We start from the raw sequence: 57,671 nt of genomic DNA on the forward strand, positions 1-57,671 counted from the left end.
TACCGAAAAAATAGCAATAAACACCGCACTCAAAGAAACAATTTTATAATACAATTGATTTTGATTATTAAATTTCACGTCGAGCCAGGCCCCTAATTCGCTACCTAAATAAATGGTAAGGCCCATTTGTAGGGCTATAGAGCTAAATTGAAGAAAAGGATTAGGCCGTTTTTTTGGTTTTCGAGTCACCTTGCATACTTTTTTCGGCACCTTTCATATTACAGGTTACGTTAAATGTTGCCCCTGGTTCTACGGCCAATTTACCCGCTACCACTTCGCCTTCAATATGTGCAGATGCTTTTAATGTAAGGGTACCAGATAGCGCTAATTTACCAGAAAATTTACCTTCAAAATACGCATCGGTGCCCTCTAGCGTACCGTTAATAAAGCCAGATTTACCCACAACTACTTTTCCTGTAGTTATAACATTTCCTTCTATAATACCATCAATTCTAAAATCGCCTTCACTGTTAAGGTCTCCTAAAATTTTTGTGCCTTGAGAAATAATATTTTGACTTGATGCTCCTTCTGTCATGTGTTTGTTTTTTTTGTTATCAGAAAACATAATTGCTGTTATTTATTGTTAATATTTAAATACGACTCTAAATTTTTATGAATTTGAACTTTTTTATAGTTTGCAGATGAAATTGCAAAATAAGGTTCTTTAATTTTTTTATAGTCTTCTTCCGAAAATAATTGATCGAATGTTTTTGCCACCTGCGCATTATTTAGCCCGTGAACTACAACAAATTTAGTATGGGGTTTATAGACGTCTAACGAGGTTTTTAAATTGTAATACCTGAGATTCTTTAAAATCGAATCTAAGGTTTCTTTAAAACTCTCTATACTAGCGTCATCTGCGTCATTAAACCTAAAAACCACCTTATAAGGGGCTGAAACCTCTTGAGCTTCGATGTTAAAATCGCTATGCGCTATTTTTGGTAATACCTCGTTTTTAATCTTTTCTGCTTGCCGCCCTTCTGGGGTATTTGCAAAAGTTACAGCCACATAATTTATCGCTTTTTCATAAGCATCAAAACCCAATAACCTACCCATAGCTGTGGCTTTTAAAAGTTCAAATTTAGGCACGATATAAGTGCCCTCAAACCTATTTATATAGGCCTCACTTTTAGCTATTACTTGGGCGTATTCTTGGTTTTCGTGCAAAGCGTAAACTCTTTCGTAAAGAGCATCTGGGCTATCCTTATCTTTTTGATTTACCGATTCTGGATTGTTTAAAATAAGGGCATACCGCGATTCTGGATATTTATTTATTATTTCGTTTTTAGCCATTGCGGCTTCGTCTTTTTGTCCTAACAATTCGTAAATTTTGTACAAATTATATTTTGAAGGCACAATTAAGCGTTCTTCTGGATTACTCTTTAATACCTTTAAAAATTTACTTTTTGATAAGGGATACGCTTTAAACTTCTCCATATAAATAAGGCCCAATTGATAATTGGCGAAATTCCGCGCTTTTAAAATACTGTCAATAACCCTTTCTTCGGAAGGAATTTTGGAGATATAATACTGTGGGTTATAGCGTTCTTCATCTGGCACTTGAGCTATAATAGTATGCCCTCTTGTGTTATTTGATGGCACCAATGTACCCTGGTTAGACCACCTCCAATTATCTTGTAAGGTTCTACTACCCCAGATTTTTAAAAACTCGTTTTTTCCATAAGCCACTGTTGTAGGATTGTAAAAATAAAATGTGGCCACTTGGTTTTGAGAGGTCTTATTCGATGTCTGGCTGTTCATGGGACTAGTAGCTCTTGCTATCCCAGTGTTAGATTTTGGTACTTGCTGTTTATCTTTATCCGCTTCTGCTTTAACTTTTAAATTCTCTACATAAGTATTAAAATATGCTGAGCGTTCTGTTTCAGAAAAATTGACCAATTGTAAAACGCTGTCGCTTACCCGCTCGACGTTTTCGTAATAAATAACGTCTTCTAAATTATCGCGCTTACGTTTTATAACGCGATATGGTTTCGAATTTAATGCCAAATTAGTCATTGTACTGTCGTAATAATAGCCTGCGGTTTCATAATTTGATTTCTCAAAATTCATATCGCCTATTATTAGATAATTTTCGGCTTTTAACAATTGGTCTTGAGAATTGGTTCGCAAGGACTTATTGTAATACACAAGAGCTAAAGAGTCGGCTTCATTTTTTAAATAATAATTTCCTATTTGATGATATATTTTATCCAAATACGGTCTGTTTTCTCTATTTTTCTCTAGATTTCTAAGGTGTTCTAGCAAGGCCAGCTTATCACCAGTTTCATAATCAAAATTTTTAATCTTTTCGATATGAGCACTAATCATATAAATTCTAGGTGTCTTTCTGTTGAGTTCTATAACTTTATCAAAGGCTATATTTGCACTGTCTTTATACCCTAAAGTATTGTAGAGTTGCCCTTGAATAAAACGAAAACGTCCGCGCTCGTCGTTACTTTTTGTGGCTTTTGCAGCGATTTCTAATTGTGTAATCGCACTATCAACAGACTTCGTGTTTAAATAGGCTTGCGCTAACATAGAAGTGGCATCGGCCAAATCTTGATCTTCTAAAGTGACATCTTGTAATAAGCGTTTTAGTTTTTTTATCGCAATTTCATTATTATCTAAACGAATATTCGCTTTTTCACGCCATATTTTAACCTGATTTATCTTATCGCTAGTTGGGTATTTATTAAGAATATTGTTAAACGCCGCCAGTGCCGGTACAAAACGCTGATCGTAATAGCGTGCTTTACCTAGCAACAAATACGCTTCGTCCATTTGAGGGTTTTTTTCTCGACCCTTAATATTCATACTGTGTTTTTGTATCGCTTTAACCGCTTTTTCTTCAGCTCTTCTAAAATTTTCGTTTTCAAACTGACTTGCTAAGACCACTTCTTCTCGAACCTCCAAACGTTCAATAGGAAGCACCTCCCAATAATTATCGGTATAATTTTCGTTTAAAATTTCCCTGCCTGTCTCTAAAGCTAGATATCCGTTGTACAGCGTATTAAATTCCGCAGTTACCGCATGGAAATTTCTGTTCACAAATTTGTCCTTTTTTCTAGAACAACTTGTAAGCAAAATTATAGCCAGTACAATAATTATTAAGGCTTTTGTAGGTGTTTTCAATCTTGGTTTTTTGTCGGTTAAATAACTGAAACCCACAGCTATTATTATATAAAAATGTAAAAATAAGCATCTTTTTGGATTTAGCTACTTATTCGCCTTACAAAATACCCTCTCGATACTTTTGAGAATTTTATTTGTTGTTACGCGGAGATGCTCAGAGTTTGCACAGAGATGCGCTGAGAAAAATATTGGTTGTGCGTTTTTAGCGGGCAAAGCGGAAAAGGCGCGAAGTTTTCAGCGGAAACTAAACGGGGCTTTTCACAGGGATATACTGATTTTCTTGGTAATGCCAATTTAACCATATAATGTCGTAACAAATAGTTTCTTTTTTGTTTACTTTTCATCAAAAATAATTACCGTAACAATGCTATGCTATTTATTTTTCATTTCAATTAATCAAAAAATAATTCAATTTATTTACACGACATTACAAAGTTAATTTGGTATCACTTACAGAATAAAAGAGATTTAATTTGGTAGTGCTTCAGTACCAGAAAAATAGGCTTCAAGCTCTTTTAGTGTGGCTTCACTGGTTTTTAGATCTTTTACAATTTCGCCTTTTTCTAAAACTACAATTCGCTCACAAACCTCGGTAACATGAGTTAAATCATGACTAGAAATTAAAACGGTAACCGTCCGTTTTTCGGTGAGACTTTTAATAATGCCCTTTAATCGAATTTGAGTGGTGGGATCTAAATTAGCAAAAGGCTCATCTAAAATAATGACTTCTGGATTGCCAATAAGCGCTGCTACAATACCCACTTTTTTCTGATTACCCTTACTTAAATCACGTAAATATTTTTTTTGTCCTAAAATTTCTCCGTGAAAAAAATCTTTAAATTGATACAATAAAGCATTGACATCGGCCTTATTTTGTTGCCTTAATTCACCAATAAAGTAAAAATACTCCTCTGGTGTTAAGTAGCCTATTAAAAAACTCTCGTCGATAAAAGCCGAGGTAAAGGGTTTCCAATCTTCGCTCTTATGAACCGAAATTCCATTGTTTTTTATAGCCCCTGTGGTGGGTTGGATTAAATCGAGTAGCAAACTAAAATAGGTGGTTTTTCCAGCACCATTATTTCCTACTAAGCCAAAACTTTGCCCTTTAGGAATCTCAAGCTCTTCGACATTTAAAACCAGATTATTATTGTATTTCTTAGATAGGTTTGATGTGGTAATCATAATTTTTAAATTTTAATTATCTTGATTAAAGGCACTAATCATTTTATATTTTGAGGCTTTATAAGACTTTGTAATCGACTTAATTAGTTTTTTATGAAAACCAATTCCTATCACACCCAACGCAATAAGTGTTAAACAGGCCATTTCGAAACTTATTAAGAAATTAAGAATAGCAAATATAAGCATAGGAAAAACTAAAAGCGGAATACCAATAAGCCATTGCACTGTACCCGTACCTTGGTAATTAAAGGCGGCTTTCTGACTTAAATTTATTTTTTTTCGATTAAAAGAGCCTCCGTACAAAATAACATGTGTATTCACCCCAATATTATAAATAGCGGCAGCAAAATGTGCTAACAGAATTTTCCAACCAAAAAACACATAGGGGATGCCCAGAATAAACAAAACGATTACACTTATTGCCATTAAGGTGAATTTCGATTTTAAATAATCTTCGTATTTAATGTTTTGACTCATTAGCAACTTGTAATAGCTGCTATCCCAAGCTGGGATAAACTGCCCGAAATTCATTAAAAAGATCCCGGTGGAAAACACGCCAATAAACATGAAGAACCAATACATTTCGAGGTACATGGGTTGGGTATAAAAAAACAGACCATACAACAAGCCTAAAACCAACATCCAAACGGAAGATTTTGTACGCTTATTTCGCCAAATTAGTTTTAAATCTAATTGTAGAAATGGCGCCATGCTTCCAAAGTTTTTTGTCCACTCCAAATTCGATGTGCTTACTTCTTTGGTGTGTGTTTTTAATCCGCTATCTAAAAACAACTTTTGCCTTAATATTTTAAAGTTGTACGCATATAAAACCATTAGTATTACCACAGGAACCAGTAATAGTATAGGCTGTTCTGTAATTGATTTGATACCCTTTGAAAGGACACCAGCCACGTTTAAAATATTAAAATAATTTAAGGCAAACAGCGATCCCAAAAGCAACATTATGGGTAAAAAAGATAATTCTGTTTTAGTCGATAAACTTTCTATAATAAAATTTAAAAAATTATTTATTAGTGTGATAAGCACCATAATACAAAGCCAAACTAAAACAGATGTCGCATTATAATTAGTCGCTATCAGTTTAATAGCAAATGGCACTACAGCAAATAGGGGTAAAAAATTAAAAAATGATAAAATCGATTTGGCCAGAACAAAATTCACAATAGATTTTCGTTTAATTGGCAGTGTTAAAAGCGGCTTCACACTCATCACTGGTAGTTTCTGGAAGAAGAATCTAAATATTAAATCGCCTATTATCCAAAAAAACAAAAGATTGTTAAACGCTGTTAAAGGATCTAAGTCTGGATACAATTCTTTTAATAGGGTATCTAATACAAAACCCATCCCTAAAAACAACAGCATGAAATACAGCGCCAAAAAACCCATTAGTATTTTTATAGCCAAACTTTTACCAAAACTAGCCGACCTAAAAAACGCCTTCCACTCTAAATCTATAAAATGTCTAATCATTATTATATATGTTTCAATTATTTGTATCCTCTACAAATAATGTTGTGAATAAAAGTAAAAATTAAAAATCAACTTCACTATTTTTGTTAAAAAAATTATATGTCTTCATTTTACAAACTCAGCATAAAAGATATAAAACGAGAAACTAACAAGGCGATAAGCCTTAGTTTTAAAGTGCCAGAATCATTAAAAGACCAATTTACTTTTAAAGCTGGACAATATCTTACATTAAAAACCATAATTAACGGCAAGGAAGTACGCCGCGATTATTCGCTGTGTTCATCGCCTAAAAGTGGTGTCTTAAAAGTGGCCATTAAAGCCGTTGAAGAGGGTCTCTTTTCAGCTTATGCAAACACGACTTTAAAAGCAGGAGACACCTTAGAAGTAGCTCCGCCAAGAGGTCGTTTTATTTTCGAACCTAACGATAAAACCACTAAAAATATAGAAGCCTTTGCTGCAGGAAGTGGGATAACCCCCATTTTAAGTATTATAAAATGTGCTTTAGAGGAAGAAGAACAGAGTAAAGTCATTCTGGTCTATGGTAATAAAACACCCGAAGACACCATGTTTTTAGATGAACTTCTAGAGCTTCAGCGTGTCTATAAAGATCGGTTTTCAATTCAATTTGTATTTAGTCAAGTGGATGAGGACGATGCCATTTTTGGTCGTATAGAAAAAAGTACGGTAAATTTCGTAACTAAAAACAAGTATAAAAATATTGATGTTGATGCTTATTACCTCTGTGGTCCTGAAGCGATGATTAATACCGTAAAATCGGTTTTAATTGAAAATAATATTGATGAAAACCGCATTCATTTTGAACTTTTTAAGACGTCTAAACCTGTTCAAATTGAAGAAAACGCCCCGTCTAGCGGAAAAACAAAAATTACTGTTGTGGTTGATGACGAATCCACCACTTTCGAAATGTCTTCTAAACAAACCATTCTTGAAGCAGCTTTAGACAAAGATATAGATGCGCCATACTCCTGCCAAGGTGGTATTTGTAGTAGCTGCCTAGCGCGAATAACTGAGGGGGAAGCAACTATGCGACAAAACAATATTTTAACCGAAAGTGAAGTTGCTGAAGGTTTAATTTTAACCTGTCAAGCAGAGCCAAAATCGGAGACTATTGTTGTCGATTATGATGATGTTTAGGAATTGTGTAATAGTCCTTATAACGAAATAAACCGTCACTGCGAGGACGTAGGACGCGGCAGTCTTTCAATTTGAAACCGCCTTTTAAAAAATAATTCTATTCGAAAGATGACTTCCCTCGTGCCTCGCTCGTCATGACGTAATCCATTGTACTGCGCCCTTCATGACGTACAAAACCGTCACTGCGAGGACGAAGGACGAAGCAGTCTTTCAATTTAAACCGCCTTTTAAAAACTAGTTCTATTCAAAAGATGACTTCGCTCGTGCCTCGCTCGTCATGACGTACAAAACCGTCACTGCGAGGACAAAGGACGAAGCAGTCTTTAAATTGAAACTCACTTTTAAAAAATAATTCTATTCAAAAGATGACTTCGTTCGTGCCTCGCTCGTCATGACGTACAAAACCGTCACTGCGAGGACGTAGGACGCGGCAGTCTTTTAATTGAAACCGCCTTTTAAAAACTAGTTCTATTCAAAAGATGACTTCCCTCGTGCCTCGCTCGTCATGACGTAATCCATTGTGCCGCGCTCGTCATGACGCACAAAACCGTCACTGCGAGGACGCAGGACGCGGCAGTCTTTTAGTTGAAACTCACTTTTAAATACTAGTTCTATTCGAAAGATGACTTCCCTCGTGCCTCGCTCGTCATGACGTAATCCATTGTACTGCGCTCGTCATGACGTTATCAATTGTGCCGAGCTCGCCATGACGTACATAACCGTCACTGCGAGGACGAAGGACGCGGCAGTCTTTAAATTGAAACTGCATTTTAAACTTAATTCTATTCAAAAGATGACTTCCCTCGTGCCTCGCTCGTCATGACGTAATCCATTGTACTGAGCTCGTCATGACGTAATCCATTGTACTGCGCTCGTTATGACGCACATAACCGTCACTGCGAGGACGCAGGACGAAGCAGTCTTTAAATTTGAAACTGCCTTTTAAAAACTAGTTCTATTCAAAAGATGACTTCGCTCGTGCCTCGCTCGTCATGACGTAATCCATTGTACTGAGCTCGTCATGACGCATAAAACCGTCACTGCGAGGACGTAGGACGCGGCAGTCTTTTAGTTGAAACTCACTTTTAAAAACTAGTTCTATCCGAAAGATGACTTCCCTCGTGCCGCACTCGTCATGACGTACAAAACCGTCACTGCGAGGACGCAGAACGAAGCAGTCTTTTAATTGAAACCGCCTTTTAAAAACTAATTCTATTCAAAAGATGACTTCGCTCGTGCCTCGCTCGTCATGACGTACAAAACCGTCACTGCGAGGACGTAGGACGCGGCAGTCTTTTAATTGAAACCGCCTTTTAAAAACTAGTTCTATTCAAAAGATGACTTCCCTCGTGCCTCGCTCGTCATGACGTTAATCAAAATAAAAAAGCCAACCATCAGATAAATCGTCCCAATTAGGATTTTGGACATTAATTAGATCTTCTTTGCGTTTTCTATTCCCAGACTTTAATATTTTTTCTCTTGATATCGCTTGTTTAATATCGTTAAATTCTTCATAATAAACCAGTTTATCACAGTTATATCTGTGTGTAAATCCTTTTCTAATTTTAGCTTTATGTTCGTAAACCCTTTTTAGTAAATTAGAGGTTACACCAATATAAACTACTGAATTATTTTTATTTGTCAAGAAGTAAACATAGGACTTTTGCATATTTAAAAATACACATTTTTATCTTCATGGTGAATGTTGAGGGGAAATGACGAAATAACCCGTCACTGCGAGGACGCAGGACGCGGCAGTCTTTCAATTTGAAACCGCCTTTTAAAAACTAGTTCTATTCAAAAGATGACTTCGCTCGTGCCTCGCTCGTCATGACTCTATCCATTGTGACGCACTGACCATGACGCACAAACCCGTCACTGCGAGGACGTAGGACGCGGCAGTCTTTTAATTGAAACTCACTTTTAAAAACTAATTCTATCCGAAAGATGACTTCGCTCGTGCCTCGCTCGTCATGACGTAATCCATTGTACTGAGCTCGTCATGACGCATAAAACCGTCACTGCGAGGACGTAGGACGAAGCAGTCTTTAAATTTGAAACTGCATTTTAAAAACTAGTTCTATTCAAAAGATGACTTCCCTCGTGCCTCGCTCGTCATGACGTAATCCATTGTACTGCGCCCTTCATGACGTAATCCATTGTGCCGAGCTCGTCATGACGCATAAAACCGTCACTGCGAGGACGTAGGACGCGGCAGTCTTTTAATTTAAACCGCCTTTTAAAAACTAGTTCTATTCAAAAGATGACTTCGCTCGTGCCTCGCTCGTCATGACGTAATCCATTGTACTGAGCTCGTCATGACGCATAAAACCGTCACTGCGAGGACGTAGGACGAAGCAGTCTTTAAATTTGAAACTGCATTTTAAAAACTAGTTCTATTCAAAAGATGACTTCCCTCGTGCCTCGCTCGTCATGACGTAATCCATTGTACTGCGCTCGTCATGACGTAATCCATTGTGCCGAGCTCGTCATGACGCATAAAACCGTCACTGCGAGGACGTAGGACGCGGCAGTCTTTTAATTTAAACCGCCTTTTAAAAACTAGTTCTATTCAAAAGATGACTTCGCTCGTGCCTCGCTCGTCATGACGTAATCCATTGTACTGCGCCCTTCATGACGTACAAAACCGTCACTGCGAGGACAAAGGACGAAGCAGTCTTTAAATTGAAACCGCCTTTTAAAAACTAGTTCTATTCAAAAGATGACTTCCCTCGTGCCTCGCTCGTCATGACGTAATCCATTGTACTGCGCTCGTCATGACGTAATCCATTGTGCCGAGCTCGTCATGACGCATAAAACCGTCACTGCGAGGACAAAGGACGAAGCAGTCTTTCAATTTAAACCGCCTTTTAAAAACTAATTCTATTCAAAAGATGACTTCCCTCGTGCCTCGCTCGTCATGACGTTATCAATTGTGCTGCGCTCTTCATGACACACAAAACAGTCATTGCGAGGACGTAGGACGACGCAGTCTTTTAATTGAAACCACCTTTTAAAAAATAATTCTATTCAAAAGATGACTTCCCTCGTGCTTCGCTCGTCATGACGTAATCCATTGTACTGCGCTCGTCATGACGCACAAAACCGTCACTGCGAGGACAAAGGACGAAGCAGTCTTTAAATTGAAACCGCCTTTTAAAAAATAATTCTATTCAAAAGATGACTTCCCTCGTGCCTCGCTCGTCATGACGTAATCCATTGTACTGCGCTCGTCATGACGTACAAAACCGTCACTGCTAGGACAAAGGACGAAGCAGTCTTTTAATTGAAACCGCCTTTTAAAAAATAATTCTATTCGAAAGATGACTTCCCTCGTGCCTCGCTCGTCATGACGTAATCCATTGTACTGCGCTCTTCATAACGAAATAACCCGTCACTGCGAGGACGCAGGACGCGGCAGTCTTTCAATTTAAACCGCCTTTTAAAAAATAATTCTATTCGAAAGATGACTTCCCTCGTGCCTCGCTCGTCATGACGTAATCCATTGTACTGAGCTAGTGATGACGAAATAACCCGTCACTGCTAGGACAAAGGACGAAGCAGTCTTTTAATTGAAACCGCCTTTTAAAAAATAATTCTATTCGAAAGATGACTTCGCTCGTGCCTCGCTCGTCATGACGTAATCCATTGCACTGCGCTGGCAATGACGCACATAACCGTCACTGCGAGGACAAAGGACGAAGCAGTCTTTTAATTGAAACCACCTTTTAAAAACTAGTTCTATTCGAAAGATGACTTCCCTCGTGCCTCGCTCGTCATGACGTTAATCAAAATAAAAGAGCCAACCATCAGATAAATCGTCCCAATTAGGATTTTGGATATTAATTAGATCTTCTTTGCGTTTTCTATTCCCAGACTTTAATATTTTTTCTCTTGATATCGCTTGTTTAATATCGTTAAATTCTTCATAATAAACCAGTTTATCACAGTTATATCTGTGTGTAAATCCTTTTCTAATTTTAGCTTTATGTTCGTAAACCCTTTTTAGTAAATTAGAGGTTACACCAATATAAACTACTGAATTATTTTTATTTGTCAAGAAGTAAACATAGGACTTTTGCATATTTAAAAATACACATTTTTATTTTCATGGTGAATGTTGAGGGGAAATGACGAAATAACCCGTCACTGCGAGGACGCAGAACGAAGCAGTCTTTTAATTGAAACTACATTTTAAAAACTAGTTCTATTCAAAAGATGACTTCCCTCGTGCCTCGCTCGTCATGACGTAATCCATTGTGCCTCGATCGTGATGACGAAATAACCCGTCACTGCGAGGACAAAGGACGAAGCAGTCTTTTAATTTGAAACCGCCTTTTAAAAAATAATTCTATTCGAAAGATGACTTCGCTCGTGCCTCGCTCGTCATGACCTAATCCACTGTACTGCGCTCTTCATGACGTTATCCATTGTGGCACGCTGGCCATACCGAACAGGACTCTTACTGAACGCCTAATACTGTTAAAGAATAGCATTAATCTTTTCCATAACCGTCTCAATAGAAATTGTTCCTGCAACAGTTTTATAATCCACCGGATACTTATTCCCATAAACCGAAGTTGGTATTTTTGGGTATTGATTTCTATCGGGTAGCAGCGCATAATCATCAGGTTGATTAAAAGGTGCAAAACCGGCAAACGGATGTGTAACACCCCAAATGGTCACAACTTTTATACCTAACATCGCCGCCATATGTGCGTTTCCAGAATCCATGGCTAACATCAAATCTAAATTTGATATCACATCCAATTCTTCATCTAAACTTAATTCACCCGCCAAATTAGTAACATGATCAAATTGACTGGCCATGCGGTTTAACTTACTAATTTCGGCTGTGCCACCACCAAATAAGACAATTTCATAAGTATTGGATAGCCTTTCAATAAGCTGTGTCATCAACTCTAAGGGATACATTTTCCCAGCATGGGCAGCAAAAGGGGCAATACCAATTCTTTTTTTTGAGCTTTCCCCTATAAGGCTTTGGAGTTTTGAGTTTAAAACCACTTTTTTAGGAAATTGGGGCTTCGATAAATCTATTGGGAAACCAAGGGCTTCAAAAACATCGGCGTAGCGTTGGTGCGTTGTTTTAAGCTGTTCAAAACGTTTGCCCTTAGTTAATAAACCTTTTTCTTTTCGCCCTTTATCAATAGATACAAAACGCTTTGTCTTTAAAAAGGTTTTTAAAATTTTACTTCTTAAAACGTTATGCAAATCGGCAACAGCATAAAAGCAATGGTTTCTTTCGAGTTGTTTGGCCAGTTTAAAAAGACCGTAAACCCCTTTATGCGCCCCTTTAAGATCGGCATTAAATACCGTAGTCTGTTTTAAATCTCGAAAAAAAGGAGTGAAGAACCCTTTGGTTAATAGTGTAACTTTAATATCGGGATATTGCTGCTCTAAAGCGCGTAACACGGGTACAACCATAGCCACATCGCCCATAGCAGAGAGGCGTATAACAAGAATGTGTTTAGACGTGCTTTGCATGCCCTTTTCATTTTAAGTTTTTGAAAAGTATATCAGCTCGAGTGCTTACATCAAGTAGCACACAATAGGTTTGTATCGTGACATCATAGTAAACCATATCGCTGTAAGATGCGAGGGCTACCTTAGTGTGTCACTCGAGCTGACATTGAGATGGATCCAAATTTAAAAGGCACCATTTGGACTAATTTATTTTTGTGAGCGCAATACTGGATTCAGCTCATCATCGTTGTACATTTTCATTTGCTTGTACACTTTCATGTATTTATCGCCTTTTTCAATATCGGCTAAAAGCGTATCGATAGCTGTCGATAAATCAACGCGTTGCTCCAATAAAATATCCAGTTTTTTCTGGCATGCCGCTCTATGAGCTTCCGAAGCATCGGGTCTGGTAGCTTCCTCATGCATATGGTACACTTTTAACGCTAAAATAGACAATCTGTCAATACCCCAAGCTGGACTTTCAGTATTAATAGTCGCATTATCTTTTACAGTAACATCTTTATATTTTTCAAGAAAATAGCTATCAATATATTCTACCATATCGGTTCTATCTTGATTCGATGCATCAATTTTACGCTTTAAGGTTAAGGCCGCAACAGGATCAATTTGTGGATCGCGAATAATGTCTTCATAATGCCATTGTACGGTATCGATCCAACACTTTCTGTATAACAAATGTTCTATTAATTGCGAGTCTTTATTGTACGGATTTTCAAAAGCTTGATCGACCGAATTAACCACGTGATATTTCTCAATAACGTCTTGAAAAATTGTATTTGCTTTACTTGTAAACATAATCTCTAAATTTAAAAAGGTAAATATAGTTCTAAATAATTAACTTTACTATTTGAAAACAACAAAAACAACTATGCACATTCATAATCTATCGCTTCAAAACTCTGTACTAAACAACTATATAGCCGAAATGCGAGACTTCTCCATTCAAAAAGACCGTATGCGCTTTAGACGAAATATTGAACGGGTAGGAGAGATTTTAGCTTACGAAATGAGTAAAACCTTAAGCTATAAAAGCAGCAGCATTACAACACCTTTAGACCGTTGCGATATGGATTTAATGGCCAACGACATGGTTCTGTGTTCTATTTTAAGAGCGGGAGTTCCCCTACACAACGGTTTACTCAATTATTTTGACCAAGCTGAAAATGCTTTTATATCGGCTTACAGACACCATAAAGACCAACAGGAGAGCTTTGAAATTATTGTTGAATACTTGGCCTGCCCGAGTTTAGAAAACAAAACCTTAATTCTAGCCGACCCCATGTTAGCCACGGGACAATCTATGGTGGCCACTTTCGAAGCCTTAAAACCTTTTGGAACACCCAAAGAGATACATTTAGTAAGTGTCATTGGTGCGGAAGCAGGTGTTGCTTATGTTAAAAAACACTTTAATGAAAACACCCATTTATGGATTGCAACCATAGACCCCGATTTAAACGATAAAGGTTATATTATTCCGGGTCTTGGTGATGCTGGCGATTTGGCTTTTGGAGAAAAACTACAGCATTAACAGTATAAAAGACAAGACAAGAAGCACCGAAATAAAAAGCTCTTTAAACCATTTTTCCTGTATAATTTCTATATAACTGGCAATAACAACTGCCAGCGGAGCGAGTATGAATAAAAACTCACTCCCATTTTTATGAGGCGCTACCACGATAATTAAAAACCCGATAAACACAGCAAATAATACCGCATAAAATACTGGTTTCACAGATTTCTTCTTATGTCTTGTATTTTTAAGATAAAAAATAGAAGCCCATAGACCAAAAGAGAACAACAGGGTTATAAAGATAATGGCGCTTGTGGTATTGTACGAACTAAAGTTATAGCTCACTTCGGGAAAAGCTCCAAATAGCTCAAAAAAACTATCGTAACGCACTAAAGACACCGTTACGGTGAGCACAAAAACAGCCAACACTCCAATAAACGGAATAAACCAATGCTTAATATTGTTATTTACATATAAGATGAGCATAAAAATAATCAGTAAGAAAAATAATAGCGACCAAAAATAAAATAGGGATGCTATACTAAACCAAAAGGCGGCGTCGAACAGTTTTTTACTTACATGAGCCTGAGTATGTAAGCTGGCCACTCTTCTGCATCCCAAGAGCACAAAAAAGTTGGCATAAATAATATTGGAATCACTTAATATTTGAGGGAATGCGAGCAAAAACAAACAATAACATATAATCTCGTAATTAGTATTTTGTGTTAAACTGTTTTTTTCTACAATAAAACTAATCAGAAAAACAGACAGATAAATAACAAAAAGTAGAAATATTTGATTTGCAATAAAACCAAAGTTTGGCACTATGTCAGCATACTTTATATTAAGCACTAAAAAGGCTAAAAGTGTCATAAAAAATGCAATCGCAAAATTTATGGGTTTCGAATTATTAAAAACACTAGAAATCATTAACTGTTTTTTGTATTTTTGTTAAGTAAAGATACTAACTATATTTGGTTAGGCACTAAAACCATACCCTATGAAAGATTTTTTCAATGCCATAGAAGATTTATTTGATGTTCTTTTTATTCCTTTTGATACGTTGGCGGAGCTAGAGCTAGAAAATTGGTTTGCTGCCAATGCCGTATCGTGGCTTTTTATTCTTATTGGTTTTGCTGCCTTGGTGTATTGGATGCTTCAGCTTAAAAAATATAGCGCTACCGATAAGGAAGACAAAAGCATTACGGCACATTCATATTTGTAAACCCAAATGCATTTTAAACAGCGATACTACCGCTGAGGGTATAAAACACCAAAATAGCCTTGGTTTTTTACATCGTTTCAAAATTAAACTGGTATTACACTCCTAAAAACAAATTGAAAAAAAGGATTTAGGAAATTATGTAGTTCCTAAAACCCTTTTTTAAAGGTTCGAAAATCAGTACTCCTTGGAGTAAACAATCGAACCGTAGACAACTTCTTCTTTTAAAAAGTCGGCATAAAGGCCAAAGACCTTAACCAAGGTACTATAAATCGAAACCAATATCTTTTCGGTAGTTCATCTTATCGAAATGTATTTTATTAATACTTTGGTACGATTTTTTAATGGCTTCCTGGTAGGTATCTCCATACGATGTTATGGCCATAACACGACCGCCAGAAGTGATAATTTTATCATTTTGCACGCTCGCTCCAGCATGAAAAACAATGGAATCTTCAATAGCATTAAGACCAGTAATTTCTTTTCCTTTTTCGTAAGCTTCAGGATAACCACCAGACACCAACATGATAGTTGTAGCGGCGCGCTCGTCTATTTCAATATCTATTTTATCTAAGGTTTGGTTAGACATGGCTTGTAATAGCTCGACAAAATCATTTTTTATACGCGGCAAAACAACCTCGGTTTCTGGGTCGCCCATTCTAACATTATACTCGATAACTTTTGGATCGTCTCCCACTTTAATCAGCCCTATAAATACAAAACCAACATAAGGTAAATCGTCTTTTTTAAAGCCTTCTATTGTTGGTTTAACAATACGCTGTTCTATTTTATCTAAAAACGCTTCGGTAGCAAAGGGCACCGGAGACACCGCTCCCATACCACCAGTATTTAAACCCGTATCGCCTTCGCCAATACGTTTATAATCTTTAGCTGTAGGTAAAATTTTATAATGTTTACCATCGGTTAGTACAAAACAGCTCAATTCGATACCCTCTAGAAACTCTTCGATAACCACTTTTGTACTGGCTGCTCCAAACTTAGCATCCACAAGCATGCTTTTTAATTCGGTTTTCGCCTCCTGCAAATCCTCAAGAATAACAACGCCCTTTCCTGCAGCCAAACCATCGGCCTTTAACACATAGGGAGGCTTTAAGGTTTCTAAAAAGGCATAGCCTTCTTCTACGGTAGCTTTTGTAAAACTCTGATATGCTGCTGTTGGTATATGATGACGAAATAGAAACTCTTTAGCAAACTCCTTACTACCTTCTAGCTCGGCAGCCTTTTGTTGCGGCCCTATAACTGTAACAGCTTTTAAACTCTCGTCTTTTAAAAAGAAATCGTGAATACCTTTTACCAAGGGATCTTCTGGCCCTACCACAACCATACTAATATTGTTATCTAAGACCAAGGTTTTAATGGCCTCGAAATCGGTAACACTTATATCTACGTTCGTCGCTATTGCCGCGGTTCCAGAATTTCCTGGAGCCACATATAAGTTTTTACATAAAGGGCTTTGCGCGATTTTCCATGCAAAGGTATGTTCTCTTCCACCAGAGCCTAAAACTAAAATATTCATGATTGTATGGTTTTTTGTAAAACACAAAAATAAAACTAATGCTTAGAATACAAGACTATTTTTTATTTACTTTTAAAACTTGGCTAATGCAGTAAAAAGGCGCCTGTATGTGTTGTGTTTTTTAATTTAATAATGCTCTAATGGAATTGTTAATAATTTTATCCTTTTGCAAACATAAGATGACAGGCTTCGCTTTGAATGATAGGATTCGTTATAAACAACTACATACATCAATAACCCGTCATGGCGAGGAAGCATGACGACGCCATCTTTTGATTGAAAGGGCAAGTAAAACCATGAGATTCTTCGCTACGCTCTGAATGACAGGCTGCTCTGAATGATAGGGTAGGTTGATTGACGGCACACCATAACAACCCGTCATGGCGAGGAAGCATGACAACGCCATCTTTCCATTAAAACGACAAGTAAAACCATGAGATTCTTCACTGTGCTCTGAATGACAGGCTGCTATGAACAAGATAACACCGCAAAAATCCGTCATGGCGAGGAGGTACGACGAAGCAATCTTTCCATTAAAACGACAAGTAAAATCATGAGATTCTTCCCTGGGCTCTGAATGACAGGCTGCTATGAACAACATAACACCGCAAAAATCCGTCATTGCGAGGAGGTACGACGACGCCATCTTTTCAATAAAAACAGCAAGTAAAACCGTGAGATTCTTCGCTGTGCTCTGAATGACAGGATTCGTTATAAACAACTACACACAGTGGTGTTCCGTCATGGCGAGGAAGCATGACGAAGCCATCTTTTGATTGAAAAGGCAAGTAAAAATCATGAGATTCTTCGCTGTGCTCTGAATGACAGGCTGCTTTGAATAATCCACGTCTGTCATTCAGAAGGAGGAACGACTGAAGAATCTTTTATATCTCTTCATCTAAAAACAACCATGATGGATTGACATTTGAAACCAAATTTTCTTTTTTTGATCTGCTCCACCCCTTAATTTGTTTTTCTCTTTTAATAGCATCTTCAATGTGAAAGAAATGTTCGTAGTAAATTAAATAGTAGCATTTATATTTTGTTGTAAATGCTTTAGAAAAAGGAAGTGGATTTTTATGAAAATACAATCGGTCTTTTAAGTTATTTGTGACGCCCGTGTAAAGTACCGTTTTATTTTTATTGGTAAGTATATAAACATAATATTTATGTGATGTTTTTCGTTTCATCTAACTAAAATAAATAAATATATGATTTGTTTTTTAGATTCTTCGCTGCGCTCTGAATGACAGAATTCGCTGAATTACAGGCTGCTTTGAATGACAGGGTTGGTTGATTGACGGCACACCATAACAATACGTCATGGCGAGAAAGCATGACGACGCCATCTTTTGATTGAAAACAGCAAGTAAAACCATGAGATTCTTCGCTGGGCTCTGAATGACAGACTTCGTTATAAACAACTACACACATTGGTGTTCCGTCATGGCGAGGAAGCATGACGAAGCCATCTTTTGATTAAAAGGACAGATAGAATCATGAGATTCTTCGCTTTGCTCTGAATGACAGGCTGCTATGAATGACAGGGTAGGTTGATTGACGGCACACCATAACAATACGTCATGGCGAGGAAGCATGACAACGCCATCTTTTGATTGAAAGGGCAAGTAAAACCATGAGATTCTTCGCTGTGCTCTGAATGACAGGCTTCGCTTTGAATAATCCACGTCTGTCATTCAGAAGGAGGAACGACTGAAGAATCTTTATAATGGGTTATGCTAAGCTTATAGAGAAAGAGATTCTTCGCTTTGCTCTGAATGACAGAATTCGCTGAATTACAGGCTGCTTTGAATGACAGGGTAGGTTGATTGACGGCACACCATAACAACCCGTCATAGCGAGGAGGTACGACGACGCCATCTTTTGATTAAAAGGGCAAGTAAAAACCATGAGATTCTTCGCTGCGCTCTGAATGACAGAATTCGCTGAATTACAGGCTGCTTTGAATGACAGGGTAGGTTTATTGACGGCACACCATAACAATACGTCATGGCGAGAAAGCATGACGACGCCATCTTTTGATTGAAAACAGCAAGTAAAACCATGAGATTATTCGCTGTACTCTGAATGACAGGCTGCTATGAACAAGATAACACCGCAAAAATCCGTCATGGCGAGGAAGCATGACGACGCCATCTTTCCAATGAAAACTACAAGTAAAACCATGAGATTCTGCGCTGTGATCTGAATGACAGGCTGCTCTGAATGACAGGCTGCTTTGAATAATCCACGTCTGTCATTCAGAAGGAGGAACGACTGAAGAATCTTTATAATGGATTATGCTAAGTTTATAGAGAAAGAGATTCTTCGCTATGCTCTGAATGACAGGCTGCTATGAATGACAGGGTAGGTTGATTGACGGCACACCATAACAATACGTCATGGCGAGGAAGCATGACAACGCCATCTTTTGATTGAAAGGGCAAGTAAAACCATGAGATTCTTCGCTGTGCTCTGAATGACAGGCTTCGCTTTGAATAATCCACGTCTGTCATTCAGAAGGAGGAACGACTGAAGAATCTTTATAATGGGTTATGCTAAGTTTATAGAGAAAGAGATTCTTCGCTGCGCTCTGAATGACAGGCTGCTTTGAATGACAGGGTAGGTTTATTGACAGCACACCATAATAACCCGTCATGGCGAGGAAGCATGACGAAGCCATCTTTTGATTAAAAGGGCAAGTAAAACCGTGAGATTCTTCGCTGTGCTCTGAATGACAGACTGATCTGAATGACAGGCTGCTCTGAATGACAGGCTTCGCTGGATAACAGGCTGCACCTGACATGTCTAATAAGCCTTCTCTTCGCCTTTTACTGCATTTAAGAAGGTCTGTACCACAAGCTTTACATCCAGCACCAACGACCAGTTTTCAATATAAAAAATATCGTATTTCACTCGGTTAATCATATCGACATCGGTCTCAATTTCGCCTCTACAGCCTTTTGTTTGTGCCAAACCGGTAATCCCTGGTTTTACAAAGTGGCGCACCATAAACTTGTCTACCTTTTTGGCGTATAAATCGGTGTGATAAACCATATGAGGTCGCGGCCCCACAACAGACATATCGCCAAAGAGCACATTAAAAAATTGAGGTAGCTCATCTATACTTGTTTTTCGCATAAATTCACCCACTTTTGTAATTCGCTGGTCGCCTTTTGTAGCCTGATGCAGGTTCGCCTTTGTATTAGGCGTCATAGACCTAAATTTGTAGCAATTAAATTCTTTGTACTTAATGCCGTTTCGTTTTTGTTTAAAAAACACAGGCCCTCTAGATTCCAGTTTTATTAAAACAGCCATGATAGGAATTAACCAAGAGAGTAGCCCAAAAATAATGACTAGGGAGAATGCCATATCGAATACCCGTTTTAGAAATTTATTTAAGGGTTCTTGAAGTGGAATTTCCCGTAGGGATAAAATGGGAATATAATCGTAATACTCGTAAGTGAGTTTTTTAGTGAAAATATCTTTATTATCGGGAATAAATTTTAACTCTCTTAAGTTATTATCGGCGAAATTTACCAAATCGTTTATTTGCTTGTTACAGAGCTCGGCAATAGAAAAATAGATTTCGTCAATATCGTTTTCAATCACATAATCGAAGCAATCTTGCATAGAAAAACCTTCCTTTTTGGTATTAAACTGCTTTTTGAATTTATAACCAAAATCTAATCTCGAATTAAAAATATCTATTAATTGTCGGGTTTTTTCGTTTTTACCAATAACCACCACATTTCTAATATTTCCTTTTAAGGCCGAGCGGTACTTTCTAAGTAAAATAAAGGTTAAGATTTTCACAAAAGAAATGAGCACAAAAACAGTACCTAAATATTCTGCTAAGGCCCACCTGCTAATATTAGGTTGTTTAAATACACCAATATAAGTGTACAAGATTATCGCAAAAAAGAACATTTGCCGGAACAATAATATAATAACCTGTACGATTTTAGTATGTCTTTGGACTTCGTAAAAATGATTTTTAAAAGAAATCACTATCCATAGTACCGAGAGGTAACTTACAAACAGATAGGTATTACTCATGTTTATTGGAAAGAAAAAAACAGTCGCAATTATGATACTTAAATCAATTAAACCAAATAGAGGTTTCATAAAACCTGAATATCGCCTCCCCTTATAATCCATAACTATTTATTAATAAACCTCGAAAAATCTTTATGCGCACTTTTGTACAATTCTTCCTCTGTAAGTGATTTAAAATAGTTAAAAGTTTTTTGCATGCCTTCGGCCCTTCCAACTTTTGGTTCCCAATCTAATAGTTTTTTTGCTAAAGTTATATCTGGTTGCCGTTGCATAGGATCGCCTAAGGGTAAATCTTTATACACTATTTTTTGTGTTGTTCCTGTGAGTTTAATTATTTCTTCAGCAAAATCTTTAATCGTAATTTCGTTGGGGTTCCCTATATTAACAGGATAGACATAATCACTTAATAATAATCTATAAATGCCTTCTACTTGATCGCTCACATAACAAAACGATCGAGTTTGCAACCCGTCGCCAAATATAGTTAAATTTTCGCCTCTTAAAGCTTGTCCCATAAATGCGGGGATAACTCTACCATCGTTAAGTCGCATTCGTGGTCCGTAGGTGTTAAATATACGCACTATTCGCGTTTCTAGACTATGGTATCTGTGGTAAGCCATAGTTATAGACTCTTGAAAACGCTTGGCCTCATCGTAAACCCCACGTGGTCCAATGGTATTTACATTACCAAAATAATCTTCGGTTTGTGGGTGTACTAAAGGGTCGCCATAAACCTCGGAGGTTGATGCAATAAGTATGCGTGCTTTTTTAGCTTTTGCCAAGCCTAACAAGTTATGCGTGCCTAAAGACCCCACTTTTAGGGTTTGGATGGGTATTTTTAAATAATCGATAGGACTTGCTGGCGAGGCAAAATGCAAGATATAATCTAAGTCGCCATCAATTTTAATAAACTCGGTAACATCGTGCTCTATAAACTCGAAATTGGCATGATTCTCTAAATGTTTAAGGTTCTTTTTATCGCCAGTAATAAAGTTATCCATCCCGATAACGCGATAGCCTTCGGCAATAAAGCGATCGCATAAATGCGAGCCTAAAAATCCCGCAGCACCTGTTATTAAAACCGTTTTCATGTGTTCAAGTTTATTGTTTTTTATCGGTCACATGTAACATCCATATAATCATTTCCAGAGGTATCACGTTTTAGTTATGGCTGTTTCATGTGTTTATCTGTCTTGTTTTGTTATCGGCAAACGTTGCAAGTTACCAATTTATACGGCAAACAAGTCGATGATGCCCTTGGGGAATTTTACTTGTAATAGGCTCGATTCGTACTTCTTTTAATATCCGCTTCCAATTTTATAATAGGTAAACCCGATCTTTTCCATAAGTTTTTTATCTAAAACCCCTCTACCGTCGAATAAAAAGGCTGGTTTTTGCATGTTTTCGTAAATACGTGTCCAATCGTAGGTTTTAAATTCGTCCCACTCGGTTAAAATAGCAATAGCATGGGCGTTTTTACAAGCCTCATAAGGATTGTTATGCACACTTAAAGCAGCTCTATTCGCTTCGGAAGTTCGGGTATTTAAATGATCGATATCCATGTACATTCTTTCGGAGGTCACTTTAGGATCGAACACCGCAATTTTTGCTTGCTCGCTTAACAAATTATCGGCCACATGAATGGCTGGCGACATGCGGGTATCGTTCGTATCTTTTTTAAAGGCCCAACCTAAAAAGGCTATTTTCTTTCCCGAAACAGTATTGTACAGGGTAGTGACAATATGATCTGAAAATCGATTTTTTTGATGGTCGTTCATAATAATAACCTGCTCCCAATAATTGGCTACCTCGTATAAATTATAACTTCTAGCAATATACACCAGATTTAAAATATCTTTCTGAAAGCAAGAACCGCCAAAGCCCACAGAGGCATTTAAAAATTTGGGGCCTATTCGAGAATCCATTCCAATAGCTTTAGACACCTCTGTAATATCGGCACCTGTTTTTTCACAGATTTCCGACATGGCATTTATAGACGAAACCCGTTGGGCTAAAAAGGCATTGGCCGTTAGTTTTGATAGTTCTGATGACCACAGATTGGTGGTTAAAATTTGTGCTTTAGGAATCCAATGGGTATAAATATCGACTAGGGCATTTACTGCGGATTCTCCAGTTGCAGTCGAGGTATCGCCACCAATTAATACCCGATCTGGATTTAATAAATCTTGAACAGCGGTACCCTCGGCCAAAAATTCTGGATTAGATAAAATTTGAAAATTAACACCATTACCCACATGGTCTAAAATGTTTTTTATGGCCGATGCGGTGCGTACAGGTAGGGTAGATTTCTCGACCACTATTTTATCTTGTTTCGCAACTCTGGCGATTTGTCTGGCACATAGCTCGATGTATTTTAAATCGGCTGCCATGCCTTTCCCTTTACCGTAGGTTTTAGTAGGTGTATTTACCGAAATAAAAATCATCTCGGCCTCGTCTATAGCCTTGTCAATATCGGTAGAAAAGAACAGGTTCTTACCTCGGGTTGCTTTAACAATATCTGCTAAGCCAGGCTCGAATATAGGGAGCTCGTCGAAATTTTCGCTGTTCCAAGCGGCTATTCTATCGGCATTAATATCGACAACCGTAATTTTTATATGTGGGCACTTACTGGCGATTACCGCCATGGTGGGACCGCCTACGTAACCTGCGCCTATGCAACAGATGGTTTTAATTTTCATTTGATGAAATTATAATTTTAAGCTTAAAAGTTGTTTTCTAAATTATTTTCTTTTTTAAATACAAATATTGAAAACATAATCAAAAAGAATGAAAAAGAAATAATTCCCCATTGCCTATTTAGCATTGACTCCGTAACAAAACCAATCGAAAACACATTAGTTATTAATATCATATATATATTATTAATTGCATACTTGTAAGAATAATAAAAAATTAAAAGCAATATAAATAAGCCTACAACACCAACATATAGAAGAGTATCTAAATATTGATTATGTGCATTAAATTTATTGTAGAATCCTAAATAAAACTTATCCTTTTTAAACTGTTCTAATAATTTATTTTTACCGTCACCAACACCATAGCCAAACATTGGACTATTACTAATACATTTCGTAGCACTAATCCATTTATTTAATCGTATTGAAGTGCCTCCAAATTGGTCCTTATAAAAATTCTCTTTGATTATAATGGATTCCTTTAGCCTAGTCCTTGTTACAGGATTTATGATACTTACGATTAATATTAAAGAAACTAAAGATGTTAAAAGTAGAATTTTTTTGTACGACCTGAGCTTCAAAAAAAAAATAATGAATATAAAATAATTTATAGCAAAGATTAATATTTGCCACCTTGAAGCTGTAAGTAAAACTAGAAGGCCCAGGATTAGTAGAAAAAAATAATAAAATTTTATCTTCTTAATCTTTTTAAGATAAAATATAAAAATCAACCCTAAATTAGTAAACAAACCTAGATAAATGGGCTGTATGTTTAAGGGTGATGTGAATTTATCATAAACAAAATACCAGTAATTTATATAATGATACTTTCCATTTTCTATCTCTCCTCCTCTTAACTTGTCAAATATATACCCCAAGGTATAACCTTCATGTATATTCTTGTAAATTGCAACAAAAATAAGGTAAAAAAAAATTAAACATAGATAGTATATATATGCTTTTACTATAAATTCTAAATTGATTTCTTCTTTGGAAATAAACAGTGGAATTACTGGTATTAATAAAAAAGATATAGAGCGTCCAATAACACCAATTCCATTTGCCACATCCTGAGAATAAAACAATGACAATAGTAATACGAAAAAATATAAAACAAAAAAGAAAGAAACTTTATTAAAATTATTCTTGTTAATATTTTGTTTATGAATAAAGTGCCGGATAATAACAAAACTAAAAAGAACTCCCAATAAAATAGGATTTAATATTGGAGGAGGTATAACAAATGTTATTAATATTAAAGTTAAAAGAATATTTACAATACCAATATTTTTTATTTTAACCATTATTTCCTTTTAATTTTGAAAACAAATAATTCTCATATTGAGAATTTATTAAGTTCCAATTGAAGTTTAACTTTATTTCTTTAATATTATTATTTTTAAAAGCTTCTTTATTTTTTTCAAAAAAAGAATTATCATCTATTATATTACTGATATTTTTAGGCTCTTTAAAATATAATGCATTTAATTTCAAAATGCTTTTATTGAAAATATTATCATTTGCTACTATCAATGCTCCTGATGCCATTGCTTCAAGTAAGGATGGGTTGGTACCACCTACAGAATGCCCATGAAAATAAAACTTTGAATAATATCTTAAATTATTTAAATGATTCATATTGTAGACTCCCCCCACAAACTTAATGTTTTCTTGATTTTGATATTTATTTTTCAGATGAGAACCGAATTTACTTGTATCATGCTTACCTATAACCAGAATAATTTCTTTTTGTTTAGCCAAACTAACTCCATCCAAAATGGTTTCAATATTGTTTTCTGGCTCTAACCTAGCAATTAACATATTATACTTATACGGTTCAACATTATACTGTTCAACAACTGACTTATCTGGCATGTTAAAAACATCAGCTCCATATGCAATATACTTTGATTCTTTATTATATACTTTTTTTATATAATTTTGGATACCTATAGAATCAGACACAAGATAATCACTATTCTTTACAGCTAGGCTTTCCGCTATCTTTAAAAATTTTCTAACTGGTTTTTTATACTTAGATCTTTTCCATTCCAAGCCATCCATATTAGTTATTATTATTGAATTCTTTGGTAGTAATTTACTCCATATCGAACTACTAGTATAACCTAATTGAAGTATAATATCAAAATGTTCTTTCCTACAATGGCGGATACAATTTAAATCATAAATAAACTGACCTGCCGTTCCAATTTTATCCTCAGGGTCATTTTTATGAATAATTTTCACACCATTCCACTCTTTTAATTGATAAGGATGTGTGTGCGAATTAAAAACACTTATATCATGACCTTTATTAGCCATATAGAGTGAAAAATATTCAGCAAATTGTTCAAACCCACCATGGTTGTTTGGTATTCCTCTAGTTCCTAAGATTGCTAGCTTCATTTTTTTCATATATCATTGAGTAAAATAAGTATAATAAAAGAATTGTAAAATAATAATAAAAACCATTAAAAAATGCAGATAACCAAAAACTAGAAAATGTTAGAGATATAAAAACACTATTTTTTATAATATCTTTATGTTTCCTATAAATTTTTACAAACAAACTTAGGTAGAATATTAATGGTAAAATACCGTATGAATAAAAAATGCTTAAAAAATCGTTATGAAACCAAATAGCATAAGAGACGTTTTTTATATTAGCCTCTACTGAAGTGTTAAAACCCCTACCAAAAATAAAATCAATTAAGCTAAATGTTTTTATTTCGGTCCACCAAGAAGACCATATTATAACTCTAGATAACCTTTCATAATTAGAGATTACAGTTTTAACAATTGTTAGATACTGGTATATGATAGTATCACTAAATAAAAATAAAATCTCATCAATGTAAACAATTAATAATACTGCTAAAGATACTAGAACTAACAAATACTTCAAATATTTAGCTTTAAAAAAATACAAGAACAAGCCTAATAACATTACTACAACAGGTGTTCTAGAGCCTGTTAAAAATATTATAACTATTAGTGGGAGTATTATTATAAAATAAGTGAGTTTATTTGCCCCAAAAGACCTAAATCTGTCAATTAAGTATAATACAATAAATGTAAAAAAATATGATGCTATATGAGCTTTTCTAAAAAATCCTTGTCTATACGATCTATTATACTCAATATCATCCGTTTTAACTCCCAAAGTATTACCCCAAAGATTCTGATCAAAGCCAACAAACGTTGCCAAAAATAAAATAATTGAAGTAATTATGAAAAAAGTAATTATTTTTTTATTAGGTTTAAAATAATTTATATCTGAAAACAGATAAAATGAACCAAAAAAAGACATTATAAATAAATAATCAGATAATGATTCTTTATAAAAACCACTCCTAATTGTGTTAAATATAAAGGATGAAGAAAAAGCTAAAACTATGATTAAAAAAGACTGATATTTCTTTAAAGAAAAAAACCCAGGTATAATTAATAGAAAAAAAAATAACATTAGAGATAACACAAATAGTGGAATATCATAAAAATAATTAAGTACACTATCTAATGCGAAAACTAAAATATAAAGCAAAAAGATTATTGATCTTTTATCTAAAATCATTTAAAAATTTTTTAATTACCTTGTCTGGTCTAAAAAGACCTGAAATACCTAAAAATAATACTCTTTTAAAATTATTTTTTTCAAAGTAATATTTTCTATAATATTTCAAACTTAAATAGTTTATAACAACTAAAAAAAAACTAGTTTTAGTTTTAAATATCTTATCTCTTAAAGCGTATGTTTTCTTTATCGTACTAAACGGCAAAGCATTAGAAACACTATTTTGATGAATTCTGACAAAGGTGAGCTTATCTGGAAAACTTTGCGCTTTTACACCATCTTTAATCATTCTAGAAAAAATATCATAGTCTTCAGCTGGAACATTACTTTGACAGTATAAATACTTTTTAAAAAATAAACTTTTACCCATAACTGTTCCGTGCAGTAACCCATGTTCACCTTTAATATATCTTTTATATATTGATTCATATTTTTGTGGAAAATTTGAAGACCCAACTACGCTTTCAAGTTTTTCATTAAAATAAGTTACATTACTCCCAGTAATATCAATATCACTATTTTTCTCTAAAAAAGTGTATTGTTTTGCTATTCTTGTTTTTTCCAGTATGTCATCTGGATCAACTCTTAAAATATACTTACCCGTAGTTTCTTTAATTCCAACATTAAGGGCATTTGCAAAACCTACATTACTTTTTAATGCTATAACTTTTAGATATGGTAAATTATACCTTGAGAGTATCTTTAATGATTCATCGGTTGAACCATCATCAATGATTATTAATTCTTTTGGTAATGCACTTGAGTTTATAACACTAGATATAAATTCATCTAAATATTTCCCATTATTATAATTAGCGCATACTATGGATACGTCACAAATTTCCTTTTTACTACACATAACTCATATATTCTTTTTTTTGCTCCATATCCATTATATGATTAATATAAGTGTCTATTTCAGGTATACCTGAGGTTAATTTAATACCCGATAAAACATGATGATCAAATCTTTTAGCATAGTACAAAAGTGATGTGTGCATACCAATAACTGTTAAGTTTTTTGACTTTAAAAACTCAAACTCTAAAATACAGCTGTCCTTAAGACAAGTTATACTATCAAAACCAAAATTATTAATGACAAAACTTAAAGTCTTCTTTCTAATTAATTCATTCTGCTCAGGATGAAATTTAATAAATAATTGATTATCATATGTTTTTAAAAGCTTTAATGTTTCTTTTATTATCATCAAATACTCTTCTTCACTAATCTTTGTTCGTTCTTTAAATGAGTCTAAAACAAAAACAACATTACCATTTTCAATAGTATTGTTATAATTAGTAACAATTTGACTATTTATTTTTAACACTTTCTTTTCTTCAATAAAAGGGAAACAGTCTTTATTTATACAAATTGCATACTTAAACTTATCTTTAGGATAAGGTTGATAGTGTTTGTTTTTTAATAAAAATCGTTTTGAAATCAGTTTAGATAAAAATTGACTACACTTAATTTTTGTTGATTTATATAATTCTTTGTCTAATTTATATGCTGTAATTCCTTCTTCAACTAAAACTAAGCTCTCACACAAATCATGTGTTCCTATAATTTGAAACAACGAATGATTGAATTGAGGAAGATAAGCGCAAAACGGTTTATTATCTGTTAATAATTTAATGCCATTATCTAAATGCTCAATTTTTTCTTTTAACTTAAAAACCTTATTTAACCTAGATTCCGTTTCAAGATAATTATAAAATTCTGTCATGTCATATGAATCCTCATTGCTTTTTAATTTATAACCTCTAGAAGTAATATACCTAATCTTATTCTTAGATAAATTATATTCTAAAATAAATAGCTGAGCTATTACGAATGTAATATGACTATGGATATAAAAAACATGCATATTTAAATATTTATTAAAATCTTTTTGATGTTGAGTATCTTAAACTTGATGTTTAATAGAATTAAGGTGACCAAATAATAGATTACGGAAAATATTACTACAAACCACTTTAATTCAAAATACTTATTTAAAATATAAAACGGTGTGTAAACAATTATTGATACTAAAACAATTATCAAGTAGTTTGTTATAGGAAAAAAGTTTATGATATTTAAATTTAGTCTTCTTTTTATAAAAAAAAAAGAGACAGAAATAGTACTTAAACTTGATATAACAGTAGCCCAAGAAGCCCCTTTAACCCCATAAATAGGTATTAATATAATATTTAAACCTAACCCAATAACTGCACTCAATAATATTACAAAATTTGATTTCTTCTCAAGACCAATACTTCCCATAAAAACTGAAAAAGCCATAACACTTAGAGAGTATCTTAATATGTATATTTTAAACACCTCTCCGGAAACTTGAAAATCATCTCCATATAAAAACTTAATTAAAGGAACTGCTTCAAAAAAACTATAAACTAAAATAGGGATTAAAAAAAAGGAGCTTTTAAGAATTGCTTTTTTTACCTCTATAGCCAATTCCCTTATTTTATCGTTAAAATATAACTCAGTAAAAACAGGAATTAAGCTAATAAATAAAGAGCTAGTAATTATGTTAACGAAAGGGAGGTTAATAGCTCCATTTTGGTAGTAAACAAAATCTGTTGGGTTTAAAATTATTGCTATTAAATACTTATCAATGTATAAACTAAACGCACCTAGTATTACACCTATAGAAATAGTTGATATATAAATAAATTCCTCTTTATTAAATGCCTTTAAACTAAAATTTAATTCTTTCCTATTTATTATAAAAGTATTAATTATTAATCTAAAAAGTTCAATACAAAAAAGTTGAACAAGAACTATTTCTACTTTAAAATTGTTTAATAAATAATCATAGAAAACAAGCTAATAAAGCTATAAAAGTAAAAGTATATAGTAATAGATATTTATTTAGTTTATTTTTTAAGTAATGATAATTAGGGAAAATTGTATTAACCAACTTAATAAAATAATAGAGTAGAATGATATATATATAGTTTATGAATGCTTCATTTTGAAAGCTTACCCCAATAACTGATTTGAATAAAAATATTAGAGAACAAAGAAATAAAGCAACTAAAATCATGATAAAAGAAAACTTCCCAAACAAAGATTGTTTTTGTTTCAAATCATCATATTTACCATGAAAAAAATTTAACGAAAGCGGTAAACCCGATACAAGCGTTACCAAAATTGAAGATACAAACACTATTTGCAGCAATTCACCTAATTCATTTTTATCAACAATAAAACGGGATAAAAAAACAGAAATTAATAGAACTTCGAAAGTTCTCATCATGTTTGAGATAGAAAAAAGAATTTTATTGTTTATACGCATTATTTAATACTGAGTTTGAGATGCATGTAATTTAAATAATAACCAAAAAACTTAATCTAACATAGAGAAAACAATATCTTCTATATTTATAGAGACAAAATTCGGATCATAACTTCCATTAATCGGTTGTGTAGTAATTAGTTTATCTTTTTCATTGTAAATAATATACTTATTTGGTTTAAATAATTGCTCGAATTTACCATCATTAAAATAAAACTCTTTATTGTTGTATGTAATCTTAAGATTATTTAGAGTTATGGGTTCTTGTGAGTAATTAACTCCAAAATCTAATCGTAAACCATTAGGTATTATTCCTTCTGGAATCGAAAAAACAAGCTTTTGGCTGTTTTCAGATCCTTTAACAATAACTTCTAAAACTCTTTTTGAAGAATATTCTTTACTATTAAAATCTTTATAAAACAAGTGAAATTTATCATCTTTCTTTACAACTGCATCTAGTATAACTTCAAAATATTGATTCCCTTCAATTTCATTGTTAACTACTATAGTGTCGTCTTCTGTTTCTAATATTTGTGTTTTTTTCTTTTCAGATTTACAGGCAAAAAAAGCAACAAAACCGATAAGTAAAACAAGTTGTTTCATAAATTTATATTTTATTTAATGCAAAAATACAATAGTTAAGTGTTATTCCGTCTTTAATTTTTATTTATATGATTTAGCTGAAAATAGTTGTTGTAAACTTTAAAAAATGTTTGTTTAATATCATTTTTTTATAATTCCTATAAAAGCATATCTTAATTATTTTATGGTAGCTTTAAAAAGAAAAACAAAAAACCATTAATAAGTATATATTACATGTAAAAGATTATAAGCTCTTAATTGTTTGAAAGCATTCTATATAGCCTTGATTTAATTTTGTTAACGCCATATTATTATACCCATAAAAAACTATATTATTTACATATGCTGCCTCATAGTCGTTTATGGAATCTCCTATTAAGCAAGTACTGTTTTTATCATAGGCATGTTGTTCTAATAAGGTTTTAACCAATTGGTTTTTTGTCGTAGGCGACCCATGGATAGAAATAAAATATTTATCGATACCTAGTTCTTTACATAAAAACCTAAGTTCTTCTTGATCTGAACCTGATACAATATGAAAACTATACTTTTGATAATTCTCTTTAATAAAAGTTACAGCATCGGTTATTAAATTATCAGGGCTTGTTAATTCTTTTTTCATTAAAACAGAAAATGCTTCAGCATATTGTAGAACCCTTTCTTCTGTAATGGTTTTCCCTAAAATATTTTCATAGAAATACCTAATTTTTACATATCTTGAAAGTCCTCCGTTAGCTGCATGATAGTCTAAAAGTTTAGAAACTTGTTCTTCTTTAAAATCTTTAAAAATCTCTTTAAACCCCCAATCTCTTACAGCCATAGAGTCAAGAATTACACCATCGAAATCCCACAGTATTGTTTTTGTTTCTTGCTTCATTTTTGTTTTATTTGTTTGTATATCATTTCTGCTAATTGAAAATCTTCTGGCCAATCAACATCTACAGACTCATAACCTTCAGTTACATATAAATAAGGTTTAACACCTATTCTGTCTTGATATTTTAAATAATTTTCTCTTGAATTAATAAAAAAGCCACTATTTATCTCAAAAAGTTCCGGTAATGTTTGGGTGCGAGGCCATTTTTCAATGGTTCTGTCATAATTAATTGGTTTTTCTTTATCCCACAAAAAGGTTTGTATTTTGTTAACAGTCATTAAACTATCAAAACCATCATTATTAAAATACTGTTCCATTGCCTTTTCAAATGTAGAAATGGATATAAATGGAGACGTGACATGTGTCCATAAAATATGGTCATCTTTTATAACTCTAGGTATATAATTAATAACCTCGTCTGTACTTGTCTCTGATGTTGCCAAGTGTTCAGGACGCACATCAATTACAATCTTATCGTTATTAAATGATTTAGCAACGTTAATTACCTCTTGGTCATTAGTAGATACCATTATGGTATTAATACCTGAGACTTGTAAAAGCGTATTTAGCTTTACTTTTAGCAAGCCTCCTTTTACCCCTGCAAAATCTTTTGTATTTTTTTTGGGTATACGTTGACTCCCCAATCTACATGGAAGAAATATTGTCATTTTAAAAATTATAAAAAACTATAAATAGATGAAACCTCTATATTTTTATATTTTGTTGGCGTAAAACTCATTACAGAAACTCCAGAAATATTAACAGCATCGTCAATTACCTCTTGATTTTCATGAGCAATAACAAACTGATTTTGATTAATGTTTACATCATAACCATCAAAACCAACTAAATAAATATCTTTAGCTCCTAAGTCTATAGCCGCTTGTATAGCTAAAGCCATTGGTGAATCTGAGGTAGCACTTGTAAATGTAATGGCCTCTAATTCTTTCGCTAATTTTTCAATAGCATTAGGTATTGTGGTGCCCATTGGCCTTGGGAATGGTGGGTAGATACAAACTTGGTCTATTTTCGAGAAATCGCCTATTTGTTTTAATAACTTATCACTTTCAAAACCTACTAAACCGTAGTATTGATCACATTTTATATCTAAATATTCTAAGACATTACGTGTTCCTGCATGAACTAAACACGCATCAGATTTTTCGTTTTCGAAAAACTTTTGGATACCAATTTTATGTGATCTTGCAGATGGACCTCCTCCAAGGATTATTGCTTTTTTATATTTCTCGGATTTTTTTAATACTGGTAATTTCAAATTATCCTTAACATCTTCTTTCTGGTTGTTAAGTGCATTTAAAATACTTCCTAGCGGGTAGCGATTCATCCCTATCCATTCCATTACTTGTTTTTGTGGTAATGACTTTGCTCCTGAAAACATATATGGTAAACTTGTACCCCAATGATAAAACTTACGAAGCTCTTCAAAGTCACTAACTACCTTACTTAGTGCTCCGTATTTGACAGGTAAATTATTCGTATTTTCTAAATAGGTAAGTAATAATTCTGTTTTTAAATTCCCTGCGCCTCTTCCCATACCAGTCACTGTAGCATCAACAATATCACACCCAGCATCTATAGCTGTTATTGTGTTAATTAATGCCATTTGTAAATTATCATGGCCGTGAAATCCTATAGATACATTTATCTTAGATTTAATTAAAGCTACTGTTTCTTTAACATCTTCTGGCATAACCCCTCCATAGGAATCTACCATATAAAAATAGTCAATAACACCATCAACCCCTGTAAGATAATTTAAGAATGAAGAATCTTCTTTCCACTTAGACATGTACATAACATTAAAAGCCACTTTAAATCCAGCTAGTTTTACAGCTCTTGCCAACTCAATGGCTCTCTTCATATTTTGAGGATCAATAGCTATACGAACCATTGCAACATAACCTTTACAAGGAGCTAATAATCCTTCCTCTATATGGGATGCACGTATGTCCTTTTCATTTAAAATGATAGTTAAATGCTTTGATGGCATTAAAGTCTTGAGTCTTTTTAATACATATTCTGGACAGTAAAAATATTGACCTAAATAGCCTTTCATGGGTATACTTCTATATCCAACTTCTACATAATCAATAGGTAGTGACTCCATCGCTTCTGCATAGCTTTCTATAAGTGAGTCATCAAAATCCCAGTTAGTATAGTATCCTCCGTCTCGTAATGTGCAATCTAAAAGGTTAATCTTATTCAATGGTAAATTCTTTTAAAAGGTTAATACTAATATCACCCAATTTAATTCTAAATATGGGAAAAATACTAAAGCTTCAATAGTTATATAATACAATATGTATAATACTATCTTTATAATCGTAAGGTTTTATTTAAACTCTCAAACCAATGAGGAATTTCTAAAATTAGATTGTTTTTAATTTTAGATTTATCTAAAACACTAAAAACAGGTCGCTTAGCAGGTGTTGGATAGGCTTCTGTTTTAATTGCATTCACTTTAACAGCATTATTATGAATGTCAAAAATTGCTACTGCAAAATCATACCAATTCGCAACCCCTTCATTGCTGTAATGAAATAATCCGAAATTCTTATTATCAGAATTAATTATCTGTAATATAACTTCTGCTAAATCACCTGCATAAGTCGGTGTCCCTATTTGATCAGAAACCACCGAAATTTCATCTCTAGTTTCGGCCAACCGCAACATGGTTTTCATAAAATTGTTACCATACTCAGAATATAACCAGGATGTACGAATAATAAAGCACTCTTTTAACAAATTTTGAACTTCAATTTCTCCTTGTAATTTAGAAGCTCCATAAACACTAATAGGGTTGGGTTCATCGGTTTCAAGATAGGGTGTGCTTTTCTTTCCATCAAACACAAAATCGGTTGAGATATGTATTAAAACAGTGCCATGTTCTTTACAGGCAATAGCCAAATTTTTTGGACCTTCTGCATTTACTTTAAAAGCTAATTCCTCTTCTTCTTCAGCCTTATCCACTGCTGTATAAGCCGCGCAATTAACACAATAATGTATTGGTTCTTGCTCCTTAAAAAACTGGTTCACAGACTGCTCATCACAGATATCTAATTCTTTATGATCGGTAAAAACAAAACTTAAATGACTATTTTTTTTTTGTATATCTTTTATACAATGCCCTAATTGTCCGTTAGCACCTGTTACCAAAACCTTTATCATAGTATAGCGTTTTCAAATTTGGGTAGTACTAAATCTTTTTCTGAGACAATAAAATCTTCCTCATTTAACTGCCAATCTATATCTAGATACTTATCATTAAAAATGATACCTGCTTCTGCTTCCTTATTATAAAAATTATCGCATTTATATGAAAAAAGAGCTGTATCACTTAAAACAACAAAACCGTGTGCAAAGCCTCTTGGTACAAACAATTGCTTTTTATTTTGTTCTGATAATTCTACCGCTACATGTTGTCCAAATGTTTGAGATTCTTTTCTAAGATCTACGGCTACGTCTAAAACCCTACCATTTAAAACACGAACTAATTTAGCTTGAGCGTGCGCTCCTGTTTGATAATGCAACCCTCTTAAAACACCCTTTGATGAAAAAGACTCATTATCTTGAACAAAATTAACATTAGCCCCTAACAATTTATTAAACACTTTTTGATTATAGCTTTCAAAAAAATATCCACGTTCATCAGCATAAACAGTTGGTTCTAATATATAACAATCTTGTAGTTTTGTTTCTTTTACAATCATTTAGTCTTGATTTATTAGGCTTAGTAAATGTTTTCCATAACCACTTTTAAGCAATGGTTTAGCAAGATTCCTTAGCTCTTCTTTTGATATAAAACCACTTCTGTAAGCGGCCTCTTCAATAGCCCCAATTTTCAATCCTTGCCGCTCTTCAATAACTTCAACAAATTGGGATGCCTGCATCAAAGAATTAAAAGTTCCTGTATCTAACCAAGCTGTTCCTTTATCTAAAATACTAACTCTTAATCTACCTCGTTTTAAATATTCTTTATTAACATCGGTTATCTCTAATTCACCTCTATGACTTGGTTTTATATTTTTCGCTATTTTAACCACTTCATTATCATAAAAATAAATACCTGGAACGGCATAGTTTGATTTTGGTTTTTCTGGTTTTTCTTCAATAGAAAGTACATTTCCATCTTTATCAAAATTAACAACTCCATAACGTTCCGGATCATTGACATGATAAGCATAAACAATACCCCCTTGAGGGTCATTATTAGCCTTTAACAACTCAGCCAAACCAGTTCCATAAAATATATTATCACCTAAAATTAAGGCTACTTTATCGTCTCCAATAAAATCTTCACCAATAATGAAAGCCTCTGCTAAACCATTTGGAGCATCTTGTACAGCATATTCAAACCTACAACCCAAATGATTACCATCTCCTAATAATTGTTTAAAAAGTGGTAAATGCTCTGGCGTAGATATAATAAGTATCTCACTAATACCAGCATGCATTAAAGTGGATAGCGGATAATATATCATGGGTTTATCATAAATAGGCATCAGCTGCTTACTTAAAACTTTTGTCAATGGATGGAGTCTAGTCCCAGAGCCACCTGCTAAAATAATACCTTTCATGTGTTTTTTTTTATTGTTTTTCTATCGGTCACAAGCGACATCCATTTCATCATTTCCTTGAGTATTAATTTAGTTATGGATGTTTGATAAGCTATTTATACTGCTTTTTATAATAATCTTGATAGGCCCCAGTGGTGACATTATTAAGCCAGTCCTTATTATTTAAGTACCAATCGATGGTCTTGTCTAAACCTTCTTCGAAAGTTACCGTAGGCGTCCATCCCAGCTCTTTTTTTATTTTTGAGGCATCGATAGCATATCTTAAATCGTGTCCCGGACGGTCTTTAACGTAGGTGATTAATTGTGCCGATGTGCCTTCTTTATTACCTAATTTATCGTCCATTTGTTTACAAAGCAAGCTAACTAAATCGATGTTTTTCCATTCGTTAAAACCACCAATATTATAGGTTTCTCCTAAAACACCTTTATGAAAAACCACATCTATGGCTTTGGCATGATCTTCTACAAACAACCAATCTCGAGTATAATTACCATCGCCATAAACGGGTAACTCTTTTTTATTTAAAATATTATTTATAAACAAGGGGATTAGTTTTTCTGGAAATTGATAAGCCCCATAATTATTAGAACAGTTTGAAATAATATACGGCAAGCCATAGGTTTCGCCGTAGGCTCTAACAAAATGATCGGCACTCGCTTTCGATGCAGAGTAGGGTGAATTGGGATCGTAAGCTGTGGTTTCGGTAAATAAGCCCGTTTCTCCTAAAGTTCCGTAAACTTCGTCTGTACTAATGTGGTAAAATAATTTATTTTCAAAATTAGAATGATAACAAGCCTTAAAAGCATTAAGCAATACCATGGTCCCTATAACATTGGTTTTTACAAAGGCTAGGGGATCTTCTATAGAGCGATCGACATGCGACTCGGCCGCGAGATGAATTACCTTATCAAATTTATGGGTTTGGAAGAGTTCGTTTATAAAGTCCTCGTTGGTAATATCGCCTTTTATAAAGGTATAATTGGGTTGGTCTTGAACATCGATAAGGTTCTCCAAATTACCCGCATAAGTCAAGGCATCCAAATTATAAATATGATACTCTGGATAGGTATTAACAAATAACCTCACTACATGAGAACCGATAAATCCAGCCCCACCCGTTATTAAAACATTTTGTTTATTCATTATATTTTTAATTTACTACACTTTATCCTTATAACGGTCTAAAAACTTAATAAACTCTATGCCTAACAACACGATAAAGCTAAGTGTTAACAGTGCTAATGCATAAAATATTTTTGCGCTCACAAGATAACCGAAAAAGTTTTTTCTATCATCTACAGAGCCGCTATCTTGTGCACTAGAAGTTATTTCGATAATTTGTGCTTTATCGGCGATTTCACGCTCAATTTCTACCAATTGCTCGCGTAGTTCTAAGTCTTTGTTATACAATTCAAAATCTTTAGTCGAACTAAATTTTTCTTCATTATCGATAACCGTTATTTTGCCTTGAAAATTATTATCGAATTCGGCCGATTTTAAGATGGCTTTTTGGTAAACCGATAATAAAGTATCGGACTTTACTAGAGATTTAGAAATGGCTAAAGCTTGGTTTTGCAGCGCCTGCAAGTCTTTTTCTTGCTCTCGCTTTAAATAAGGGTTGGTATTTATGTTCTCAATAATTTTACTAAAAAGCGCATTAAAACTGTTTCGTTGCTTGGCTTTAATGGCTATTTGCTGGTATTTGTGATTGTACGTTTTATACTGCCTAGAAAAGGTTTCAAAATCTATATTTTTAACCAAAGCCGTATCGATTGTTTTAAGATAGGCATCGTACTCTACCAATTTCTCGTTTTCGCTGGTTACAGATTTCATTTCGAAATCGATAATTGCGGCAAGTTCCTCTTGATTGATACCCAAAACAGCTTCTAGAGTATTTAAATCTTTTTGCTTTACCAAGTCGTTGTAGTAATTAATCGCACTGTTTAAATTCTCACCTGTATCGTAATTTTGTTTTACTGTGATATACGATTTATAAACAGGATCGGAGGTTTGATCTAATACAACCCCTAAAATAATTCCAATAACAGCAGCAATTGCAAGTTTTACGAGGTGCTTTTTAATGAAAAAAACCAGCCATACAAAAGCTAGAAATATACTTTTAAATATACTCCCTATAAACTTAAAAAAACGATTAAATCCGTTTCCTATAAGTTTAAATAGTTGTCCTAAATCGACCTCGTCAGACTGGGTTGGTTGTGGCAAATCTTTACTCATAATTATTAGTATGCTGTTAGTTAAAAAGTTGTTCTAATATTTTTCTAGTAATTAAATAGGTGGGTTTTACACCCGAGGTGCCCAAACCGCCAGAGGCTAAGGTGCTACCCGTTTCTAATGGGTTATCGCTGGCATAATAAGCATAACGCACTTTTACATTGGGACTAATACTGTTTCTAACTTTTGAAGCCGCTTGAATGGCTTTTTGATAATGCGCCCCTTCCATTTCTAAACCAATAACCTGCCAAGTGGAATTGTGAAAGAATTTTAAAATGTCTTTGTTTTGCAACGAAGTACCCAGAACGGTTACCATAGACCCTTCGTAAACGTTGACATTTTCACCTTTAAAATCTTCCTTTTTTAATTCGTTTGTAAACGGATAATTATCTGCTGTCCCTTCAAAAATATGGGCTTTTGGTATCATAATATCGCCTTTTCCGCCCTCTAAAATACCAGCCTTACCCATTATTGATACGGATTCTACATTTAAGTGGATCTTTTCGCCGTTTACTTTATAGGGTTTTAAAAGCTCGTCGATGGTCTCGTAAGCCTGCTCGCCAAAGGCATAATCCATAACAAATACAACCGGTTTTTTCGATTTTAGAAGTGCATCGTCTGCTTTTATATCGAGTGTTGAAGTTTCCATTTTTGCTGTATCAAAAATTTGCACATCGATATTAGTGCCCGAGGTGTCTTTAATATAAATCATCCCATTGAGCAAGGCTTCTTTGGTGACTTTGTTTCGGAGTGCTTCATTCTCTTTTTGGCTTAATGCTTCGTAAACTTCAAAAATACTTTTTTTAGACTTTAAAGCCTTTGGTGCAAAAAGCGTATTCATTACGCTATGCATATTAGCACTAATAATATGTATGGGACGTTTTAATAAATCCTTTTTATACAGGGTGTTTTTAATGGTATTCGCCCAAACTTCACCGTGCAAATGATGCCCTAAACGCTCTCTTAGCACCGGACTAAAGGTTATAGTGCGTTTGTCTTTACCTATTTGCTCTTCTATAGCCAATTTGCCTAACCAATATAAAATGTGTAGTAAACGCTCTGGCTGCTTAGTGGTCGAAAATTTAGAATATACCTCTGTTAACTCTTTAAAGGTACGCCCCGTAATATTTGCTAAATGCGTAATCGCAATTTCGCGCTCTTGTTGTGTAAATTTTTTGGTTGATAAGACTGCTTTCTCTAATTTTTTCCAATCTCGATTTGTAGCCCCACACTCGTCAATAAGTACTCGATTACTAATTTTATGCGATTCGATAAAAAGAAAGGTGAGGTGGGTTAAAATATCGTAAATTTCAGAGCGGCCTCTGGTGATTTCAATATTCATTTGATCGCTGTCTATACGATAGCAATTGCGGCGTCTTTTTGGAGGAATTATTGGTTGAAAGTGAGAATCGGCATAGCCTTCATCACTTGTTAGATTAATAAATGTGCACTCTTCAATACCAATAGGTAGCCTGTCTATAACATACAATAGGCCGTATAATTCTATTTTTTCTTCAGCTATAGAACCGTATATTTCTGGACGCAACACCAAAAGAGACTCCCTTAAAGTCTCGCCCGATACACCCATAGGCTTGTAAAACCCACGGTTAAATAAATGGCGCATGGTAATGTACATACGCTCTATAGCGTTAGAGCTTTCTTGAGCTCTTGTTCTTGCATGGTGCTTATTTATACCCATATATTTGTAAATTATTGCAAATATAGTATTATTTGCCATAGTTATACCTTGAAATTATGAAGGCTATTGTTTTTAGCTTAGGTAAGAAATATTTATTATTCTGTGTATTAAGGTTTAATTTTCTGTTTGTCCGTTTTTCGCAATACGACGAAAGAATCTACGTTCATCTGCGAAATCAGCGAGAAAACAAATATTAGATACGGGAGAATTATCCCGCAGATTCCACAGATTTACGCGGATTAAAAATAAATATTTATTTTCGTGTCGGCACAAAGATGTCATCATAAGTTACTAATTTACAGGTTTATGACATATAGCGGACAATCCATTATTTTTTAAAAGATTCTTCAGGCGTGCGACCTTCTGAATGACAATGGTGGTGTTTTTGGGAGGTTTTTTAATAATGAAAACCGTGGAATCTTATGATTGTTCTCGTGGTTTTAATGGAAAGATTGCTTCGTCGTACCTCCTCGCAATGACGGATTTTTGCGGTGTTATGTCATTCAAAGCAGCCTGTCATTCAGAGCAGCCTGTCATTCAGAGCATAGCGAAGAATCTCACGGTTTTTCTTGTCCTTTCAATCAAAAGATTGCTTCGTCGTACCTCCTCGCAATGACGGATTTTTGCGGTGTTATGTCATTCAAAGCAGCCTGGCATTCAGAGCACAGCGAAGAATCTCATGATTTTTACTTGTCGTTTTCATTGAAGAGATTGCTTCGTCGTACCTCCTCGCAATGACGGATTTTTGCGGTGTTATGTCATTCAAAGCAGCCTGTCATTCAGAGCATTCAGAATATATTCGGAGTCGAAGAATCTCACGGTTTCACTTGCCCTTTTAATCAAAAGATTGCTTCGTCATGTTTCCTCGCAATGACGGGTTATTGATGTGTAGTTGTTTATAACGAATCCTGTCAATTAGAGCATTCCGAATATATTCGGAGTCGAAGAATCTCTTTCTCTATAAAATTAGCATAACCCATTATAAAAGATTCTTCAGTCGTTCCTCCTTCTGAATGACAGACGTGGATTATTCAAAGCAGCCTGTCATTCAGAGCGCAGCGAAGAATCTCATGATTTTTACTTGTCGTTTTCATTGAAGAGATTGCTTTGTCATGCTTCCTCGCAATGACGGGTTTTTAAGGTGTGCTGTTATTCGAAGGAGTTTGTTATACAGAGCGTAGCCTGTCATTCAGAGCACAGCGAAGAATCTTACGATTTTACTTGTCGTTTTCATTGAAGAGATTGCTTCGTCGTACCTCCTCGCAATGACGGGTTATTGATGTGTGTAGTTGTTTATAACGAATCCTGTCAATCAGAGCAGCCTGTCAATCAGAGCACAGCGAAGAATCTCATGATTTTTACTTGTCGTTTTCATTGAAGAGATTGCTTCGTCGTACCTCCTCGCAATGACGGGTTATTGATGTGTATAGTTGTTTATAACGAATCCTGTCAATCAGAGCAAAGTGAAGAATCTCTTTCTCTATAAGCTTAGCATAACCCATTATAAAAGATTCTTCAGTCGTGCCTCCTTCTGAATGACAAGCGTGGATTATTCAGGGCAGCCTGTCATTCAGAGCGCAGCGAAGAATCTTACGATTTTACTTGCCCTTTTATTTGAAAGATTGCTTCGTCATGCTTCCTCGCAATGACGGGTTTTTACGGTATTATGTCATTCAAAGCAGCCTGTCATTCAGAGCGCAGCGAAGAATCTCATGATTTTACTTGCTGTTTTCATTGAAGAGATTGCTTCGTCGTACCTCCTCGCAATGACGGGTTATTGATGTGTGTTGTTATTAATAGCATCGTTTCAATCAAAACGCAGCCTGTCTTTTAAAGCGAGTCTGTCATTCAGAGCATTCCGAATATATTCGGAGTCGAAGAATCTCTTTCTCTATAAAATTAGCATAACCCATTATAAAGATTCTTTAGTCGTGCCTCCTTCTGAATGACAGACGTCGATTATTCAAAGTGAATCCTGTCATTCAGAGCACAGCGAAGAATCTCATGATTTTTACTTGTCGTTTTCATTGAAGAGATGGCGCCGTCATGATTCCTCGCAATGACGGATTTTTGCGGTGTTATGTCATTCAAAGCAGCCTGTCATTCAGAGCATAGCGAAGAATCTCATGATTTTTACTTGTCGTTTTCATTGAAGAGATTGCTTCGTCATGCTTCCTCGCAATGACGGATTTTTGCGGTGTTATGTCATTCAAAGCAGCCTGTCATTCAGAGCGCAGCGAAGAATCTCATGATTTTTACTTGTCGTTTTCATTGAAGAGATTGCTTCGTCATGCTTCCTCGCAATGACGGGTTTTTAAATGTGCTGTCATGCTGAGCGCAGCCAGTTATGCAGAGCGTCGCGCAGCGTGTTAGGCTAATTTTAAACAATCGACAATCTTTCTGTCGTTGGATAAACGGGGAATTTTATTTTGTCCGCCCAATTTTCCAACAGACTTCATATACTCTTGAAAACCATCCTTTTTAACTTTAGTAATTTTTAGGGGCTGTAATACCTTACCCGCTATTAAATCGAAATAATAACTGTTTTGTTGTTGTAAGGCTTGGTCTATTTTTTGCGCCAAAGCGGAGAGGTCTTCTGGTGCATTCTCGAATTCTATAAACCATTCGTGATAGGGTAAGCCATCAGCAGGGGTTATTTGTGGCGCCACTGTAAATTCTGAAACCCGTATGCTAGTATGATGTGTGGCCTCTTGCATAGCTTGTTCGACCTCTTTGCCTATGACATGTTCGCCAAAGGCCGAAATAAAATGTTTAATTCTACCTGAAACGATTACACGGTAAGGTTTTGTGGAAGTAAATTGAACGGTATCGCCAATATTATAGGCCCAAAGTCCGGCATTGGTTGAGATAATCATTACATAATTCACCCCAATTTCGACATCGGCTATGGTAATACGTTTTGGGTTTTCGCTAAAAAATTCGTCTGCTTTTATAAACTCGTAAAAAATACCCGAATCTAATTGGAGTAACATCCCTTTTTCGTTCTGCTTATCTTGATAGGCAAAAAATCCTTCGCTAGCAGGATACAACTCGATACTATCGACTTTTCTACCAATAAGATTCTCGAATTTAGCACGGTAAGGCTCATAATTAACGCCTCCAAATATAAAGAGGTTGAAATTTTTAAAAATATCGCCCACCTGTTTCCCCGTTTTCTGCTGAAGTTTTTCAAAATACATTTGAACCCAAGACGGAATTCCCGAAATAACCGTCATATCTTCTGCTAAGGTTTCTTCAACTATGGCATCGACTTTGGTTTCCCAATCTTCGATACAGTTGGTTTCTAGTGAAGGTAATCTGTTTTTTTGAAGATATTTAGGGACATAATGTGCTACAATTCCAGAGAGACGCCCCAATTGAATGCCGTTTTTTTCTTCTAAAACAGGACTGCCTTGTAAAAAAATCATTTTACCATCTACAAATTTGGCATTACCCGTGTCGTGAATATATAGTAAAATGGCATTTCTGGCCGCTTCAATATGTGTTGGCATACTGTCTTTAGTAATAGGGATGTATTTGGAACCCGAAGTCGTACCAGAGGTTTTAGCAAAATACAGCGGTTTCCCTTTCCAAAGAATATCTTCATTACCCGCAACAACTTGGTCGACATAAGGTTTTAGCGCTTCGTAATCTCTTACAGGTACTCGTTTTACAAAATCGGCATGACTTTTTATATTTTTAAAGTCGTGGTCTTTACCAAACTGGGTTTGGCTCGCCTGATGTATTAAGCTACTAAAAACTTTATTTTGAGTTTCGATGGGATTATTTGCCCATTTTTGAACGCGTTTATAAATATATTTTGCAAAAGGTTTTGCTAAAACTGATTTTATTGATGTCATTTAATTAAAATCTATAAAGTTTGAAGGGTCTATGGAATAGCCATCGTTCCAGAGTTCGAAATGTAAATGTGGGCCTGTAGAAAATTCGCCAGAATCGCCTGCCGTAGCAACAACTTCGCCTGCTTTTACCAAATCGCCTTGGGTTTTAACTAAGGAACTGTTATGCTTGTACACCGAAATTAAACCATAACTGTGTTCTATAATAATAACATGACCTGTAGTTGGCGACCATTCTGCAAAAATTACAATACCATCGGCAGTGGCTTTAACTGGAGCATCTTGTACTACAGCAATGTCTACCGCATAATGCTTTTTTTCAAGGCTATAAGGTTCACTAATTGTGCCGTTTACAGGTGGAAACAACACAAAATTAGCGCCTGCTGTTGCCGATTCAAATAAATTATATTTATCTTCTTTAGACACTTTTTCGCGTAACAAGGAGTCTTCTAAGCTAGGATTGAAATCGACTTCGCTGGCCTCAACCTTAATGGATTCGATGATAGAATCTTTATTAAATTCTACCGCACTAACATCGCCTTGTAAAACCTTTTTAATGGAAGAAAAATACAATTCGTTCATAGAAATGACCCGTTGCAAAGAGTCGGTTTTATAATTAAGTGCCATCGCTCTCTTTTTTAATGCTGTAGAGGAATACCCAGGAATGTATTCCCGCAGTGGCGTGTAGGCAATTAAACCATAAGTACCCGTAAATAAAACAATTAAAAACAATGTTGCCGTTACAAAAACATTGAGTCGTGTTAATTTAAAGGATAAACGCTCTTCGAAAGTATTCTCGGTTAAAATGACCAACCGATACTTATCGAGCAGCTTGCGCTTAATTTTTTTATGTGGTTTATTATCGTGTTTCATTATAAAACAAAAGTATATAAAATTATTACAAGTGGCGATTGCCCTAATGCTAAAGTTATGCTTAAAACGATTATATTACAGTTTAATTATTAACTTTGCTTTACAAAATTATAAATTATGATTCTAGCAAATATATTTTTAGCCATTGGTCCTTGGCAAATCGCACTCATTGTAGTGATTGTTTTATTGTTATTTGGAGGTAAAAAAATACCTGAATTAATGCGCGGACTTGGAAGTGGCATTAAAGAGTTTAAAGATGCTAGTAAAGAAGAGGAGGAGGACAATAAAAAAGAATCTAAAAAAGACTAGTTGTCTTTGGTTTAAATTTTAATGAGGTTAGTCTGTTTAGATTGTGCTTTTTCAATCGAAAAACAGCTTAAACATAAAGTAAAAACTACTTACTTTATACACTCATTGAGATTTTAAATAGAATAGACGAGCTTAATAAAACAACACTTTTTTGTAATGTAATTTTATTTTGGTCTTGTGTATTAGGCTTGGTATGCTCCGGTTTTTTATCTGCCAAAGCTGCACCTCAGGCCACTTAATAAGGCTATGAAAACGGCGTGTTATTTTAAGCTAAGTTTAAAATCTACATGGTATTTTAAGTCGTAAAACTAAGCTTCATTTTTTTTAGCTTTAGACTTCACATACCCACATCGTCTGTGCTATTATCTTATAAACTAATTGATGTTTACAGATTTAATTATGGCCTCCAATTCGAACATGTGATTTCTTTTCTCGACAGATGGTGCAAAAGCAAAGCCTTCGAGAACCACCCAACGCTTATTAATTTTATCTTCGATAACATAATTAATATAAGGACCTCCCATAAAAGCGCCCTCAACTTGCCATAGTCCTCTGGTTTCGAATGCCATTTTATTGTCTATTATAGTTTCTATTTGAAAAGAGGTATAGGCATTTTCGGTGATCATAAAAGACCCATCAACGGGACCCGAAATATATTGTTTTCCTATTGAATCTCGAATTTTTATGACTTGATTTATAACATCGTCATTTTTAGTTATAGCGCTTTGTGGCAACTCGTATATTAAAATATTTGTTGTGCCTGTAGAGATGTCTTTACGAAGCCAAAAAAAGTCGTCGGTTTGCTTGGCGATACGGTAAGCCGTTTGAAACTTGATACTTAACCCTAATGTTTCTTCTATGCTTTTAGTTCGATTTAAGGATTTACCAATGCGGCGCATCTGTTCTCTTAACTCTTCTTTTTTAAATTCTTCTAATATTTTTTCAGTATGTTCTTTTAATAAACCTATAATTTCGGTTTTGGTTTTACCCGCAACCACAATTACTTTTTGGGGTTTGGCATACACATTTTCAGAAACTTTAAACTCCGCTTGTTTGCCCGTTTCGATTTTTAAAATGGACCGGTTTCTGGTTACAAAATCTGAAAACACCTGGGTGGGTATTTGATTAATGCTAAACATAGGCTCGTCTACCGGAAAACCATATATTGGTGTGCTTAAAACCCCTCTAATAGCTTCGCCCACACTGCCTTTCCATAAGTCGTTGCTAGTTACCACCAAAATATTATTTACATTTCCAGAGGAATCGAAAAGTATTCTTTCGTTTGCCGATTTTTTATCGCCACAAGACAGTATCACTAGAGCGGTTAATGTTATTAGAATAAAATGACGCATAATTTAAATTTTAATTTATATGAAATTTAGCCTCTACCGATTTTAAGTTTCATACCTACTTTTAATTTATTACCACTAATACCGTTCCAATCTTTAATATCTTGGACAGAAACTCCCGAAAATTTTTGTGCAATACTCCAAAGCGAGTCACCTTGTTTTACAGTATATGTGGTAACCTTACCAGAAATAGGTTTTGGTTTTGTTGTTTTGCTTGTTGATGTTGAACCAGATACGTGTGGTTTGCGCGGGTAAATGGTTAAGCGTTGCCCAATTTTTAGGTTGTTGCTTCTTAAACCATTCCATTTTTTTATTTGGCTAACGCGCACGCCATATTTTCTAGCAATTTTACCCAAATAATCACCAGATTTTACACGGTAACGCAGGCTGGCATTGGCCGTGAAAAATTGAGGTAGGGGTTTTTCTCGCTTGGCCAATTCTGCTTTAGCCATGGCGTAAATTTTATCTTCATGAGTTACAAAATTACCAACCACATTACGGGGCAAGCGCAAAACGTAATCCTTTTTTTCGATATAAGGTATAATATCTAATTTATATGAAGGGTTTAAAAACTGAAGCGTTTCTATAGGGGTGCCCGTAACTTCGGCAACTTGGTCGAGGGTAATTAGATGTTTCACCTTAATGGTATCGGTTTCAAATAGGGCAAATTCTGGTTTTATTTTCTCGAAACCATGGGCTTCGGCGTATTCAAAAATATACATATTGGCCAAAAACGCTGGTAAATAGCCTGCAGTTTCCCGCGGTAAATTATGCCGAATATTCCAGTAGTTTTGGTAGCCGCCAGAACGTCTTATCGCTTTTGTAACGTTGCCAGGGCCCGAGTTGTAAGCTGCCAAGGCTAAATCCCAATCACCAAAAATTTTATACAATCGCGCTAAGTACTTAGCAGCCGCTTTAGTCGATTTTATAGGATCGCTGCGCTCGTCTACATAACTGCTCACATCCAACCCGTACTCTTTACCAGTACCAAACATAAACTGCCACAAACCAGTAGCGCCAACTCTAGATTTTGCTCTAGGTTTTAAAGCCGATTCTACAATGGCCAGATATTTTATTTCTAGAGGAATGTTGTGGTTGTCTAATTCACGCTCAAACATGGGAAAATAAAATGCACTTAAGGTCATTAATTTTTGTAAATGCTTTCTGCGATTTTTTAAATAAGATTTTATAACACTCTCTAAAGCTGGATTATACGCGACATTAAATGGGGTTCTGGCATCCAGTTCTTTTAAGCGTTTTTTAAGCGTATCGGTAGGTAATTCTGGATAATCTATAGGTTGGTAGCTAAGTTCTCTTACCGATTTATAGATGGTATCGTATAGGTTGTTATTGTATAATTCCTCAAGCCACTTTTCGTCTAACTTTTTTGCAAACTCTAAGTCTTCAAAGTTTTTATTAGAAGTGCTATCTACTTTCACAGCTATGGTTCTTGTTTTTAAATTATTCCCATCGATTATAGAATCTCTAATGGGATTTTGAGCTGAAATAGAATCTTGTGTTTGCGAAACACAAACACTAAAATTTAAAAATAAGCACACTGTAAAAATTCGAAAAGCCATAACGTTTATTCTGTTAATATTAATCTTATACCGAGCATAAAATACGCCAAAGTAAAGATGTAACGGTAACTGGGCGAAATTCGTATTTTTTAGGGGAAATATAAAATTTTTGTTCAAAATACTTTTCTGGCTATGTCATATATCATCTTAAAAAATAAAGTCATACCATTATATAGCAAAATATTTACTTTTTTTTTTTAGATTGCTATCAAGGTATTATAAATTGCCATCCTATTAAGGACATCGGTATTTTATTTTAAAAACCAATACTTGTTTTTAGCGTACTGCTATTGGCTTCTCGCCGATTATGGAGACCTGTCTGCCGGCAGGCAAGTAAGGCAGATTTTTTTTAATAATAAGGCCAAAACGCATACACACTTCTCTTTCGCGATAAGAAGTATGTGGTACTTATGTCTTAAAAAATTCATCTGAATATAAAATCCGCTTCGTCTAAAAACAAGCTCTAAACGCATAGCGAATACTAATTTTATTACCTTTGAATTTAAAACGACCAACTGTTGAAATTTAGCTACTCAAAAAAAGAAAAACTCAAAAGTAAAAAACTCATAAACCAATTGTTTGCCGAAGGGCAATCGGTTTCGGCATTTCCGCTGCGTTTAGTTTACCTACCAACACATTTTAACGATGCTATTATCGCTAAAACTGGAGTGTCTGTAAGTAAACGACATTTTAAAACAGCTGTAGATAGAAACCGTATAAAACGATTATTAAGAGAGGCTTACAGGTTAAATAAAAACGATTTTTTTAACAATTTGGATACACCATATGCTTTTATGATTTTGTACATTGGCAAAGAGAAACCTACGTACACTCAAGTAGAAACCAAAATGAAAGTCCTATTTAAAAAATTTTTAAACAACGTTTCAGAGTAATATAAATAGCTTTAAAATGAAAAATCTTCTAAAGAAAAACATACTAATTCCTGTTTTAGCCCTAAGTATGGTGCTAACAGGTTCTGCTTTTAAAAACGATTTCTTTGAAATTGCCAAACAAATGGAAATATTTACCACCTTGTTTAAAGAAATTAATATGAATTATGTAGATGAAACCAATCCGGCAGACTTAATGGATACCGCCATTAAAAGTATGCTTGCCGATTTGGATCCCTATACTAATTTTTTAAACGAACAAGATGTTGAAGCCGCCAGAATTAATAATACGGGAGATTATATAGGCATTGGTGCAAAGGTGAGAACCTTTAAAGATAAACTGGTAATTGTAGAACCCTATAAAGATTATCCTGCCGATAAAGCGGGGTTAAAAGCTGGAGACGAGATTATTAAAGTGGGTAATACTGCTATAAAAGGTTTTGAAGGTCTTGCTGGCGATTTATTAAAAGGTACTCCCGGTAGCCAGGTGGAGGTTACTTACCTGCGCCAAAATCAAACCAAAACAGCCACCATAGATAGAGCAGAGGTTGAAATAAATGCCGTGCCTCATTTTTCTATGATTAATTCTAATACAGGATATATTGTATTGTCCAGGTTTAACAACAAAGCAGCTGCACAAACCAATTATGCACTTAGAGATTTAAAGGCACAGGGTGCGCAGCGTCTTATTTTAGATTTACGAGGCAACCCAGGTGGCCTATTAAACGAATCTATAAAAATTGTAAATTTATTTGTACCAAAAAATCAATTAGTTGTTACCACAAAATCACAAATAAAAAAATACAACCGCACCTATTACACACAAAATGAACCTATTGATACCGAAATTCCTCTGGTCGTACTCATTGATGGAGCAAGTGCCTCGGCAAGCGAAATTGTTGCGGGTGCCTTACAAGATTTAGACCGAGCCGTTATTGTAGGTTCTAGAAGTTTTGGAAAAGGTTTAGTACAACGCCCTAAACAACTTACCTATGGTACTCAAATTAAAATAACCATTTCTAGATATTATACACCTTCAGGACGCTGTATTCAATCTTTAGATTACAGAAATAGAAACGAAAAAGGCGAGGCCATTAAAGTAAAACAAGAAAACTATAACGCCTTTAAAACTAAAAACGGACGTAAAGTTTTTGATGGTGGTGGCGTACTCCCAGATGTAAATTTAGGGGCAACAAAAAACTCGCCTATTATTCAAGCCATAAATCAAGAAAATTTATTATTCGATTTTGCTACGCAATATTATTACAACAACGACCTAAGTGATATTAGTAATTTTAAATTATCAGATGCTGATTTTGATCACTTTAAATCCTATCTAAAGACGAATAATTTCACCTTTGAAACCCAAACTGAAAAAGCATTTTTAAAGGCTTTTGAAGCCGCCGAAAAAGAGGATTTAACAGAATCTATTACAGCCGATTATAACGCCTTAATATCGAGCTTAATCAAATCAAAAACCAAAGCTATAGACGATAATAAAGTTTATTTACTAACTCTTTTAACCGAAGAGATTGTAAAACGCTACGTGTACAGAGAGGGTTTATACGACTATTATAAAATTAACGATCCTAAAGTTAAAAAAGCGACCGAAATATTAAATAGTCCTTTAACTTATACAGGGTATTTGAGATAAATAGAAATGGTATTTATAGTTTTTTAAAAAGAACTTGTAATCGATTTTACACCTCCTATTTATCGCCATAAACGATCCAATCAAAACCATGTTTTTTATAGGATAAACCTTAGAATTTGTAACGCTAGCTGTACATCATTTAAAATCTAGTATTAGCTCATCCTTTTTAACTGGTAAACGCTACTCTTTAAACACATAGCTAATTTTGTGTATTGGAGATTTTGGTATATTTAACCAAGCCTTTAGCTCAATATTCTACAGCTTTTTAAGGCTGAAACTGAAGCATTATACCAAATTAACAATTTTTAAACTATGCTAAACACAGAAAACACGGGACTAATTTTAGTAGATGTGCAAGGGAAACTGGCTAGAACGGTATTTGAAAGCGAATCCCTTATCGCTAATATTGAAAAACTAATTAAAGGCTGTAAAATATTAGGAATACCGATTGTTTGGTTAGAACAATATCCTGAAGGCTTAGGACATACGGTACCAGAAATATCAAAACTTTTAAAAAATCAAAAACCCATTGAAAAACGTTTTTTTAACGCCTTAGATGAAAAACAAATTGAACACGAGATTGTAAAACTAAACAAACCTAACTGGTTAATATGTGGCATAGAAGCCCATGTATGTGTTTATCAAACCGCAATGGGTTTATTAGCTAAAAAGTTAAATGTGGAGCTTGTGGCCGACTGCATAGCGTCCAGAAAAAAATACGATCGAGAAATCGCCATAAAAAAAATGCGAGATCAGGGCGCACACCTTAGTAGTCTTGAAATATGTTTATTCGAACTTACAAAAGATTCTAAAACAGAAGTCTTTAAAAAAATACTGCCCTTAATTAAATAGCATGATTTTGTAATCTTTTAGCATACCATAAATGGTTTGTAAAATACAAATCTAATGCATGGCATAAATTTTAATCTTGTATCGCGCAAGTCTAACAGATTTGTTTGGGATTTTTGTGTTTTTTTATAAAACCCTAATGAACTAGAACATATTTAGGTATCTTTGAGAAGCCCATTTTTATGGTTTTATTTGTCATAAATTTAAAATGGCCATGGTGTCTTATATGTAATTTCCTTTAACGATTTATGTAAAAATGAACAGCGTAAAAACTTATCATAAAGCACATTCTGAAACCGAAAACATGAGTTTTGGTATCTCTAAAATGGAGGCTGTTTACGCAAAGCGTCAGGGTAGAGTTGACGAACCCCACAGACATCATTATTACACCGTTTTAATAATAAAAAAGGCTAAAGGTCTGCATAAAATAGACTTTAACGCTTATAATTTGGCCAACCATCAAATTATATTTGTGGGACCTGGACAAGTACACCAAGTTATTGAAACCGAACCATCGTTTGGGTATGCCATGACCTTTTCTAATCAGTTTTTATCCGAAAACGCGGTACCCTTATCCTTTATTAATAGTTTAAGTCTTTTTCAAAATTACGACCAAAGTCCGCCATTACAGCCCAACAAAACGCAATTTGAAACCATTGAAAACTTTGCCGAAAACATTTTTAAACTATTTAAAAGTGATGATAAAATGAAATACTTATCTATTGGCGCTTTTTTAAAACTCTTACTTATAGAATGCAATAAAATTTGTGCTGTAAACCCCATAGAATCTGATGTTGATACAACGGGTAACAACCTTATTAGAACCTTTAAAGCTGCCGTAGAAAAACATTACCATAAAGAACATTCTACTACATTTTATGCCCATAAGCTTTTTATTACCCCAGACCATTTAAACCGTACTTTTAAAGCTAAAATTGGAAAAACCGCCAAAGAATATATTCAAGCAAGAATAATTACCGAAGCTAAAAGGTTGCTTTATTTTACAGATTTAACAAATAAAGAAATCGCTTACCAACTTGGCTTTAATGAGCCAGGAAATTTTAGTGCATTTTTTAAAAAACACACCAAATTATCTCCTTCAAAATTCAAGAAAGAAGAACTGAGTTCATAGTTTTTAGTGAAAACATATTTAAAACCACTAGTGTCCGATTAAAAATATTATAATGCTGTCAATCCTTTTAAAATTAAGAACTTTGCACGTTTTTTTAAAATGTCACCTTGCTTATTTTAAATAATTATTAAGATTTAAAGGAACTATTTTGTTAATTTAAAGTACTTCTGTTTATCAGTTAGTTAGAATCAAGTCTTGGTTCTTATGTCTATTAGCGAAGCGGTCTTATGTCTTTTGTCGGACATTAATGATTTAAAACTAGGTTTTATCGGGTATTAAACCTCTTTCTTTTTAGTCCAATCGGATTTTTATAAGTTTTCCCCTTTTTTTCATATTCCACAGCCTTTAAAACGGTTGCATCTTTGCACTATCCTTTTAAAGCGGTATTGAGTTTAAAAAATTTAAACAAGCTATTGATCATTTCAAGGATTACACTGATAACACAATAAAAATATAAAGACTATGAAAACAGTAATTCACAAAGCAGAAACTAGGGGCCATGCCGATCACGGTTGGTTAGATTCACATCACACCTTTAGTTTTGCCAATTATAGAAACAGAGAACGTATGAATTTTGGTGTCCTTCGTGTATTAAATGACGACGTTGTAGTGCCAGGAATGGGCTTTGGCACCCATCCGCATGACAATATGGAAATTATATCCATTCCCTTAGAAGGCGATTTAGAACATAAAGACAGCATGGGTAATGTGGCGGTTATAAAAGAAGGTGATGTTCAAGTTATGAGTGCTGGTACTGGTATTACCCATTCTGAAAAAAATAAAAACACCCACAAAGAGGTTAAATTTCTTCAAATATGGGTATTCCCAAACAAAAACAATGTGAGCCCACGTTACGATCAAATTTCATTACAAGACATCGCTAAATCCAATGAATTTTATCAAATTCTTTCACCTAATCCTGAAGATCAAGGGGTTTGGATTCATCAAGAGGCCTGGTTTCATTTAGGGAAATTTGAACAAGGAAACACCGACGAATATACCATCAAAAAAGAAGGAAACGGGGTTTACGCTTTTATTCTTGAAGGTGAAGTAGAAATTAATAACGAAAAACTATCTAAAAGAGATGGCATGGGTATTTGGGATACAAACAGCATCACTGTGAAAGCCACAGAAGACGCACGTGTGCTTTTAATGGAAGTCCCAATGGCATTATAAAGCAATTTTAACACATAAACATTTAAAAAAAATGGACATAAGCATAAAAGAACAAAACAATAAGGGCTTTGCAGTAGCCACAGAGGGGAATACAACAGCTGGTACCATGACCTATTCCATATCAAACAACGGCTTTATCATCATAGATCATACCGAAGTAGACCCTGCATTTAAAGGAAAAGGCGTTGGTAAACAATTACTTTACAACATAGTAGATATGGCCAGAGCAAAACAGATTAAAATACTGCCGCTATGTCCATTTGCTAGTGCCATGTTTAAGAAATTAACAGATATTCAAGACGTACTAAAATAATAACCAATTAAAATTTAAAAAAATGAGCCATAACACAAACTGGAACGTAGACAATAGCCATTCTGAAATTGCATTTAAAGTAAAACACATGATGATTTCGACCGTAACTGGTCACTTTGAAGATTTTCAAGCCACAGCCAAAACAAATGGCGACGATTTTAATGATGCTATTTTTGAATTTAGCGCCAAAACCGCATCTATAAACACCAAAAATAAAGACCGTGATGCCCATTTAAAATCTGATGATTTTTTCAATTCTGAACAATATCCCGAGATGAGCTTTACTTCAAAATCATTTGATGGCGAAAAACTTATTGGCGACTTAACCATAAGAGATATCACAAAAGAGGTGACATTAGAAGCCGATTTTAACGGAATAGCCGTAGATCCTTACAACCAAACCAAAGCTGGTTTTGAAATAACAGGAGAAATAAACCGAAAAGACTTTAATTTAACTTGGAGTGCCGTTACAGAAGCGGGAAGCATTGTGGTTTCAGATAAAGTAAAACTAGTAATTGATATACAATTTACAAAACAATAAAATCCTATGCCTTTAACAACACACCTGAAATGGCGTTACGCCACCAAAAAATTTGATGCTACAATAAAGTATCTCAAGAGCATATTGACTATATACAAGAAGCCGTGCAACTCTCGGCATCATCGTATGGATTACAGCCTTTTAAAGTTTTAGACATTAAAGACCCTAAACTAAGAGCAGAACTAAAACCATTATCTTGGAATCAATCTCAAATTACTGAGGCCTCTCATCTGTTTTTATTCTGCAGCTCTACAAAGGTAAGCGATAAAGATGTTGATCATTTAATCACCCTCAATTCTGAAATTAATAACATACCCCTTGAGAACCTATCGGGTTACGGTGATTTTATAAAAGGTAAGATGGCAGAAAAATCTGAAGATGAGATGCTTCACTGGACAGCCAAACAAAGCTATATCGCTTTAGCAAATGCCTTAAATGCTTGTGCAGAGCTTGGAATCGACGCCACACCTATGGAAGGTTTTGATGCCGAAGCCTACAATAAAACTCTAAAATTAAAAGAAAAAGGATTAAACGCTTCGGTTGTGCTTGCTATTGGCTATAGACATGATGACGATGCTGCGCAACACGCAAAAAAAGTTAGAAAACCTATAAATTCTCTCTTTGAAACGCTTTAAGAGACATGTTTTTTTAATATTAAACGGTTTGAGTGCCTACTCAAACCGTTTTTTAGTTTAAATGAATAATTTATTAACCCAAAAGGTTTTTCTGCTTAGAATGGCATACTTTTCGCCACCATAGGCTTAGTATAACATCTTATACCAATTTAGTTATGTCATGCCGCATATAATTCGTTTACTCACATCTTTCTATTTTTTAAATAGGAGTTCGTGATGTGCTTCGCAGTTCTTTTTCGCCCATATTTCGGTATAAAATAAAACCATAGCTACGGCTATGCTTTGATTTTCTATCTCATCTGAACAAAAAATAATTCAAATTAATAATAAGACATTTCAAAACTAAATTGGTATTAATAATTAACGACAACATGAATACAAAAATTTTAACCCTTGGTCTTGTAGCCACCCTATTTTTAAATGCTTGTAAAGACACTGCAAAACAAGATCAGGTAGATAAACTAACCGAAACAACCACAGCAAGCCAAGAAAATATTACCACAACTACCTCGACCAATAAAGACGGAAAAACATTAGAATTGGCGTTTAACCATAACAAGGGAACCGTAATTATAAAATTTGATGGCGATACCAGCGAATTGCAAAGCCAAAAACCAGCATCTGGATTTTGGTATAAAAATGAGCAATACGAATTACGAGGAAAAGGCAACGATATAGAATTAAAAAAAGAGGGAGAGCTCATATTTTCACATCAAGATGATATAGTAAACACAAGCCTAAAAAATGCCAAAGGTCAAACTCTAGATATGACGTTTAATAACAGCACAAATACCGTAAAACTGTACTTAAACGGTGGCGAGCAAATAGAATTAGCAGGTGAAAAGGCTGCCTCTGGCATTTGGTACAAAAACGAGCAGTATGAGTTACGAGGCAAAGGCCTAAATTTAGAATTAAAAAAAGACGGAAAAATAGTTTTTGAGAATTAAAAAAGCATCTGATAAACGATACCAGTTTAAAAATCTCAAGTCATACCAATTTAATTTTGAAATGTTGTTTGGTTAATTTGGTATTAATCTTACGCTTGAGATTTTTTATTCAATATCGTATTCCTTTTGCAGCAACTCAATAAACGCCTCTTTGCCTAAACCTTTTTTTGACTTAAAATCTAGGTTAACCAATACATCATACACATAATATTTTTTATTGCCGTAAATGGAATCTAAAACGTGCTGAATGGAATACTGCCGGATATTTAAAGCGTGAATTTTACCATTTAAAGTATCTATTTTAAAACTTTGCTCCTGTTCTGGTTTAAAAAACGCTTTTTCTTCTATTACTATTGAATAGTTTGGAGTATTATCTGAATATGGTTTTGCTAGATATGAATATGTCATAGGAATTAATATTATAAAAATTAAATTCCAAATAAAATGATAAAAGACAGCCCATTTAAAATTTAATCGCACTCTAATAAATGTTATAACAAATCCACCTGCTAATTGCGATAAAATAATAAATGGTGACAAAATAAAAAATATAGCATTGCTATTTATATAATTTGATAAGTGAATAAAACCAAAAATAATAGCAAATAAATAAACTAGAAAAGGAAATATTTTATCCCACTTTTCTCTGCTTATTATTTTTTTTTGAATCCCCTGAAATCTTAAAATTTTTCTAAAAATTAATTCTTCTAAAAACGGAATTAAAATAACTAAAGCAAATATTGAATTTAGCAAAGTCATGGAGTAATTGATCTGTTTATCTTTTAAACTAAGAATAGAATCAATTATAGAAAATACTGGAATTACAATTATAAAAGTAAACACCAACTCGAAAAAGAGTAAGACTAATAGAAATTTAATTTTGTAATTAAAAGAACATTGTATTTGAACATCGTTAGGTTTTTTTAAAAACTTAAAAAAGTCATTAATAATATCTTTTATCATAATTGTTACATCACAGCTAACATGCCTATGTGCGGAATATTATCCTCAAGATATTCGTCACCAATAGCTTTAAACCCTAAATTATTATAAAAATCCTTCAAATAAACTTGGGCAGAAATTTTAATGGTTGTTTCGTTAAAATGATTTTTTATAGCTTCAATTGAGGCCTTCATTATACCATAACCATATTGATGATTACGTTCATTTTTAGCAACCACCACACGACCAATACTGGCTTCTTCAAAATAA

At 34.3% G+C, this 57,671-nt stretch carries 50 protein-coding genes (2 of these 50 only partly in view); 13 read left to right on the forward strand and 37 right to left on the reverse strand.

What is annotated here, in order from left to right; genetic code table 11:
• The 5 genes from FEZ18_RS06180 to FEZ18_RS06200 form a co-directional block, all read right to left on the reverse strand.
• Positions 1-210 carry the 5' portion of an AtpZ/AtpI family protein gene (locus tag FEZ18_RS06180; RefSeq protein WP_153267512.1) on the reverse strand. It extends 36 nt beyond the left edge of the window, so only the first 210 of its 246 coding nucleotides appear in the window; the start codon lies at positions 208-210; the stop codon falls past the left edge of the window.
• Entirely contained in the window at positions 161-565 is a 405-nt protein-coding gene (locus FEZ18_RS06185) for a polymer-forming cytoskeletal protein (protein ID WP_153267513.1), read from the reverse strand. The genes FEZ18_RS06180 and FEZ18_RS06185 overlap by 50 nt, the downstream gene beginning before the upstream one ends.
• Positions 566-573: 8 nt before the next feature.
• Entirely contained in the window at positions 574-3,132 is a 2,559-nt protein-coding gene (locus tag FEZ18_RS06190; protein ID WP_153267514.1) for a tetratricopeptide repeat protein, read from the reverse strand.
• A gap of 468 nt (positions 3,133-3,600) precedes the next feature.
• Entirely contained in the window at positions 3,601-4,314 is a 714-nt protein-coding gene (locus tag FEZ18_RS06195; protein ID WP_153267515.1) for an ABC transporter ATP-binding protein, read from the reverse strand.
• 12 nt (positions 4,315-4,326) lie between these two features.
• Positions 4,327-5,805: a DUF5687 family protein gene (locus FEZ18_RS06200; RefSeq protein ID WP_153267516.1), complete on the reverse strand. Its 1,479-nt coding sequence runs from the start codon at positions 5,803-5,805 to the stop codon at positions 4,327-4,329.
• A gap of 99 nt (positions 5,806-5,904) precedes the next feature.
• On the opposite strand from FEZ18_RS06200, the gene FEZ18_RS06205 reads away from it, so the two are divergent.
• Positions 5,905-6,960 (forward strand): ferredoxin--NADP reductase, encoded by a 1,056-nt coding sequence (locus FEZ18_RS06205; RefSeq protein ID WP_153267517.1) that lies wholly within the window; start codon positions 5,905-5,907, stop codon positions 6,958-6,960.
• A gap of 1,369 nt (positions 6,961-8,329) precedes the next feature.
• On the opposite strand, the gene FEZ18_RS06210 is transcribed toward FEZ18_RS06205, so the two are convergent.
• The 4 genes from FEZ18_RS06210 to FEZ18_RS06225 all read right to left on the reverse strand — a co-directional run bounded on the left by FEZ18_RS06210 (position 8,330) and on the right by FEZ18_RS06225 (position 13,260).
• Entirely contained in the window at positions 8,330-8,629 is a 300-nt protein-coding gene (locus FEZ18_RS06210; protein WP_153267518.1) for a GIY-YIG nuclease family protein, read from the reverse strand.
• Between the two features lie 2,115 nt (positions 8,630-10,744).
• Entirely contained in the window at positions 10,745-11,044 is a 300-nt protein-coding gene (locus FEZ18_RS06215) for a GIY-YIG nuclease family protein (RefSeq protein ID WP_153267519.1), read from the reverse strand.
• A gap of 398 nt (positions 11,045-11,442) precedes the next feature.
• Positions 11,443-12,465: a glycosyltransferase family 9 protein gene (locus FEZ18_RS06220; protein ID WP_228122893.1), complete on the reverse strand. Its 1,023-nt coding sequence runs from the start codon at positions 12,463-12,465 to the stop codon at positions 11,443-11,445.
• Between the two features lie 186 nt (positions 12,466-12,651).
• Positions 12,652-13,260 (reverse strand): DUF4254 domain-containing protein, encoded by a 609-nt coding sequence (locus FEZ18_RS06225; protein ID WP_153267520.1) that lies wholly within the window; start codon positions 13,258-13,260, stop codon positions 12,652-12,654.
• A 73-nt stretch (positions 13,261-13,333) separates the two neighbouring features.
• Between FEZ18_RS06225 and upp the strand changes: the two genes are divergently transcribed.
• Positions 13,334-13,993: a uracil phosphoribosyltransferase gene (upp, locus tag FEZ18_RS06230; RefSeq protein WP_153269064.1), complete on the forward strand. Its 660-nt coding sequence runs from the start codon at positions 13,334-13,336 to the stop codon at positions 13,991-13,993.
• On the opposite strand, the gene FEZ18_RS06235 is transcribed toward upp, so the two are convergent.
• Positions 13,982-14,905: a DUF6427 family protein gene (locus tag FEZ18_RS06235; protein ID WP_153267521.1), complete on the reverse strand. Its 924-nt coding sequence runs from the start codon at positions 14,903-14,905 to the stop codon at positions 13,982-13,984. The genes upp and FEZ18_RS06235 overlap by 12 nt on opposite strands.
• 70 nt (positions 14,906-14,975) lie before the next feature.
• Between FEZ18_RS06235 and FEZ18_RS06240 the strand changes: the two genes are divergently transcribed.
• Positions 14,976-15,200: a DUF6341 family protein gene (locus tag FEZ18_RS06240; protein ID WP_153267522.1), complete on the forward strand. Its 225-nt coding sequence runs from the start codon at positions 14,976-14,978 to the stop codon at positions 15,198-15,200.
• 262 nt (positions 15,201-15,462) lie between these two features.
• On the opposite strand, the gene purD is transcribed toward FEZ18_RS06240, so the two are convergent.
• The 23 genes from purD to FEZ18_RS06355 all read right to left on the reverse strand — a co-directional run bounded on the left by purD (position 15,463) and on the right by FEZ18_RS06355 (position 45,084).
• Positions 15,463-16,734 carry a phosphoribosylamine--glycine ligase gene (purD, locus tag FEZ18_RS06245; protein WP_153267523.1) on the reverse strand — a complete coding sequence of 424 codons (1,272 nt, stop codon included), beginning with the start codon at positions 16,732-16,734 and terminating at the stop codon, positions 15,463-15,465.
• A gap of 884 nt (positions 16,735-17,618) precedes the next feature.
• Positions 17,619-17,924: a GIY-YIG nuclease family protein gene (locus FEZ18_RS06250; protein WP_153267524.1), complete on the reverse strand. Its 306-nt coding sequence runs from the start codon at positions 17,922-17,924 to the stop codon at positions 17,619-17,621.
• A gap of 1,618 nt (positions 17,925-19,542) precedes the next feature.
• Complete coding sequence (locus FEZ18_RS06255) at positions 19,543-20,895, reverse strand: exopolysaccharide biosynthesis polyprenyl glycosylphosphotransferase (RefSeq protein ID WP_153267525.1); 1,353 nt, start codon at positions 20,893-20,895, stop codon at positions 19,543-19,545.
• Between the two features lie 2 nt (positions 20,896-20,897).
• Complete coding sequence (locus tag FEZ18_RS06260; protein ID WP_153267526.1) at positions 20,898-21,884, reverse strand: UDP-glucuronic acid decarboxylase family protein; 987 nt, start codon at positions 21,882-21,884, stop codon at positions 20,898-20,900.
• A 207-nt stretch (positions 21,885-22,091) separates the two neighbouring features.
• On the reverse strand, positions 22,092-23,492 hold the full coding sequence (locus FEZ18_RS06265; protein ID WP_153267527.1) for a UDP-glucose 6-dehydrogenase: 1,401 nt from the start codon (positions 23,490-23,492) through the stop codon (positions 22,092-22,094).
• A 23-nt stretch (positions 23,493-23,515) separates the two neighbouring features.
• Positions 23,516-24,796, reverse strand: a complete 1,281-nt coding sequence (locus FEZ18_RS06270) for an O-antigen ligase family protein (protein ID WP_153267528.1) — start codon at positions 24,794-24,796, stop codon at positions 23,516-23,518.
• The gene (locus FEZ18_RS06275) at positions 24,789-25,898 is read right to left on the reverse strand and encodes a DUF1972 domain-containing protein (protein WP_153267529.1); all 1,110 of its coding nucleotides are present in this window, start codon (positions 25,896-25,898) and stop codon (positions 24,789-24,791) included. Before FEZ18_RS06275 ends, FEZ18_RS06270 begins: the two co-directional genes overlap by 8 nt.
• On the reverse strand, positions 25,873-27,066 hold the full coding sequence (locus FEZ18_RS06280) for a hypothetical protein (RefSeq protein ID WP_153267530.1): 1,194 nt from the start codon (positions 27,064-27,066) through the stop codon (positions 25,873-25,875). Before FEZ18_RS06280 ends, FEZ18_RS06275 begins: the two co-directional genes overlap by 26 nt.
• On the reverse strand, positions 27,053-27,925 hold the full coding sequence (locus tag FEZ18_RS06285) for a glycosyltransferase family 2 protein (protein ID WP_153267531.1): 873 nt from the start codon (positions 27,923-27,925) through the stop codon (positions 27,053-27,055). Before FEZ18_RS06285 ends, FEZ18_RS06280 begins: the two co-directional genes overlap by 14 nt.
• Complete coding sequence (locus tag FEZ18_RS06290) at positions 27,918-28,934, reverse strand: polysialyltransferase family glycosyltransferase (RefSeq protein ID WP_153267532.1); 1,017 nt, start codon at positions 28,932-28,934, stop codon at positions 27,918-27,920. Before FEZ18_RS06290 ends, FEZ18_RS06285 begins: the two co-directional genes overlap by 8 nt.
• A gap of 2 nt (positions 28,935-28,936) precedes the next feature.
• A complete protein-coding gene (locus tag FEZ18_RS06295) occupies positions 28,937-29,521 on the reverse strand; it encodes an oligosaccharide flippase family protein (RefSeq protein ID WP_153267533.1) in 585 nt (194 codons plus the stop codon).
• Between the two features lie 895 nt (positions 29,522-30,416).
• Positions 30,417-30,968: a hypothetical protein gene (locus FEZ18_RS06300; protein WP_153267534.1), complete on the reverse strand. Its 552-nt coding sequence runs from the start codon at positions 30,966-30,968 to the stop codon at positions 30,417-30,419.
• 223 nt (positions 30,969-31,191) lie between these two features.
• On the reverse strand, positions 31,192-31,824 hold the full coding sequence (locus FEZ18_RS06305; RefSeq protein ID WP_153267535.1) for an HAD family hydrolase: 633 nt from the start codon (positions 31,822-31,824) through the stop codon (positions 31,192-31,194).
• Positions 31,821-32,492 (reverse strand): cytidylyltransferase domain-containing protein, encoded by a 672-nt coding sequence (locus FEZ18_RS06310; protein WP_194269522.1) that lies wholly within the window; start codon positions 32,490-32,492, stop codon positions 31,821-31,823. The genes FEZ18_RS06305 and FEZ18_RS06310 overlap by 4 nt, the downstream gene beginning before the upstream one ends.
• An 8-nt stretch (positions 32,493-32,500) precedes the next feature.
• Positions 32,501-34,051 carry a hypothetical protein gene (locus FEZ18_RS06315; protein ID WP_153267537.1) on the reverse strand — a complete coding sequence of 517 codons (1,551 nt, stop codon included), beginning with the start codon at positions 34,049-34,051 and terminating at the stop codon, positions 32,501-32,503.
• Between the two features lie 110 nt (positions 34,052-34,161).
• Entirely contained in the window at positions 34,162-35,013 is an 852-nt protein-coding gene (rfbD, locus tag FEZ18_RS06320) for a dTDP-4-dehydrorhamnose reductase (RefSeq protein ID WP_153267538.1), read from the reverse strand.
• Positions 35,010-35,555, reverse strand: coding sequence for a dTDP-4-dehydrorhamnose 3,5-epimerase (gene rfbC, locus FEZ18_RS06325; RefSeq protein ID WP_153267539.1), 546 nt, complete (start codon positions 35,553-35,555; stop codon positions 35,010-35,012). Before rfbC ends, rfbD begins: the two co-directional genes overlap by 4 nt.
• Complete coding sequence (rfbA, locus tag FEZ18_RS06330) at positions 35,556-36,422, reverse strand: glucose-1-phosphate thymidylyltransferase RfbA (protein WP_153267540.1); 867 nt, start codon at positions 36,420-36,422, stop codon at positions 35,556-35,558.
• A 91-nt stretch (positions 36,423-36,513) separates the two neighbouring features.
• A complete protein-coding gene (rfbB, locus tag FEZ18_RS06335; RefSeq protein WP_153267541.1) occupies positions 36,514-37,566 on the reverse strand; it encodes a dTDP-glucose 4,6-dehydratase in 1,053 nt (350 codons plus the stop codon).
• Positions 37,567-37,581: 15 nt separating this feature from the next.
• Complete coding sequence (locus tag FEZ18_RS06340) at positions 37,582-38,658, reverse strand: hypothetical protein (RefSeq protein WP_153267542.1); 1,077 nt, start codon at positions 38,656-38,658, stop codon at positions 37,582-37,584.
• Between the two features lie 16 nt (positions 38,659-38,674).
• Entirely contained in the window at positions 38,675-40,354 is a 1,680-nt protein-coding gene (locus FEZ18_RS06345; RefSeq protein WP_153269065.1) for a DUF6909 family protein, read from the reverse strand.
• 2,369 nt (positions 40,355-42,723) lie between these two features.
• The gene (locus FEZ18_RS06350) at positions 42,724-44,214 is read right to left on the reverse strand and encodes a GH3 auxin-responsive promoter family protein (protein WP_153267543.1); all 1,491 of its coding nucleotides are present in this window, start codon (positions 44,212-44,214) and stop codon (positions 42,724-42,726) included.
• Positions 44,215-45,084 (reverse strand): M23 family metallopeptidase, encoded by an 870-nt coding sequence (locus FEZ18_RS06355; protein WP_153267544.1) that lies wholly within the window; start codon positions 45,082-45,084, stop codon positions 44,215-44,217.
• Positions 45,085-45,201: 117 nt separating this feature from the next.
• Here FEZ18_RS06355 and FEZ18_RS06360 point away from each other — a divergent pair, with 117 nt between their 5' ends.
• The gene (locus tag FEZ18_RS06360; RefSeq protein ID WP_153267545.1) at positions 45,202-45,393 is read left to right on the forward strand and encodes a twin-arginine translocase TatA/TatE family subunit; all 192 of its coding nucleotides are present in this window, start codon (positions 45,202-45,204) and stop codon (positions 45,391-45,393) included.
• Positions 45,394-45,767: 374 nt separating this feature from the next.
• Here the strand turns inward: FEZ18_RS06360 and FEZ18_RS06365 are convergent, their stop codons facing one another.
• Together FEZ18_RS06365 and FEZ18_RS06370 are read right to left on the reverse strand one after the other, a co-directional pair.
• Positions 45,768-46,745 (reverse strand): DUF4837 family protein, encoded by a 978-nt coding sequence (locus FEZ18_RS06365; RefSeq protein WP_153267546.1) that lies wholly within the window; start codon positions 46,743-46,745, stop codon positions 45,768-45,770.
• A gap of 26 nt (positions 46,746-46,771) precedes the next feature.
• Positions 46,772-48,322 (reverse strand): LysM peptidoglycan-binding domain-containing protein, encoded by a 1,551-nt coding sequence (locus tag FEZ18_RS06370; protein ID WP_153267547.1) that lies wholly within the window; start codon positions 48,320-48,322, stop codon positions 46,772-46,774.
• A gap of 518 nt (positions 48,323-48,840) precedes the next feature.
• On the opposite strand from FEZ18_RS06370, the gene rnpA reads away from it, so the two are divergent.
• The 9 genes from rnpA (at position 48,841) to FEZ18_RS06415 (ending at position 56,459) form a co-directional block, all read left to right on the forward strand.
• Complete coding sequence (rnpA, locus tag FEZ18_RS06375) at positions 48,841-49,215, forward strand: ribonuclease P protein component (protein ID WP_153267548.1); 375 nt, start codon at positions 48,841-48,843, stop codon at positions 49,213-49,215.
• Between the two features lie 16 nt (positions 49,216-49,231).
• The gene (locus FEZ18_RS06380; protein ID WP_153267549.1) at positions 49,232-50,866 is read left to right on the forward strand and encodes a S41 family peptidase; all 1,635 of its coding nucleotides are present in this window, start codon (positions 49,232-49,234) and stop codon (positions 50,864-50,866) included.
• A gap of 312 nt (positions 50,867-51,178) precedes the next feature.
• Positions 51,179-51,718, forward strand: coding sequence for a hydrolase (locus FEZ18_RS06385; protein WP_153267550.1), 540 nt, complete (start codon positions 51,179-51,181; stop codon positions 51,716-51,718).
• Positions 51,719-51,971: 253 nt separating this feature from the next.
• A complete protein-coding gene (locus tag FEZ18_RS06390; protein ID WP_153267551.1) occupies positions 51,972-52,847 on the forward strand; it encodes an AraC family transcriptional regulator in 876 nt (291 codons plus the stop codon).
• Between the two features lie 462 nt (positions 52,848-53,309).
• A complete protein-coding gene (locus FEZ18_RS06395; RefSeq protein ID WP_153267552.1) occupies positions 53,310-54,023 on the forward strand; it encodes a pirin family protein in 714 nt (237 codons plus the stop codon).
• 4 nt (positions 54,024-54,027) lie between these two features.
• Positions 54,028-54,336 carry a GNAT family N-acetyltransferase gene (locus FEZ18_RS06400; protein ID WP_410505148.1) on the forward strand — a complete coding sequence of 103 codons (309 nt, stop codon included), beginning with the start codon at positions 54,028-54,030 and terminating at the stop codon, positions 54,334-54,336.
• Positions 54,337-54,358: 22 nt separating this feature from the next.
• A complete protein-coding gene (locus FEZ18_RS06405) occupies positions 54,359-54,877 on the forward strand; it encodes a YceI family protein (protein ID WP_153267554.1) in 519 nt (172 codons plus the stop codon).
• A gap of 104 nt (positions 54,878-54,981) precedes the next feature.
• The gene (locus tag FEZ18_RS06410; protein ID WP_317164457.1) at positions 54,982-55,512 is read left to right on the forward strand and encodes a nitroreductase family protein; all 531 of its coding nucleotides are present in this window, start codon (positions 54,982-54,984) and stop codon (positions 55,510-55,512) included.
• Positions 55,513-55,883: 371 nt separating this feature from the next.
• On the forward strand, positions 55,884-56,459 hold the full coding sequence (locus tag FEZ18_RS06415; protein ID WP_153267555.1) for an MliC family protein: 576 nt from the start codon (positions 55,884-55,886) through the stop codon (positions 56,457-56,459).
• Positions 56,460-56,564: 105 nt separating this feature from the next.
• Here FEZ18_RS06415 and FEZ18_RS06420 read toward each other — a convergent pair whose 3' ends face one another.
• A complete protein-coding gene (locus FEZ18_RS06420; RefSeq protein ID WP_153267556.1) occupies positions 56,565-57,422 on the reverse strand; it encodes a CPBP family intramembrane glutamic endopeptidase in 858 nt (285 codons plus the stop codon).
• A 5-nt stretch (positions 57,423-57,427) separates the two neighbouring features.
• Positions 57,428-57,671, reverse strand: the 3' portion of a protein-coding gene (locus FEZ18_RS06425) for a GNAT family N-acetyltransferase (protein WP_153267557.1). Its footprint extends 203 nt past the window's final position; only the last 244 of its 447 coding nucleotides appear in the window; the start codon falls outside the window, past its right edge; the stop codon is at positions 57,428-57,430.

It is taken from the genome of Oceanihabitans sp. IOP_32 (assembly GCF_009498295.1).
GTDB lineage: Bacteria > Bacteroidota > Bacteroidia > Flavobacteriales > Flavobacteriaceae > Wocania > Wocania indica.

Bases quoted from the DNA above. Each gene is read 5' to 3' on its own strand.
- FEZ18_RS06185 (WP_153267513.1), bottom strand. From the start codon at position 565: ATGTTTTCTGATAACAAAAAAAACAAACACATGACAGAAGGAGCATCA.
- FEZ18_RS06195 (WP_153267515.1), bottom strand. From the start codon at position 4,314: ATGATTACCACATCAAACCTATCTAAGAAATACAATAATAATCTGGTT.
- FEZ18_RS06200 (WP_153267516.1), bottom strand. From the start codon at position 5,805: ATGATTAGACATTTTATAGATTTAGAGTGGAAGGCGTTTTTTAGGTCG.
- FEZ18_RS06205 (WP_153267517.1), top strand. From the start codon at position 5,905: ATGTCTTCATTTTACAAACTCAGCATAAAAGATATAAAACGAGAAACT.
- FEZ18_RS06210 (WP_153267518.1), bottom strand. From the start codon at position 8,629: ATGCAAAAGTCCTATGTTTACTTCTTGACAAATAAAAATAATTCAGTA.
- FEZ18_RS06215 (WP_153267519.1), bottom strand. From the start codon at position 11,044: ATGCAAAAGTCCTATGTTTACTTCTTGACAAATAAAAATAATTCAGTA.
- FEZ18_RS06220 (WP_228122893.1), bottom strand. From the start codon at position 12,465: ATGCAAAGCACGTCTAAACACATTCTTGTTATACGCCTCTCTGCTATG.
- FEZ18_RS06225 (WP_153267520.1), bottom strand. From the start codon at position 13,260: ATGTTTACAAGTAAAGCAAATACAATTTTTCAAGACGTTATTGAGAAA.
- upp (WP_153269064.1), top strand. From the start codon at position 13,334: ATGCACATTCATAATCTATCGCTTCAAAACTCTGTACTAAACAACTAT.
- FEZ18_RS06235 (WP_153267521.1), bottom strand. From the start codon at position 14,905: ATGATTTCTAGTGTTTTTAATAATTCGAAACCCATAAATTTTGCGATT.
- FEZ18_RS06240 (WP_153267522.1), top strand. From the start codon at position 14,976: ATGAAAGATTTTTTCAATGCCATAGAAGATTTATTTGATGTTCTTTTT.
- purD (WP_153267523.1), bottom strand. From the start codon at position 16,734: ATGAATATTTTAGTTTTAGGCTCTGGTGGAAGAGAACATACCTTTGCA.
- FEZ18_RS06250 (WP_153267524.1), bottom strand. From the start codon at position 17,924: ATGAAACGAAAAACATCACATAAATATTATGTTTATATACTTACCAAT.
- FEZ18_RS06255 (WP_153267525.1), bottom strand. From the start codon at position 20,895: ATGGATTATAAGGGGAGGCGATATTCAGGTTTTATGAAACCTCTATTT.
- FEZ18_RS06260 (WP_153267526.1), bottom strand. From the start codon at position 21,884: ATGAAAACGGTTTTAATAACAGGTGCTGCGGGATTTTTAGGCTCGCAT.
- FEZ18_RS06265 (WP_153267527.1), bottom strand. From the start codon at position 23,492: ATGAAAATTAAAACCATCTGTTGCATAGGCGCAGGTTACGTAGGCGGT.
- FEZ18_RS06270 (WP_153267528.1), bottom strand. From the start codon at position 24,796: ATGGTTAAAATAAAAAATATTGGTATTGTAAATATTCTTTTAACTTTA.
- FEZ18_RS06275 (WP_153267529.1), bottom strand. From the start codon at position 25,898: ATGAAGCTAGCAATCTTAGGAACTAGAGGAATACCAAACAACCATGGT.
- FEZ18_RS06280 (WP_153267530.1), bottom strand. From the start codon at position 27,066: ATGATTTTAGATAAAAGATCAATAATCTTTTTGCTTTATATTTTAGTT.
- FEZ18_RS06285 (WP_153267531.1), bottom strand. From the start codon at position 27,925: ATGTGTAGTAAAAAGGAAATTTGTGACGTATCCATAGTATGCGCTAAT.
- FEZ18_RS06290 (WP_153267532.1), bottom strand. From the start codon at position 28,934: ATGCATGTTTTTTATATCCATAGTCATATTACATTCGTAATAGCTCAG.
- FEZ18_RS06300 (WP_153267534.1), bottom strand. From the start codon at position 30,968: ATGAAACAACTTGTTTTACTTATCGGTTTTGTTGCTTTTTTTGCCTGT.
- FEZ18_RS06305 (WP_153267535.1), bottom strand. From the start codon at position 31,824: ATGAAGCAAGAAACAAAAACAATACTGTGGGATTTCGATGGTGTAATT.
- FEZ18_RS06310 (WP_194269522.1), bottom strand. From the start codon at position 32,492: ATGACAATATTTCTTCCATGTAGATTGGGGAGTCAACGTATACCCAAA.
- rfbD (WP_153267538.1), bottom strand. From the start codon at position 35,013: ATGATAAAGGTTTTGGTAACAGGTGCTAACGGACAATTAGGGCATTGT.
- rfbC (WP_153267539.1), bottom strand. From the start codon at position 35,555: ATGATTGTAAAAGAAACAAAACTACAAGATTGTTATATATTAGAACCA.
- rfbA (WP_153267540.1), bottom strand. From the start codon at position 36,422: ATGAAAGGTATTATTTTAGCAGGTGGCTCTGGGACTAGACTCCATCCA.
- rfbB (WP_153267541.1), bottom strand. From the start codon at position 37,566: ATGAATAAACAAAATGTTTTAATAACGGGTGGGGCTGGATTTATCGGT.
- FEZ18_RS06340 (WP_153267542.1), bottom strand. From the start codon at position 38,658: ATGAGTAAAGATTTGCCACAACCAACCCAGTCTGACGAGGTCGATTTA.
- FEZ18_RS06345 (WP_153269065.1), bottom strand. From the start codon at position 40,354: ATGGGTATAAATAAGCACCATGCAAGAACAAGAGCTCAAGAAAGCTCT.
- FEZ18_RS06350 (WP_153267543.1), bottom strand. From the start codon at position 44,214: ATGACATCAATAAAATCAGTTTTAGCAAAACCTTTTGCAAAATATATT.
- FEZ18_RS06355 (WP_153267544.1), bottom strand. From the start codon at position 45,084: ATGAAACACGATAATAAACCACATAAAAAAATTAAGCGCAAGCTGCTC.
- FEZ18_RS06360 (WP_153267545.1), top strand. From the start codon at position 45,202: ATGATTCTAGCAAATATATTTTTAGCCATTGGTCCTTGGCAAATCGCA.
- FEZ18_RS06365 (WP_153267546.1), bottom strand. From the start codon at position 46,745: ATGCGTCATTTTATTCTAATAACATTAACCGCTCTAGTGATACTGTCT.
- FEZ18_RS06370 (WP_153267547.1), bottom strand. From the start codon at position 48,322: ATGGCTTTTCGAATTTTTACAGTGTGCTTATTTTTAAATTTTAGTGTT.
- FEZ18_RS06380 (WP_153267549.1), top strand. From the start codon at position 49,232: ATGAAAAATCTTCTAAAGAAAAACATACTAATTCCTGTTTTAGCCCTA.
- FEZ18_RS06385 (WP_153267550.1), top strand. From the start codon at position 51,179: ATGCTAAACACAGAAAACACGGGACTAATTTTAGTAGATGTGCAAGGG.
- FEZ18_RS06390 (WP_153267551.1), top strand. From the start codon at position 51,972: ATGAACAGCGTAAAAACTTATCATAAAGCACATTCTGAAACCGAAAAC.
- FEZ18_RS06395 (WP_153267552.1), top strand. From the start codon at position 53,310: ATGAAAACAGTAATTCACAAAGCAGAAACTAGGGGCCATGCCGATCAC.
- FEZ18_RS06405 (WP_153267554.1), top strand. From the start codon at position 54,359: ATGAGCCATAACACAAACTGGAACGTAGACAATAGCCATTCTGAAATT.
- FEZ18_RS06415 (WP_153267555.1), top strand. From the start codon at position 55,884: ATGAATACAAAAATTTTAACCCTTGGTCTTGTAGCCACCCTATTTTTA.
- FEZ18_RS06420 (WP_153267556.1), bottom strand. From the start codon at position 57,422: ATGATAAAAGATATTATTAATGACTTTTTTAAGTTTTTAAAAAAACCT.